General features: G+C 44.1%; 50 protein-coding genes (2 of these 50 cut by a window edge). 14 read left to right on the plus strand and 36 right to left on the minus strand.

The features are described from left to right. On the minus strand, positions 1–176 hold the 5' end (the start) of the coding sequence (locus FEM55_RS20910) for a 1-acyl-sn-glycerol-3-phosphate acyltransferase (RefSeq protein ID WP_138283337.1). Its footprint begins 808 nt before the window's first position; only the first 176 of its 984 coding nucleotides appear in the window; its start codon is at positions 174–176; its stop codon lies off the left edge, out of view. A gap of 197 nt (positions 177–373) precedes the next feature. On the opposite strand from FEM55_RS20910, the gene FEM55_RS20915 reads away from it, so the two are divergent. Next, a complete protein-coding gene (locus tag FEM55_RS20915; RefSeq protein WP_138283338.1) occupies positions 374–1,414 on the plus strand; it encodes an aminoglycoside phosphotransferase/kinase family protein in 1,041 nt (346 codons plus the stop codon). Between the two features lie 45 nt (positions 1,415–1,459). Further along, entirely contained in the window at positions 1,460–2,308 is an 849-nt protein-coding gene (locus tag FEM55_RS20920; protein WP_138283339.1) for a TIGR01459 family HAD-type hydrolase, read from the plus strand. A 1-nt stretch (position 2,309) separates the two neighbouring features. Here the strand turns inward: FEM55_RS20920 and FEM55_RS20925 are convergent, their stop codons facing one another. Next, positions 2,310–3,320, minus strand: coding sequence for an N-acetylmuramoyl-L-alanine amidase family protein (locus FEM55_RS20925; RefSeq protein ID WP_138283340.1), 1,011 nt, complete (start codon positions 3,318–3,320; stop codon positions 2,310–2,312). 154 nt (positions 3,321–3,474) lie between these two features. On the opposite strand from FEM55_RS20925, the gene FEM55_RS20930 reads away from it, so the two are divergent. After that, a complete protein-coding gene (locus FEM55_RS20930; RefSeq protein WP_138283439.1) occupies positions 3,475–5,016 on the plus strand; it encodes a YifB family Mg chelatase-like AAA ATPase in 1,542 nt (513 codons plus the stop codon). Between the two features lie 33 nt (positions 5,017–5,049). Here FEM55_RS20930 and FEM55_RS20935 read toward each other — a convergent pair whose 3' ends face one another. The 4 genes from FEM55_RS20935 to FEM55_RS20950 form a co-directional block, all read right to left on the minus strand. Next, positions 5,050–5,913 carry a DUF4349 domain-containing protein gene (locus tag FEM55_RS20935; RefSeq protein ID WP_138283341.1) on the minus strand — a complete coding sequence of 288 codons (864 nt, stop codon included), beginning with the start codon at positions 5,911–5,913 and terminating at the stop codon, positions 5,050–5,052. A gap of 45 nt (positions 5,914–5,958) precedes the next feature. Next, complete coding sequence (locus tag FEM55_RS20940; protein WP_138283342.1) at positions 5,959–6,768, minus strand: hypothetical protein; 810 nt, start codon at positions 6,766–6,768, stop codon at positions 5,959–5,961. Between the two features lie 141 nt (positions 6,769–6,909). Continuing rightward, complete coding sequence (locus tag FEM55_RS20945) at positions 6,910–7,734, minus strand: enoyl-ACP reductase FabI (protein ID WP_138283343.1); 825 nt, start codon at positions 7,732–7,734, stop codon at positions 6,910–6,912. Between the two features lie 108 nt (positions 7,735–7,842). Continuing rightward, positions 7,843–8,862, minus strand: a complete 1,020-nt coding sequence (locus FEM55_RS20950; protein ID WP_138283344.1) for an alpha/beta hydrolase — start codon at positions 8,860–8,862, stop codon at positions 7,843–7,845. Positions 8,863–8,975: 113 nt separating this feature from the next. On the opposite strand from FEM55_RS20950, the gene FEM55_RS20955 reads away from it, so the two are divergent. The 3 genes from FEM55_RS20955 to FEM55_RS20965 all read left to right on the plus strand — a co-directional run bounded on the left by FEM55_RS20955 (position 8,976) and on the right by FEM55_RS20965 (position 13,003). Continuing rightward, on the plus strand, positions 8,976–9,662 hold the full coding sequence (locus tag FEM55_RS20955) for a response regulator transcription factor (RefSeq protein ID WP_138283345.1): 687 nt from the start codon (positions 8,976–8,978) through the stop codon (positions 9,660–9,662). Between the two features lie 173 nt (positions 9,663–9,835). Next, positions 9,836–10,819 (plus strand): porphobilinogen synthase, encoded by a 984-nt coding sequence (gene hemB / locus FEM55_RS20960; protein WP_171036619.1) that lies wholly within the window; start codon positions 9,836–9,838, stop codon positions 10,817–10,819. A 651-nt stretch (positions 10,820–11,470) separates the two neighbouring features. Continuing rightward, positions 11,471–13,003, plus strand: coding sequence for a M20/M25/M40 family metallo-hydrolase (locus FEM55_RS20965; RefSeq protein WP_229209362.1), 1,533 nt, complete (start codon positions 11,471–11,473; stop codon positions 13,001–13,003). Between the two features lie 82 nt (positions 13,004–13,085). Here the strand turns inward: FEM55_RS20965 and FEM55_RS20970 are convergent, their stop codons facing one another. Then, positions 13,086–15,269, minus strand: coding sequence for a S9 family peptidase (locus FEM55_RS20970; protein WP_138283346.1), 2,184 nt, complete (start codon positions 15,267–15,269; stop codon positions 13,086–13,088). 365 nt (positions 15,270–15,634) lie between these two features. On the opposite strand from FEM55_RS20970, the gene FEM55_RS20975 reads away from it, so the two are divergent. Continuing rightward, complete coding sequence (locus FEM55_RS20975; RefSeq protein WP_138283347.1) at positions 15,635–16,393, plus strand: hypothetical protein; 759 nt, start codon at positions 15,635–15,637, stop codon at positions 16,391–16,393. Positions 16,394–16,535: 142 nt separating this feature from the next. Here the strand turns inward: FEM55_RS20975 and FEM55_RS20980 are convergent, their stop codons facing one another. The 4 genes from FEM55_RS20980 to FEM55_RS20995 all read right to left on the minus strand — a co-directional run bounded on the left by FEM55_RS20980 (position 16,536) and on the right by FEM55_RS20995 (position 20,814). Continuing rightward, positions 16,536–17,114: a hypothetical protein gene (locus FEM55_RS20980; RefSeq protein WP_138283348.1), complete on the minus strand. Its 579-nt coding sequence runs from the start codon at positions 17,112–17,114 to the stop codon at positions 16,536–16,538. Further along, positions 17,111–18,382: an LVIVD repeat-containing protein gene (locus tag FEM55_RS20985; protein ID WP_308420234.1), complete on the minus strand. Its 1,272-nt coding sequence runs from the start codon at positions 18,380–18,382 to the stop codon at positions 17,111–17,113. The genes FEM55_RS20980 and FEM55_RS20985 overlap by 4 nt, the downstream gene beginning before the upstream one ends. A 415-nt stretch (positions 18,383–18,797) precedes the next feature. Further along, on the minus strand, positions 18,798–20,276 hold the full coding sequence (locus FEM55_RS20990; protein WP_229209363.1) for an outer membrane beta-barrel protein: 1,479 nt from the start codon (positions 20,274–20,276) through the stop codon (positions 18,798–18,800). After that, on the minus strand, positions 20,245–20,814 hold the full coding sequence (locus FEM55_RS20995; protein WP_138283350.1) for an RNA polymerase sigma factor: 570 nt from the start codon (positions 20,812–20,814) through the stop codon (positions 20,245–20,247). The genes FEM55_RS20990 and FEM55_RS20995 overlap by 32 nt, the downstream gene beginning before the upstream one ends. A gap of 288 nt (positions 20,815–21,102) precedes the next feature. Between FEM55_RS20995 and FEM55_RS21000 the strand changes: the two genes are divergently transcribed. Then, on the plus strand, positions 21,103–21,399 hold the full coding sequence (locus tag FEM55_RS21000) for a muconolactone Delta-isomerase family protein (protein ID WP_138283351.1): 297 nt from the start codon (positions 21,103–21,105) through the stop codon (positions 21,397–21,399). A gap of 70 nt (positions 21,400–21,469) precedes the next feature. On the opposite strand, the gene msrC is transcribed toward FEM55_RS21000, so the two are convergent. The 15 genes from msrC to ilvD all read right to left on the minus strand — a co-directional run bounded on the left by msrC (position 21,470) and on the right by ilvD (position 38,115). Further along, positions 21,470–21,955 (minus strand): free L-methionine (R)-S-oxide reductase MsrC, encoded by a 486-nt coding sequence (gene msrC / locus FEM55_RS21005; RefSeq protein WP_138283352.1) that lies wholly within the window; start codon positions 21,953–21,955, stop codon positions 21,470–21,472. A gap of 232 nt (positions 21,956–22,187) precedes the next feature. After that, positions 22,188–23,345 (minus strand): 2-isopropylmalate synthase, encoded by a 1,158-nt coding sequence (locus FEM55_RS21010; protein WP_138283353.1) that lies wholly within the window; start codon positions 23,343–23,345, stop codon positions 22,188–22,190. 261 nt (positions 23,346–23,606) lie between these two features. Continuing rightward, on the minus strand, positions 23,607–24,677 hold the full coding sequence (gene leuB, locus FEM55_RS21015) for a 3-isopropylmalate dehydrogenase (RefSeq protein ID WP_138283354.1): 1,071 nt from the start codon (positions 24,675–24,677) through the stop codon (positions 23,607–23,609). A 61-nt stretch (positions 24,678–24,738) separates the two neighbouring features. Continuing rightward, positions 24,739–26,310: a hydroxymethylglutaryl-CoA lyase-like TIM-barrel protein gene (locus tag FEM55_RS21020; RefSeq protein ID WP_138283355.1), complete on the minus strand. Its 1,572-nt coding sequence runs from the start codon at positions 26,308–26,310 to the stop codon at positions 24,739–24,741. Between the two features lie 83 nt (positions 26,311–26,393). Then, a complete protein-coding gene (leuD, locus tag FEM55_RS21025) occupies positions 26,394–26,990 on the minus strand; it encodes a 3-isopropylmalate dehydratase small subunit (RefSeq protein WP_138283356.1) in 597 nt (198 codons plus the stop codon). 86 nt (positions 26,991–27,076) lie between these two features. Next, positions 27,077–28,480: a 3-isopropylmalate dehydratase large subunit gene (gene leuC, locus FEM55_RS21030; protein WP_138283357.1), complete on the minus strand. Its 1,404-nt coding sequence runs from the start codon at positions 28,478–28,480 to the stop codon at positions 27,077–27,079. Between the two features lie 182 nt (positions 28,481–28,662). Beyond that, complete coding sequence (locus tag FEM55_RS21035; protein WP_138283358.1) at positions 28,663–29,523, minus strand: AraC family transcriptional regulator; 861 nt, start codon at positions 29,521–29,523, stop codon at positions 28,663–28,665. A 30-nt stretch (positions 29,524–29,553) separates the two neighbouring features. Beyond that, positions 29,554–30,711: a hypothetical protein gene (locus FEM55_RS21040; protein WP_138283359.1), complete on the minus strand. Its 1,158-nt coding sequence runs from the start codon at positions 30,709–30,711 to the stop codon at positions 29,554–29,556. A 161-nt stretch (positions 30,712–30,872) separates the two neighbouring features. Continuing rightward, positions 30,873–31,019, minus strand: coding sequence for a HepT-like ribonuclease domain-containing protein (locus FEM55_RS25420; protein ID WP_374756487.1), 147 nt, complete (start codon positions 31,017–31,019; stop codon positions 30,873–30,875). Between the two features lie 179 nt (positions 31,020–31,198). Beyond that, on the minus strand, positions 31,199–31,507 hold the full coding sequence (locus tag FEM55_RS21050; RefSeq protein WP_138283360.1) for a nucleotidyltransferase family protein: 309 nt from the start codon (positions 31,505–31,507) through the stop codon (positions 31,199–31,201). A gap of 111 nt (positions 31,508–31,618) precedes the next feature. Further along, on the minus strand, positions 31,619–32,875 hold the full coding sequence (ilvA, locus tag FEM55_RS21055) for a threonine ammonia-lyase (protein WP_138283361.1): 1,257 nt from the start codon (positions 32,873–32,875) through the stop codon (positions 31,619–31,621). Between the two features lie 70 nt (positions 32,876–32,945). Beyond that, on the minus strand, positions 32,946–33,992 hold the full coding sequence (ilvC, locus tag FEM55_RS21060) for a ketol-acid reductoisomerase (protein ID WP_138283362.1): 1,047 nt from the start codon (positions 33,990–33,992) through the stop codon (positions 32,946–32,948). 68 nt (positions 33,993–34,060) lie between these two features. Continuing rightward, complete coding sequence (ilvN, locus tag FEM55_RS21065) at positions 34,061–34,594, minus strand: acetolactate synthase small subunit (protein WP_138283363.1); 534 nt, start codon at positions 34,592–34,594, stop codon at positions 34,061–34,063. Positions 34,595–34,611: 17 nt separating this feature from the next. Next, positions 34,612–36,372, minus strand: coding sequence for a biosynthetic-type acetolactate synthase large subunit (ilvB, locus tag FEM55_RS21070; RefSeq protein ID WP_138283364.1), 1,761 nt, complete (start codon positions 36,370–36,372; stop codon positions 34,612–34,614). A 57-nt stretch (positions 36,373–36,429) separates the two neighbouring features. After that, the gene (gene ilvD, locus FEM55_RS21075) at positions 36,430–38,115 is read right to left on the minus strand and encodes a dihydroxy-acid dehydratase (protein WP_138283365.1); all 1,686 of its coding nucleotides are present in this window, start codon (positions 38,113–38,115) and stop codon (positions 36,430–36,432) included. Positions 38,116–38,459: 344 nt separating this feature from the next. Here ilvD and murQ point away from each other — a divergent pair, with 344 nt between their 5' ends. After that, positions 38,460–39,269 (plus strand): N-acetylmuramic acid 6-phosphate etherase, encoded by an 810-nt coding sequence (gene murQ / locus FEM55_RS21080; RefSeq protein ID WP_308420233.1) that lies wholly within the window; start codon positions 38,460–38,462, stop codon positions 39,267–39,269. 90 nt (positions 39,270–39,359) lie between these two features. Here murQ and FEM55_RS21085 read toward each other — a convergent pair whose 3' ends face one another. Continuing rightward, positions 39,360–40,148, minus strand: coding sequence for an NIPSNAP family protein (locus tag FEM55_RS21085; protein ID WP_138283366.1), 789 nt, complete (start codon positions 40,146–40,148; stop codon positions 39,360–39,362). Between the two features lie 108 nt (positions 40,149–40,256). Continuing rightward, positions 40,257–41,288 (minus strand): PorP/SprF family type IX secretion system membrane protein, encoded by a 1,032-nt coding sequence (locus tag FEM55_RS21090; protein ID WP_138283367.1) that lies wholly within the window; start codon positions 41,286–41,288, stop codon positions 40,257–40,259. A 281-nt stretch (positions 41,289–41,569) separates the two neighbouring features. Here FEM55_RS21090 and FEM55_RS21095 point away from each other — a divergent pair, with 281 nt between their 5' ends. The 3 genes from FEM55_RS21095 (at position 41,570) to FEM55_RS21105 (ending at position 46,028) form a co-directional block, all read left to right on the plus strand. Then, positions 41,570–44,389, plus strand: coding sequence for a PKD domain-containing protein (locus FEM55_RS21095; protein ID WP_229209364.1), 2,820 nt, complete (start codon positions 41,570–41,572; stop codon positions 44,387–44,389). A gap of 99 nt (positions 44,390–44,488) precedes the next feature. Then, positions 44,489–45,514 (plus strand): Holliday junction branch migration DNA helicase RuvB, encoded by a 1,026-nt coding sequence (gene ruvB / locus FEM55_RS21100; RefSeq protein ID WP_138283369.1) that lies wholly within the window; start codon positions 44,489–44,491, stop codon positions 45,512–45,514. Between the two features lie 88 nt (positions 45,515–45,602). Next, the gene (locus FEM55_RS21105; RefSeq protein WP_138283370.1) at positions 45,603–46,028 is read left to right on the plus strand and encodes a (deoxy)nucleoside triphosphate pyrophosphohydrolase; all 426 of its coding nucleotides are present in this window, start codon (positions 45,603–45,605) and stop codon (positions 46,026–46,028) included. Here FEM55_RS21105 and FEM55_RS21110 read toward each other — a convergent pair. After that, positions 46,011–47,372, minus strand: coding sequence for a dihydroorotase (locus tag FEM55_RS21110; RefSeq protein WP_138283371.1), 1,362 nt, complete (start codon positions 47,370–47,372; stop codon positions 46,011–46,013). The two genes, FEM55_RS21105 and FEM55_RS21110, sit on opposite strands and share 18 nt — an antisense overlap. Positions 47,373–47,596: 224 nt before the next feature. On the opposite strand from FEM55_RS21110, the gene FEM55_RS21115 reads away from it, so the two are divergent. Next, on the plus strand, positions 47,597–48,130 hold the full coding sequence (locus tag FEM55_RS21115; RefSeq protein WP_229209365.1) for a ComF family protein: 534 nt from the start codon (positions 47,597–47,599) through the stop codon (positions 48,128–48,130). A gap of 54 nt (positions 48,131–48,184) precedes the next feature. Here the strand turns inward: FEM55_RS21115 and FEM55_RS21120 are convergent, their stop codons facing one another. Next, positions 48,185–49,450 carry an SUMF1/EgtB/PvdO family nonheme iron enzyme gene (locus FEM55_RS21120; RefSeq protein WP_138283373.1) on the minus strand — a complete coding sequence of 422 codons (1,266 nt, stop codon included), beginning with the start codon at positions 49,448–49,450 and terminating at the stop codon, positions 48,185–48,187. A 96-nt stretch (positions 49,451–49,546) separates the two neighbouring features. Then, positions 49,547–52,897, minus strand: a complete 3,351-nt coding sequence (mfd, locus tag FEM55_RS21125) for a transcription-repair coupling factor (RefSeq protein WP_138283374.1) — start codon at positions 52,895–52,897, stop codon at positions 49,547–49,549. Positions 52,898–53,380: 483 nt separating this feature from the next. Between mfd and pnuC the strand changes: the two genes are divergently transcribed. Beyond that, entirely contained in the window at positions 53,381–54,001 is a 621-nt protein-coding gene (pnuC, locus tag FEM55_RS21130) for a nicotinamide riboside transporter PnuC (protein ID WP_138283375.1), read from the plus strand. Here the strand turns inward: pnuC and FEM55_RS21135 are convergent. The 5 genes from FEM55_RS21135 to FEM55_RS21155 form a co-directional block, all read right to left on the minus strand. Beyond that, entirely contained in the window at positions 53,994–54,440 is a 447-nt protein-coding gene (locus FEM55_RS21135) for a barstar family protein (protein WP_138283376.1), read from the minus strand. The two genes, pnuC and FEM55_RS21135, sit on opposite strands and share 8 nt — an antisense overlap. 72 nt (positions 54,441–54,512) lie before the next feature. Next, positions 54,513–55,418 carry a sugar phosphate isomerase/epimerase family protein gene (locus FEM55_RS21140; protein WP_229209366.1) on the minus strand — a complete coding sequence of 302 codons (906 nt, stop codon included), beginning with the start codon at positions 55,416–55,418 and terminating at the stop codon, positions 54,513–54,515. 63 nt (positions 55,419–55,481) lie between these two features. Further along, positions 55,482–56,978: a c-type cytochrome domain-containing protein gene (locus FEM55_RS21145; RefSeq protein WP_138283378.1), complete on the minus strand. Its 1,497-nt coding sequence runs from the start codon at positions 56,976–56,978 to the stop codon at positions 55,482–55,484. 51 nt (positions 56,979–57,029) lie between these two features. After that, entirely contained in the window at positions 57,030–57,350 is a 321-nt protein-coding gene (rhaM, locus tag FEM55_RS21150) for an L-rhamnose mutarotase (protein ID WP_138283379.1), read from the minus strand. 82 nt (positions 57,351–57,432) lie between these two features. After that, positions 57,433–57,671: the 3' end of a DUF1501 domain-containing protein gene (locus tag FEM55_RS21155; RefSeq protein WP_138283380.1), read on the minus strand. It continues 1,234 nt past the right edge of the window; the window shows 239 of its 1,473 coding nt (coding positions 1,235–1,473); its start codon lies off the right edge, out of view; the stop codon is at positions 57,433–57,435.

Consider the following 57,671-nt stretch of genomic DNA (forward strand, 5'->3'; position numbering starts at 1 on the left):
ATGGGCTTGTCCAGAACCGATCCGATAACCACCGCATCAAAAAAGGAATCGGGATGATTGGATGCCAGAAGCATCGGGGTTCTTTTTGGCAGTTTATCAAAATTGACTACGCAAAGCTTTTTAAGATAAACGGGAAGTGCCAGACGGACCAGAAAACGGGAGAAGTAGTAAAACAAGGTATGTAAAGTATTTTTTTGGTTTGTAAAATTATTCAAAGTTTTGAAATAAGCCTTGCCTGTAAAAGCTCCCGAATATTCATTTTCCAATATAAATATTACTAATATGCCGAAAATCGTCTTTGCGCTCCTTTGAAGTTGCTACCTTTGAAATATTTTAAGTTGCGACAAGCACTAAGGCTTAATGAAAAATAATAATGCGTTTAAAAGATTATCCTGAAATTATCCGAAAAGCCTGGGCAGGATTTGATAATTCGATTGGAGTAAAATTTGTGGAAGATATAAGTGCCAAAGTATCAACGAATCACGTTTTCAGAGTTACTTTGGACAATGATGACAAGGTCATTGCAAAACTTTCGTATTTCGGGAAGTACGAGCATTTCAAGGAAGATCACCGGATTATTCAGGCGCTTTCCAATAATCTGCTGTATCCGTTTGAAAATGTTCTGGCAAAGTCACTTGTAAAAAATAATCAGGTTTATACCTACCGCTATCAGGAAGATTTTATCGATACCTGGGTTGTTTTTTACAATCCGATCCGGGCTATGAACCGGCTTCCGAGAAGGCTGGATGAAACGCATATCCGGAAACTCGGGACTGAAACGGCAAAATTCCATCTGGCCTGTTTCCGGGCCAGCAAGTCGATTCCCAAATCGTCCAAAAACCTGCGTACAGACATTCAGCACCTGCGGGATATCTTGGAAACGGATACCGGACAATATGAGCACAGAGGCTACATTCACACGCTGAACAGACAATGCGATATTTTTATGAAGAACATTCAGAGGCTGAATGTCGCTTCTTTTGACAAAATGCCTGTGTTTGTAGACTGGAATATCGGTAACTTTTCGGTAACCGAAGATCTGAAATTATATTCGCGCTGGGATTACGACTGGTTTCGCGTGTCGACCAGAATTATGGATTTTTATTTTTTCAGCAGAGTAGTTTCCAATGTTGGCGACAGAACCGTTTTCAGTTATCTGATGAGTACATTGAATGAAGACCGGTTTATGATCTTTCTTCAGGAATATCACAAAGTATATCCGCTGACAGAAAACGAAGTCCGGTTTATGAAAGAAGCTTACCGCTTTTTCATTCTGAACTATGTTGTCAAATATGGTAAATATTTCTTTCACAGATCGTATTGTACAAAATTGCAGAAGGAAGCATATGAACTTTATTTTCCATCCATTGACGGCTTCGACGAAGAAAAAATTCTGAGAGCCCTGAAAATATAGGCTGTTACGTTTCCGGTTTCACTCCTTACTTTAGACATCCCCTTTATGATTCTTGACAATTTCAAATCCGTTATATCTAAATACGAAGTCGTTTTCTTTGATGCCTTCGGCGTTTTAAAGACATATAACGGACTTATTCCCGGCATTGAAAATACTTTCAAATACCTGAAAGAGAACGGAAAGGATTTTTATGTTGTAACCAATGACGCTTCACGCAGCCCGGATCAGCTTGCGGAATCGTATGTAAGGCTCGGAATCAATGACATTACGCCGGACCGCATCATTTCTTCAGGAATGCTGGCAAGGGAATATCTTGAACTGAAAGTACGCAACGGCATTGTTGCTTACCTCGGCACGGACAACTCCGCGCATTACCTTGAAACGTCCAAGTTGAAAACGGTTTCAATCCGGAATCTTAACCTGGATTCGGTCGGTGATGTAAGCGCACTTGTTTTTCTGGACGACGAAGGTTTTGACTGGAACACCGATCTGACCAAAACGCTCAATTTGTTGCGCAAACGTAATATTCCGGTTATCGTAGCGAATACGGATAAAACGTATCCTGCATCCAAAAGCCGCTTGTCCATTGCCGTGGGTGCACTGGCCAAAATGATTGAAGATACGATTGGCAGACAGTTTATACGCTTCGGAAAACCCGATCCGCAGATGTTTATTTTTGCTTATCAGCATATCAAGAATTATCCGGATATCAGCAAAAGGGATATTTTAATGGTCGGCGATACGCTGCATACGGATATTCTGGGCGGCAATAAATTCGGTCTCGATACCGCACTGGTTTTAACCGGAAACACGCAGGCTGAAGACGCTGAAGTAAGAATCAGAAGTGCAGGCATTATCCCGACTTACATCTGTGTGTCTGCCGTTGTGGACTGATTTATTTCCGGCTTTCCGGATTTGAAAAATTTATATAATATTCCTTTGCCCTTTGTAGTTCCTGTGCCGATTCCTGCGGCTTGCCTGTCATTTTCAGGATTGCGGCCCGGCTTTTATGGCATTTGGCAGCTACATAAGAATCCGGAAAGGAACGCGCAGAACGGGTGAAAAGCTCATAAGCCTGACGCAGCGAAGCAGTGTCCTTTTTCGACATCAGTTTTTGGCCTTCCAGAAAATCCTGATGCCAGCGCTTGGCAACGGGCGTCATGCGTTCCGCTTCCTGAAAAACTTTAAAAGCCGGAATAACGGGCAAAATGGAATTTTTTGGAGCTACTTTCTGAACGGGTTTTGAAAAAAATACTTCGAGCGCGTCGGTAAAAGCAAGTGCTTCTTTTCTGTTGTGTTCTTCCTGTCTGAGTTTCTGTTCTTCTTCTGCATTGGTAAAAAAAGAGGCTTCGGCCAGAACAGCGGGAATGCCGTACGTATTTCTTAAAACCGAAGCGCCGGATTCTGCAAAAATGGTAAAGTCCGAAACAAGCGAAACCGGCGTTTCGGGCTTATGCAAATGTTTCAGCAAACTGGATGCAAGTGCTTTGCCAAAGTCAACACTCGCTGTATTTTCAGACGCATTGCCGTGAAAGTAAATGATCGGGAAATTGACCGATGAATCCGCAGTGGCATTGTGATGAATGGAAACAAACAAGTCGGCTTTGTTGTCCACGGCAAGTTTGGCACGGTCCGGAAGCGGAATGAATTTGTCTTCTGTTCTTGTCATAATGACGGTTGCTCCTTTTTCTTCCAGCATTTTTCGCAACAAGATTCCTACGCGCAGATTGACCCATTCTTCCCGTTCTCCGGCCGGTCCTACGCGGTAGCTGTCCGTCAATGCGGTACCGCCGTGCCCGGGATCCACACAAATGATTTTTCCTTTTAATGTGCTTTCAACGTTTTGGGAAAAAGCAGGGTTTTGGAAAACCGTTAACAGAAACAGCAATGCAAGAAACTTAATCATTGGAAAGACCAGGAAATTTTTGAATAAAATAGACAGGTTTTGACTGATCAGCAAGCAATATCCCAATTATGCTATGTTTTTAGTAATTCCTGCTATTTTTGCCAAAGATCCTGAAAAGAATTCAGGACAAATTATCACAGAACAATACACACACATGCTAGCAAAAACTTTCGGAAGTGCCGTTTTCGGCGTGGACGCCACCCTGATTACCATAGAAGTAACCGTAGCGCAGGGACTGGGCTTTTACATGGTCGGGCTTGCAGACAGCGCGGTAAAGGAAAGTCAGCAACGGGTTGAAGCTTCATTAAAATACTTCGATTATAAAATGCCGAGGCAAAAGCTGGTTGTAAATCTGGCACCTGCCGATATCCGCAAAGAAGGTTCCGCGTACGATCTGCCCATTGCACTTTGTATTCTGAACGCATCCGAACAGCTTGCTTGCGAACGTAGTCTTGAAGATTACATCATCATGGGCGAACTGTCACTTGACGGAACGCTGAGGCCGATCAAAGGCGTGCTTCCCATAGCCATCGAAGCCCGCAAACAAGGTTTTAAAGGATTTATCCTGCCAGCAGAAAATGCGCATGAAGCCGCTATTGTCAATAACATTGACGTTATTCCTGTAGAAACGCTGAGCGATGCGATTGTCTTTATTGAAGGGAAAAAAGATATTCAGCCGCTGCTTGTCGACACACGTGATCTGTTTTTCACTTCCCAGAATGAATACGATGCCGATTTTGAACACGTTCAGGGTCAGGAAAATATCAAACGTGCATTGGAAATAACCGCTGCCGGCGGACACAATGCCATTATGATCGGGCCGCCAGGCGCAGGAAAAACGATGCTGGCAAAGCGCATTCCGGGCATACTTCCTCCGTTGAGCCTGCCGGAAGCATTGGAAACAACAAAAATCCATTCCGTAGCCGGCAAACTCGGGAAAAGGGCAACACTTGTTTCCCGCAGGCCGTTTCGTGCGCCGCATCATTCCATCAGCGATGCTGCGCTTGTGGGCGGAGGAAGTTTTCCGCAGCCCGGTGAAATTTCACTCGCGCATAACGGCGTACTGTTTCTGGACGAACTTCCCGAATTCAAGAGAACGGTGCTGGAAGTCATGCGCCAGCCGCTGGAAGAACGAAAAGTAAGTATTTCAAGAGCCAGAATGACTGTGGAATTTCCGGCAAACTTTATGCTTATTGCCAGCATGAATCCATGTCCGTGCGGCTATTACAATCATCCGGAAAAAGAATGCGTTTGCGGCCCCGGCGTTGTACAGAAATATCTGAACAAAATCAGCGGTCCGCTTTTGGACCGGATTGATTTACATGTGGAAGTAACGCCGGTCTCATTTGACCAGATTGCCTCGACACGCAAGTCGGAAAGCAGCGAACAAATCCGTTCAAGGGTTATTAAAGCCAGAGAAAGACAATCCGAGCGATTTAAAAGTAAAAGGGAAATTTACTCCAATGCCATGATGACGCCTGAAATGGTGAAAGAAATTTGCGTGATCGGAGAAGCGGGCAAGGCACTTTTGAAGAAGGCAATGGAAAGGCTCGGACTCTCTGCAAGAGCTTACGACCGCATTCTGAAAGTTTCACGCACGATCGCCGACCTTGCGGACAGCGATGAAATCCGAGTCGAACATCTGGCCGAAGCCATTCAATACCGCAGTCTGGACCGTGAAAACTGGGCCGGTTGAAAAGGAACTGTAACTGATTTTTTAGCTACCGATTTACAAACTGCCAATTGCATCAGCCAGGCGTTTCCTTTTTCTACGCCTGCTAAAAGCAATATACAATGCTATTGTAATCAGGAGAAAAGGCCAGATGTTTATTACTGCAAGCAAGGCAGAAAGCAAATTTTCCCAGCCAGTGACTATGGAGGATTTTACCTGATATGAAAAAACTGCTGGAGTTGAGCTGATTTTGTAAAACTTGATATTGAGTGTAGAATATTGAACCTCATCTGTCAGAAGTTTCAATTGTCCTTCGGTAGATTCTATTTCAGTGCGAATGGTACCGAGTTCTTTTTCGATACTGAGAATATCCTTGATATTGGATGCTTTTTCCAGAAGCTGAAGGTAACGTGATTCTATTTGCTTCTTTGTTTTAAGCGTAATTTCCGTATCTACAAACTCAGCGGTCACATCCTTTACATCGATTACACGATTATCAAAATACGGTACTCCTTCAGTTGCAGAGTCAAGAAAAGTGTCGAATTGGACAGAAGGCACGCGTATGATCAGCATGAAACTAATTTTATCCGCCGACTTATCCTGCTTATCCAATGAGACATAAGCATGATGTTTGGAAACAGCGGCCATAATCTGACTTCGGGTTTTTTCAGCATCCGTTGTCTCAAACTCAATTGTTCCTTGCCGGATCAGTTTTTTCGAAGCAGCATGTTGCTGAACAACTTTGGGAACCGGTTTTCCCGAATTTGGTTCCGGCACTTGCATGAAATCTACTCGCGACATTAAGTCTTCCTGTTCATTCGGGTTTGAGCAGGATGTAATTAGTAAAAATGAGAAGAACAACAAGATTAAATGTTTCATAAGGAGGAAATAAGTGTGTGAAAATTTACAAAATATATGCAAGTAAATTATACATTTTGTATTAATTATTTTCCTTAACGAACCAACTTACATTTCCTCAATACTTACGCCTCCGAGTTCCTGAAAAAGCGTTTGCCAGTAATGCGTTACATGCGGGTTGTTTTCCTTTGTGGAAGCAGTCGGTTCGAACGGGGAAACAATCGTGACCTGCGGAGAACCAATTGCATATTGCTGCAATTGTTTGAAATCTTCCTTGGCTTCTTTTTCTGCCTGCGCATCGTTTGTTGGCGGCGCTTTGTGGAAATCGCGGCGGCCCTCGCCTTTTACGCTTTCCACCATATCGCTGAAATAATAAACTTTCACGTCCGAACCGGCTTCACCTGCTTTGGCAATGACGGGCATACTGGCCCAAATGTCTGTGGATTGATTGGAAAACCCTGTATTCTGCTGATTCAGTTTGGTTAGAAGCTGTCTCAGATAAATGCTTTTTTCCCGTTGCAATGCAAGCTGAAAGGCTGTTTCAATTCCTTCGCGGTCCGTTGCATTGACACCTTCCGTGTTATCTTTTTCACTGCGGACAGTCAGCGACAAGGCCCGTGCCTTGGAAGTATTTTCATGAATGAAATAAACTTCCAGCTTGTCACCTTTATTTTTCATGTTACTTTCAACAATATCAGTCAGTGCCTGGCGGTATTTTTCATTGACGTAGCTTTTGTTCACATTGACGCTCTGTGTTTTATCCAGAAACACAAGTGTATGCATCGGCGTATCCGATTTCGTCTGCGTAGTTTCTTTCTCACTGCTGCAAGCTGCAAGGACAATAATAATTCCCGAAAGAAATGCCAGTTTTTGACTTAAAATTTTTCTGAAAAGAGCGCGGTTTGGCTGAGGATCCATATTGATAATTATTTAGCGAAACTAACTGGTTCACAAATATCATACAACGCGGAACGGACGAGCGGCTGAATTATTTTAACAAAAAAGCAAAAACCCTTCAAAACAGATGCTTTGAAGGGTTTTACATTAAATATTCTGAAGTTATTGCTGGCTTTGCTTCTGGATCATTTCAACCAGTTCCTCGGAAATACCCGTTGAGGAATATCCGCCGTCGTGGTAAAGATTCTGCATGGTTACGAAGCGTGTAAGGTCAGAGAACAGCGTAATGGCGTAATTTGCGCAATCGTCGGCTGTTGCGTTTCCGAGCGGGCTCATTTTTTCAGCAAAGTCGTAGAATGCATCAAAGCCATCGATTCCCGATCCTGCTTTTGTTTTGGTCGGTGACTGTGAAATGGTATTGACACGTACATTTTTTGCTTTTCCATAGCGGTAACCGTAGCTTCTTGCAATACTTTCCAGCATGGCTTTTGCCTCGGCCATATCGCTGTAAAAAGAATACGTACGCTGCGCGGCAATGTAAGACAGAGCAACAACGGAACCCCAGTCATTGATCGCGTCCTGTTTTTCAGCGACCTGCAGAAACTTGTGCAGCGAAAGGGCCGATATATCCAGGCCTTTCTGCATCCATTCATAATTAAGATCGCCATAGGACTTTCCTTTACGGACATTCACCGACATACCGATGGAATGCAGCACGAAATCGATTTTACCGCCCAGAATTTCAACGGACTTTGAGAACAGGTTTTCTATATCTTCAACGGAAGTAGCATCCGCAGGAATGATTTCGGCATCGCATTGCTTTGCCAGATCATTTATGGCGCCCATCCGCATTGCAATCGGCGCGTTTGTAAGTGTGAAAATGGCACCTTCTTCCTTTGCTTTCAATGCTACTTTCCACGCAATTGAATTTTCATCAAGTGCACCCGAGATAATTCCTCTTTTTCCTTTTAACAAACCGTAAGCCATACTTTCCTTTTATTATTTAGGATAATGTCATTTTTGATGCGGCAAAATAAAGCATTTTGCCGGGTTTAACCATACATTTTGCATTGCATGCATTTGCGCCGCATAAGTTCAAGGTAAAACCGGCGTGTTTTCTACTTGCTTAAGATGCAGCTTTTCCCGGAAAAATTCATCTGTAGCTTCATAGACTCCCTTTATATCTTTGGAACGAAGCCGCGATGCTATCACATGATCTCCGGCTTCAGGAAACGCTTTTTCAACTTTCAAATCCGCCGGCGTTCCCAGTTCTGCAAACATTTCCTTTATTGCTTTTACTGAAACCACCGGATCCTGTTCTTTTTCATTTTTATAATAATAGCCTACAAAAACAGGCATTTTTATTTTTTCATAAACTTCCTTCCGGGCAATCGCATCGATCATTTGCTGCAAGGTCACCAGCCCGTTCGTATTGTAACCCTGAAGCCAGTATTTTGCCTGCTCGGGATCTTTATCGGTCGGCAAGCGGTGACCGCCCATTACGACATGCAATATTTGTTTTCCCCACGGCCCGGTCATCAGTTTGAGCGCAGGATTGGCAACGGCCATGCAGGGTGAATAAAGTACAATTCCTTTTATTTCAGGATTATTGGCCGCAAGATAAACCGAAAGCAAACCGCCGGCCGAAGTTCCGATAACGATCACGCTGTCACCGAGCACCTTGCCGATTGCCAGCGCCCGCTTTGCCCCGTTCAGGAAATTTTCAGGCGTAAGATCGTCAAATGCATTCGGATCACTGATGCCGGCATCGTGCAGACGGGCCATATACAGATTGGCTCCATATCTTTTGGCAAGATCCCGGTGAACCGGATCGCCTTCCGCCCAGCTGGCTCCAAAGCCGTGAATGTAAACAATGCTGTACGGTGTTTTTTGTTTTTTTGAACTGTCTGCCCATACAATCCGCGCTTCATTGTCCGGCTTCAGCAGCCTGGTTTCCTTTTCTGTATGGTTAATTTCCTGTTCCAGTCCGACCAGATCGGCAGTGACAGTCGGAAGCTTAGGATTCAGTTGTGCATCGGGTACGTCAGGACCGACGAGAAAAACGATCAGGATGACTGCAAGGATACCAATAATCCAAAACACGGCTTTTAACATTTTTTATAAATTAAGAAGTTTTACGCACCCGAAAGATCACTAGTTTTGGGCATTTATTTATATGCCGCCGTTGCGGTTTTACTATCTTGCAAACATATTATTAATCTTTAAATATGCCCAATCTTTTACTTGTCGAAGATGACAGCAATCTGGGGTCTTTACTTCAGGAATATCTGATTGATAAAGGTTATCCTACGGACCTGGCTACTGACGGCCAGAGAGGCTGGCAATGTTTTGTAGATAACAAATATGATCTTTGTATTTTTGATGTGATGATGCCGAAAAAAGACGGTTTTTCACTGGCAAAAGAAGTAAGAATGAGCGGACGCGATGTTCCGATCATCTTTCTGACGGCAAAATCTATGAAAGAAGATACCATGCAGGGTTTTCGGGCAGGCGCGGATGACTATGTGACCAAACCATTTGACAGAGAGGAATTGCTGCTCCGCATTGAAGCCATTCTGAGAAGATATAAAAAGCAGCCGGATGCGCAGGATGAAACAAATGTTTTCCAGGTAGGACAATTTACATTTGATTACAGCCATCAGCAACTCAAAGCCGGTGACAAATCCACAAGGCTTACAAGCAAGGAATCGGAGCTGCTCCGGCTTTTCTGCCAGAACCTTAATCAGCCGATCAGCAGAAGTTTTGCGCTTAAAACCATTTGGGGCAACGATTCTTATTTTAATGCCAGAAGCATGGATGTATATATTACCAAGCTGAGGAAATATCTTAAGGAAGATCAGTCCATTCAGATTATGAACCTGCACGGCGAAGGATTCAAGCTGATGGTCGGCTGAACCCGAAGCTGGATCAATCTGCAAAAAGCAGAAAACAAGCCTGACCGTTTTGAGCAAAGAACCCGTTTGCGTTTGAAACTCTTGTTTTCCCGAGTTGGTTATTTGTAAAGTACATATAATAATCAGCCTTTATAAAAAGCCGACAGCTTACAACTGCTCGCATACAGCCCATCATGATCAATATATCCCGCCGCCCGCGGCGCAATAGAAAATCGTCTGCAATCAGAGATCTGGTGCAGGAAACTACGCTGCAGGTTTCCGATTTTATTTTTCCCATGTTCGTTCAGGAAGGTACAAACCAGAAAGTGGAGGTTAAATCCATGCCGGGCATTTACCGGTTTTCTCTGGAGAATCTGCTTGAAGAGCTTAAAGAAGTTACAGATCTGGGAATTCGGGCCATTGATCTTTTTCCCAATTATGCGGAAAGTAAAAAAGACCGTTTCGCTTCTGAAAGCTATAAGGAAGACACCTTTTACCTGAAAGCCATTACAGCCATCAAGGAGAAGTTTCCTGACCTCGCCATTATGACGGATGCGGCCATGGACCCGTACAGCTCCGACGGACATGACGGTTTGGTAGAAAATGAAAAAATCCTGAATGATGCCACGCTGGAGATCCTTGCTAAAATGACGCTTGCCCAGGCAAAAGCGGGAGCAGATATAATCGGACCCAGTGATATGATGGACGGACGTATCGGATACATTCGCAGCAACCTGGATCTGAACGGGTTTACGGATGTCAGCATTATGTCGTATTCAGCAAAATACGCCAGCGCATTTTATGGCCCGTTCCGCGATGCACTCGAATCTGCACCAAAATTCGGTGATAAAAAAACGTATCAGATGAATCCGGCCAATAAAAGAGAAGCGTTGCTTGAAGCTCAGCTGGATTTTCAGGAAGGTGCGGATATGCTGATGGTAAAACCTGCGTTGTCTTATCTTGACATTATCCGTTTGCTGCACGAGAATTTTGATATTCCAATCGCTGCGTACAACGTTTCGGGTGAATACGCTATGGTGAAAGCCGCTGCCCAAAATGGCTGGCTTGACGGCGAACGCGCTATGATGGAAGTATTGATGAGTATTCGTCGTGCCGGTGCCAAATGTATTCTTACCTATTTTGCTAAAGAAGCCGCAGTAATATTAAACGGAAGGTAATTTAATGGCTCCTGCGGAGCCGCCTGTTTCTGGAAAAAACAACATCAAATAATTCGGGCGGCTCCGCAGGAGCCTCTTTGCAAGGTAAATTGTTCCTATTCACATTGCTACAAACAGGGTGCCGCTCCGCGGCCAAACGCATGCTGCTACGGAGTAGCACCCTGTTTGTAGAAAGTTACGAAAATGCACAATGCAAGCTACAAACAGGGTGCCGCTCCGCGGCAAAGGGCATGCTGCTACGGAGTAGCATTCTGTTGGTAGAAATGTTACGAAGATGCACAATGCAAGGCTCCTGCGGAGCCGCCTGTTTCTGGAAAAAACGACATCAATAATGTTTGGGGTTCCTGTGAACCCTCCTTCTTACGAGGTAAATTGTTCCTATTCACATTGCTATAAACAGGATGCCGCTCCGCGGCCAAACGTATGCTGCTACGGAGTAGCACCCTGTTTGTAGAAAGTTACGAAGATGCACAATGCAGGGCTCCTGCGGAGCCGCCTGTTTTTGGAAAAAACAACATCTAATTGCTACAAACAGGGTGCCGCTCCGCGGCCAAACGAATGCTGCTATACAACAACATCCTGTTTATAAAAATTTAACCTGAAAATGGTTATTTTGTAGATTATCTCTTTTACCAACAATTCTTTTTACCAATGAATGCAAAATTCACAATGCTGGCTTTTATATGCCTGATACAAATCAACCCGTTTGCTTCTGCTCAGAAGAAAGGCAACGAACTACCTGAATCTCAGATCAGGAAATCCGAAACGGAAGCACATTTGCGCTTTTTGGCATCGGACGAACTGCTGGGCCGTCGTACGGGTGAACAGGGCAATTTTGTAGCAGCCAGGTATATAGCAGAGCAGTTTCGCAAATTGGGCTTAAAACCGGTTGCTTCCGATTCCGGAACAAATGTCTCTTCTTATTATCAAAATGTTCCTTTTCAGAAAACAGGCGCCAATGGAACGGGCCAAATTGTTGCGGACGCTGAAATCATGAAAAGCGGCGATGACTGGATTCTGATGAACGGAGAAGCATCCGACCTGAAAGCTCCAATCGTTTATGCAGGCTACGGACTGGAAAATGCATCAAAAAAATGGGACGATTACAAAGGTCTGGACGTGAAAGGGAAAATTGTGTTGATACAAAGCGGAACGCCTGACGTGCAAACTCCTTCCGAAATCATTGCTTCTTCTATTGAAAAAAGAAAACTTGCCGTTGAAAAAGGAGCCTTAGGCATTATTGAGTTGTTTAATGCTCCTATTCCCTGGAACGTTGTCAACAAATATTTTGCAGGCGAACAGATTTCTCTGGCACAAGGCGACGATGCAGCCTTGAAGTCCATTCCGCATGCATGGGTTAATGGCAAAGAAGCCCGTTTTTCTCGCGCGCTACGCGGCGTTAAGGAAGTAGAATTTAAAACAAGCGGCAGAAAAAGTACTTTAATCAATAGCTATAACGTGGCCGGATTCATTCCGGGAACTGATCCGGAACTGAAAAAAGAATACGTTTTACTGACCGCACATTACGATCATGTCGGCGTTGGCAAACAAGGCGGACAACCTTTTACGCCGCAGGATAGCATCTTTAATGGTGCACGTGACAATGCATTTGGTACCGTCGCATTGCTTACTGCAGCAGAAGCTTTGTCAAAAAAACCTGCAAAACGCTCTGTTCTGGTGATTGCGCTTACGGGTGAAGAAGTCGGATTGCTTGGCAGCAAATATTATGCAAGTCATCCTTTGATGCCGCTGAACAAATGTATTTTAAATCTTAACTCCGACGGTGCCGGTTACAACGACACAACCATTGTTGCTGTAATGGGACTGGAAAGAACGGGTGTAAAAGCAGAAATTGAAACAGCAAGCAAGTTTTTCGGATTAGGTGTGTTTGCCGATCCTTCGCCGGAGCAAGGTTTGTTCGACCGGTCCGATAATGTCAGTTTTGCAAAGGAAGGAATTCCGGCACCGACATTTACGCCGGGTTTCAGGGAATTCAATGGCGATATCATGAAAAATTATCATCAGGTTTCAGACAATCCCGAAACGGTTGATTTTAATTATCTACTAAAATTCTGTCAGGCTTATGCTTACACGACGCGGCTGATTGCTGATCGTAAAACTGCCCCGCAATGGATAGCCGGTGACAAATACGAAGCAGCTGCCAAGAAGTTGTACGGGAAATAATGTTTCTTATATCTTATCAATCAAATAAAAAGCCGGACAAGCCGGCTTTTTATTTGATTGACACTTCTGGAATTTACTGCTGTTACCTTGCTCCCGGAGGACAATTTTTCTTCAGATAATCCGTAAACAAAGTCCTTAAATGCAGGGAAGTGCCTTCGCCTTCGTAAATACCGTGTGAACGGTTTGGATAAGGCATGAACTGAAATACTTTATTATTCTTTATCAGTTCATTAACAAGCATTTCGGCATTCTGGTAATGTACGTTGTCATCGCCGGTTCCATGTATGTAAAGCAGATTTCCTATCAGGTTCTTTGCATGCGTAATGGGCGAGCCTTTTACAAAATCTTCCCGGTTTTCCTGTGGAATTCCCATGTAACGTTCCTGATAAATATTGTCGTACGTCAGCTGGTTTCCTACTGCTGCCACTGCAATTCCCGTTTTAAAATGCTGCGGATACTGAAAAAGTAAATTCAGCGTGGAAGAACCGCCGCCGCTCCATCCGTGAACGGCTACGCGGCTTGTATCAATGAATGGATATTTTTTAAACATGGCCGTTGCAGCGCCATCCATATCTTTAATATTGACGATTCCGATGTTCCTGTAAATTGCTTTCCGCCATGCGCGGCCTTTTGGCGAAGGCGTTCCCCGGTTGTCCATGGAAGCATATATGTAGCCATCTTCTGCCATGCTTCCGGCATATAAACGGTTGCGGCCAGTTCCGTAAACATCTTTTACAGTGCTTCCTGCCGGTTCTCCGTACACGGTGAAAACGATCGGATATTTTTTTGCCGGATCAAAGTTGGAAGGTTTTACCATCCATGCATCCACTTCGACACCCTCTTCTGTTTTTATTTTAAAAAACTCAATATCCAGAGCTGCCGGTCGGATCCGCATCATAGTCTGACTAATGGAATTGGCCGGGTCAATGGATTTGTGATCAGGAAGTGAAATCCATTCGGTCATTGGGGTAAGACGGGCATTGGAAAAACTATGTCTCCCAAATTTACCCAAAGGCGAGATTTCATAATTATGCGATCCGGCCTGATCTGCCGGAGAAAGACGAACGGTTTTTCCTTTTCCGTCGAGCGAAGTTTTATACAAATAACTTTGCGTTGCATTGTCCGGCGAAGCAATGAAATAATATGCATTGTTCTTTTCATCAATACGCACCGGATGGATCATATCATAGTTTCCGACCGTGATCAAGGTTTCTTTTTTACCGTCCCGGCTAACCCGGTAAGTATGCCGCCAGCCATCTTTTTCACTCACCCACAAAAATTCTTTCCCATTGTTGATCCAGTCCCAGCCAACGGGATCATCTTCCCAGCGGCTTTTAATATCAATAAAAGCTTCATCTTTCTCAGAATAAAATGGTCTGGAACTGCCGTCTGCAGTATTGATGTATAAAAGCGTGCTCTCGTTTTGCTTGCGGTTCAACTGCTGAATCACCAGTTCATTCGGCTGTCCGGACCATTCCATTCGGGGCACGTACGTATTTTGCGGATCGCCGGGAATATTCATCCATTTGGTTTGTGCAGTGGCAATGTCAACAACGCCGATTTTGTAAGGCGAAGGCGTTTCGCCTACTTTCGGATATTCAACCGGCACATTGAAGGAATAAATCGAATCCGTTGTATTGATCATCAGAAAATTGCGGATTTTACGCGCATCAAGCTGCCAGTATGCAACGGCTTTGCTGTCGTCACTCCAACGGAAACCGTCGCGGCAGTCAAATTCTTCTTCATAAGCCCAGTCGAACGTGCCATTGATAATGCGGTCGGTTCCGTCCGTTGTAAGCTGCTTAATCTGACCGCTTTGAAGATCCTCCGCATATACATTGTGATTGCTTACATAAGCCGCCTTTTTACCGTCGGGTGAAAACTTTGCAAACATCAGCGAAGAAGCGGGAAGACCTTTTCCAAGCTGTTTGAGCGACTTGGAAGCCATATCAAAAAGCCAGTAATCGCCACGCGTATCGTAGCGCCACACTCTCTTTGTATTGGTATAAATCAGCACTTTGTCACCGGCCTTGCTCATTGTATAACTTCTTATGGAAAGCGCCGTATTGGTTCCTGCCAGCGTAAGCTGCGCTTTTGTAACAATGGTTTTTGGCTGATTGGAAGGCAACGCTACTTCTATGATTTCATCTTCAGCCACATCCCGGTACCCGCTTCCATCCGGAAGCCATTGAAAAGTATCAGGAATCTGGGCAGAAAGCTGAAAAGTAAGAAACGTTAAAATGAATGTCTTTAAAATATGCTTCATCGGAGCTTTGAAATAGATAGTATAACAACTAAGATAATGCAATTTTAATACATTGATTTTCAAAAACACCATTATTGCCGCACGGAATGTAATAAGCCGCTCATATTGACTGCATTCGCACATTGCTAGAAGTATTGAAAATCTTTGTATTAAAAATGAAAAGTCAATTTCCTGTTTTTACTGATCGAAATTCTATAATAAATGCATATAAAAGGATCATGTACGGGATTAAATGCTTGGAAAATATCGTTTGCACAGCCATTCCTGCCTGTTGGTAATAATATATCTAAAATCAATACAGGTTATAAGTTCTTTGAGGCTGATAAAACGTATTGTTTCATTCTAACATTTTTTCCAATTTCATTATGAATCTAAGTAAAGGATTTCCGCTTACAATCAGTGCAGCATGTTTCTCTGCATTACTCATGATGAGCAGCTGCTCAAAAGATGATTTACAGACTCCTCAGCCGAATAGGCATAACAACAATTCCAATTTGCGCGAAACAGCTCCCGGTTACGAGAGTGGTACACTGACGCCAATTCAAGTTGATTATTTCTATCCAACCAATATTGGGAAGACAGGAGAAAATGTATTCCCAGATGGATGGCAGATGCAGCAAGGTTTTGGCATATCAACTTACTATTCATTGGGCGCAGCTACTGGATACAATTCGACAACTATTGACTGGTTGAAGGGTTATTACCATACAAATATTCCCAAGCCAGTTCCAAATGTTGATCATTTTCTAACGCTCAAGACAAGCACAGGCCTTGCAAAATGGGCTCATGCGACCACTCAATTAAAGAACCTTATACCTGGCAAAAAATATGAAGTGACTTATTATGTTTCAACATACATGCCTTCCGCTTTACCTTCCTCAATAGACCCATATTATGCAAAGGGTCGTGTTTATACTCAAACAGCATTTGGCAGTATAGACAGTCAAACTTTTGAAGACAACTTAATAGGTAAGGAAGAGCAATGGGTTAAAAGAACCATTCAATTTACAGCTCAAAAATCGACTGCAAGTTTTAAAATTAGTGCTCTTCATCCTACAAATGCGAATGAGCATACCTGGTCTTTTTTGAATGTTCATCTTGATTCTGTAAAGCGATTGTTCTAATCAGTATGTATTAAAGGCATAGTAAAAGTTGTGCAGTAAATTTCAGGTTAATGCAAAGAAAATCCCTGAGCAGCAGTTGCTCAGGGTTTAAATGAATCAAATATTCTATTATTTATCACTGGAAAAAAGCATTCTCATCAATTTAAAGATACATTCCCAATCTTAAAGCAAGACGATTATAAATGCGTTCTTCAAAGCGGACTTGCTGATCATACCAGAGAGGTTTGTCAACATGGAGTTCCTGTCTTTTATAACTGAAGACAATCGTGAATGCATTGCCGCCCGGCTTACCGTATTTTACACCAATTCCCGGATTCAGCATCCAGCCTCCTTTTGTATTATATCCGTCCGTATCCTGATGAAACCAAGTAAATCCATAACCTGCATCCAGCGTCCCGAACAACCGGGCGGATCTGCCCTCAAACAAATCATAGCGTATTCCGGCAGCAAACGGGTTAACCAAAGCAGTTTTATACCAATCCATTCCGGCTGTTACTCCGGCGGACATCCTTCTGTTTAGCTGCAAACCATTGTAAATCTGGGCAGTAATACTTGCCTTGCTTTCAACCGCGTTTTGCTGGTAGCCATAAGAAGATTTGACACGGCCAAACAAACCGCCGAATTCGGTATGATTGACATACTTTCGTTTAAACGTATTTTCCTGCGCAAGCAAAGAACCTGAAAGCAGAAAACAGATCAGTAGATATGAAAGTGATTTCATTTGGAAACAGGGATTTTGCTGAGCAAACGAAGATTTTTAACATCACTGGCATCATACTGATAAAACCCGTCCTTGCCAATTACAAGGACCGTTTTACCCAATGAAATTACATCGTATGCATCCATGTCTTTGAAGTGCGCAAGCAACTTGCTTTCAATATCCATTTTATCCTCCGCATTAAAAATTTTCAATCCGAATTCGCCTTCGCACAAGTACAAGGTAGGAAAATCAATGCTGAGACCATGCGGGTTTTGCATTTGGTAACTTCTGATCAGCTGCGGCGATGACGCGTCACTTACATCCACAAGGTCCATCTGATTTTGGGTTCCCGCGCATGCCGTTCCGGTGCGGAGCGTAACGTATGCAATGTCGTCATGCACAACAACCGGATCGCATGCATTGCCGTGCTGAAATACCGATAATTGCTGCGGAGCCGAAGGATTGCTGTTGTCGTAAATGAACATTCCTGTGGACGAACCGATGAAAAGCCTGTTTTTGTATGGGAAAATAGTCTCAATATTCCAGCCCAGATTGATCGTCGAGAAATTAGAAGGCGTGCTGGGCTTGCTGATATTGAACAAATGAAGGCTGGATTGACTTACGGTATATAAAAAATTATCATGCAGTGCAAAACGGGCCATTGATCCGGCTTTGCCGCTTGTACCGCCGCTGTTGGAACTGGAAGAAGCAGATTTGCCCCCGAAAGAAGCCATATCGGAAAATGACATAGCTGTGGCGCTATTAAAAATAGGATACATGATATTTTCCTCACAATTTGTTGAAATCGTTTCAGTAACGTACTCTACTTTATAATCAGTAATCGCATTGTCCTGAATGCCGGCATTCGGTGCAGTCATCGTCCACCAAACGCCGTCAAACTGTCCTGTCTGGAAAACGTTATTTACTCTTCCTACTTCTTTGGGTGCATTTACATCGCTTATGTCCAAGGCTATAAGATCAGAAAAACTGTCGGCATACAGAATATTGCCTTTAACAGCTATATCGCCGTTTCCCGGTATATTAATGAACGATATGAAATTCGGGGCCGCGGGATTGCTGTTATCTATAATGTGAATGCCTTCTTTGATTTCATTGATGAAAAGATAATTGCCTTTGACATACATCTTTCCAGGCTTTTTAAGAGAATGAGCAGCTTCTGCTCTTACTGAACTTCGGATTTCAGCGAGTGGCCTGGAAATGGGTGTGAGGCGGCGTGATATTCTCGTTTCTGTACACTGATCGTTGCATGACCAAGAAACAAATGCCACAATTAGAAGAAGCAAATGTAAAAATCCGGCTTTCATAACTTTCGAGTTTAAAAGATTTGTAAAATATGGTTCAGGTAAGTTTTTATTGGACACCACGGATTGCTAAATGGTTGGAAACCAAAACAAAATCGTCCGAAAGCAATGCCTTCGGACGATAACGCACCCCGAAAATGCCAGGACTACCGGCATTTTTATTTTAGATAACTTTAATTTCCCGTTGTTGTTTAAACAAGATAATTATGAGTAATGCAGGCAAGTGTATTTTTACAACTTTTACCCTTTGTTCAAGATATTTTATTCATGGCTAACAGATTTCAGAAGACGATTAAATGCGACGGACAAAGCCTGCTGTTCTGAAGGTCTGTAAATGCTAGATTCAAAAGAATCGTGAATGGTTGGAATGTTCTTTAAATTTTTAAAAAGAATAACGAACTCCCCACGACACACCATACAGAACCGGATGTAAATCCAGATTTTGATTAGAACGGAATCCGGAAGAAACTGCTTTTTGATAAGAACCTGTAAGATTGGCTTTCCATTTTGATGATAGCCGGTAATTAAACCGCAGGCCTGTTGTTGCAGACCAGTTTACATGGCGGTAAATGTCATCGCTGGCCGTTGTCGTGATGATTTCACCGGATGCAGATTCCAGATCGTTGCTCAGGAAAAAATTAGCCATCATACCGCCCAGGACAGAGTAACTGAGCTTTTTATCCGGGTTAATTGTAAATCCGGCCTGAACAGGCAGCTGCAGATACTGATAATTGTTGCTGACCGTTTTGGATACATCGATATAAGTTGATCCGCCGTTTAAAAAATCATAACTGTTGTTGGGCGTATTCGGATTGGATGAAAGATCGGCAAAGGCATTTTCAAGAACATTGGCACTTCTGTAATTTTTAGCACTGAGCACATAACCTCCGCCTTCATAGCTGGAGTTACCCTGCAGATAACTGACGCCAAGCTCCACAGACCAGTGTTTTGAAAGCCGCATTCCGCCCTGCGTCTGGATGGCGTAAGAAGCACCGGGCTGACTGGAACCTGAAACCGATTTTCTGTTTGAAACGGAATTACTTGTAAATGCAAGCGGCGCTTCCTTGATTTTCAGATCCGGGTTAAAGGAAGCCGGCATCAAACCAAGTCCTGCCCAGTATTCCTTGTTTTTAACCGGTTTGACAGCTTCTTCGGTATTTGACTCAGGACGGAAGAAAACATAACGTTTCTGAAAATGAACCTCCAGATCGCTGTAAGGCAATGCAGCAAGCGCTTGTGAGGACACAAGCGTTTGCTGGCCTGTGATTTCCGAAATAGAATCATTGACATCTGTTGTTGCCAACAATGATCTTTCGGAATCAGAGATAGAAGAAGGGTTTATAATTTTTTGGGATTCATCAGCAGCAGCTGTGGATTTTTTATTCCGGGACGTGCTTTTTGCAAGGAAATGCTGTGAGGAATTCCTGAAAGCTGCGCGTTCGGTATTGGTATTTGTTTTGCTGTCCGGCTTGACCAAGGAATCAGTCTTTTTGTTTGGACCTACTGCCAGCGCATTGTCCTGAACTTCAGACTTTCCGGTTTGATCAGGCAAATTTTTAGAGGAGTCACCATTGGATTCCGGTACTCGGTCAGCAGCAATTTCTACATTTGCTTTATTGTGAATTTCTCCGGATTTCAAAAACCAGATTCCCGCTCCTACCAGCAGGATAGCAGCAATGGATGCAGCAGCATACCACAATTTTGGAGACTGCCACCAAAGCGGAACAATGGTGTTTTTATCATCCTTATCAAGATGCGCTTCTATTCCCTCCCAAACGGATTGAGGAGGTGTTTCAGAGGCTTCCTGAAAAGCCTTTCGCCACTGATCTTCAAAGTTGTTTATTTCGGACGGATCCATCATCAAATCTTTTTTCTTTGTTCAATTTTTGCTGCAGCAGGCTTCTTGCGCGTGCATACTGCGATTTTGAGGTTCCTTCGGATATCCCCAGTTTTTGTGCAATTTCATTATGCTGATAACCTTCAATGGCATACAGGTTGAAAATCGTCTGACAACCCGTAGGCAATTCCCGGATCAGTTCCAGTAACTGCTGCATCTGAAAATTGCCGAGAGTAATTTCCCTGTCGGCAATGCCATTGTGATGCATGTCAATATCATCCAGATCTTTCAGGTACTTTTGTTGCCTTAAGTGGTTCAGAGCCGTATTGACGACAACGGACCGGAGCCAGTATTCAAGCGGACTGTCGTTCCTGAAAGAATCAATATTTTCATAAATTTTAATAAACGCATCCTGCAGAACATCTTCTGCGTCAGCGCGGTTTTTGGTATAACGCAGGCAAATAGCAAACAACTTGCCACCAAAAACATCATAAAGTTGTTTTTGGGCGGCTCGGTTTCGCTGTTTACAGCCATTTACCAAATCCTTTTCGTTAAAATTCATCCGAAGTTTGGGGGTGCTTCGTTCGGTTTTAAATTATATCAGCACCGCTATCCAAAGATAGTTGAATACTGCATCTTTGTTATCCGGCTGAACATTTTTGGTTCTCAAACCGTACTAGGAGTGACACTCAAAAGATTAAAAGAGTTGGAAGCCTGTAAAAATTTCTTTGATGAAGAATCGTTTGTTCTTTAGTACATTACCCGCAGGAACTAATCATAACTTCTTATCCTTTTAATATAAGCTGAGATAAAATTCCAGGTATTTACATACACCTAACTTCTATCGCCCATGAGCCACTATATGGTTGAAATTCAGCTTCCCGCAGTGATGTCGGAAGATTTTACAGCGAAAATACCTGCTCAGAGAAAAAAGATCAATGAATTGATGGAGCAAGGCAGATTGATGTCGTATGCCCTTTCAGATGATTATTCAAGACTTTGGTGCGTGGTAAAAGCAGAGAGTGAGTTTGAAGTGATGTCGCTTGTTTCGGAGTTTCCACTGATTGATTACATGGACCCAAAAATTTCCAAACTTATGTTTAACAATGTTGTTGCATTAAGACTTCCCATGTTTTCGCTGAATTAAAAGTATAATTTGCATAAAAAACCCTCATTGCCTTCCGGTAATGAGGGTTTTTTATGCTCTTTTAGAAATATTAAAGCTTTCTCTCAATCAGTTTTATAATCTGCTCCAATCCTTCGGAATCGGCTGCTGAAAAGTCATCAAGTTCGTCACTATCCACGTCCAGCACCATGGCTACGGTTCCGTTCCGGTGAAAAACCGGAAGTACAATTTCTGATTTTGAAGCAGAACTGCAGGCAATATGGCCGGGAAACGCTTCTACATCCGGAACAACAATCGTTTCCTTGCGCGTGTAACTTGCTCCGCAAACTCCTTTATGGAATGGAATGCGCGTACAGGCAATCGGGCCCTGAAACGGTCCGAGCACAAGCTGGCCTTCTTTAACCAGATAAAATCCGACCCAGAAAAAACCGAACGCTTCTTTTAGCGCAGCGGTAATGTTGGACAAATTCGCTATCAGATCACTTTCATCTGCTATTAAAGCTTTAATCTGAGGAAACAGCGCATTGTAAACGGCTTTGCGATCCGCATTTACGGGAATCAATAATTCTTCTGCCATTTCTGAAAAATTGTAATGAAATTCATTTTGATCATGAACACCCGAAACCGCCCGGCGCGTTCATCAAAGCAGTAAAAAACCTTGGGTAAGGCACAAGAAAAAAGCCCTTAGTCAGAATCACCGAGGGCTTTTTGCAATCTGATGGATGTTATTGAATGTGTAATGTTACAAATAAATCTTCAAAACATCAAATTCAGATTCAATGGGTTATGTAATTTTAAGGATATTCTAATTATTCCACAGGAATGGCTGTACGTGCAAGATCAACAAGATCCGCATCGTTCACTTCCTTTTTCAGATCGGCAACTTCCAGGAACCGGGTGTAAAGTTCATCCAGCGCTGGCTTGTCAAAATTAAACCCAAGCAGTTCCAGACGGTGTTTCAAAGCATGGCGGCCGCTTCTTGCCGTCAGCACAATATCGGATTTGTCCACACCAACATCCTGCGGATTCATGATCTCGTAATTCAAAGTATGCTTAAGGAAACCGTCCTGATGAATACCCGAAGAATGCGCGAATGCATTACGCCCGACAATCGCTTTGTTGGCTTGTACCGGCATGCGCATCATTTTGGAAACCAGCTGGCTTGTAGGATAAATAAACTGCGAGTTCACTCCCGTTTCCAAACCAAGTTCCTTATGAACGTTCAAAGCCATCACTACTTCTTCCAGAGAAGTATTTCCGGCGCGTTCACCGATTCCGTTAATGGTAACTTCCACTTGCCGTGCTCCCTGCATAATTCCTGCAATGGAATTGGCAGTTGCAAGTCCGAGGTCATTATGGCAATGAATGGAAATAACTGCTTTATGAATATTGGAAACATTTTCAAATATGTACCGGATTTTTGCACCGTATTCATCCGGCAGGCAGTAGCCGGTGGTATCCGGGATATTTACGACCGTCGCACCGGCTCCGATTACTGCTTCTACAAGCTGTGCCAGAAAAACCAGATCCGCACGTCCTGCATCTTCACAGTAAAATTCAATGTCTTCTACTTTGCTCTTGGCGTATTTGGTAGCAGAAATTGCTCTTTCAATAATTTTTTCGCGCGTTGTGTTGAACTTATGCTGGATGTGAATATCGGATGAACCGATTCCGGTATGAATTCTTCCTCTGCGGGCATATTGCAACGCTTCTGCCGCAGCATCAATATCACCTTGTACAGCCCGGGACAATGCACAGATAACGGGTTCACGCACTGCTTTGGAAATCTCGACAACAGAACGAAAGTCACCCGGACTTGATACCGGAAAGCCTGCTTCAATAATATCTACACCGAGTTTTTCGAGTTGCCTGGCTACAACAATCTTTTCTTCTGTTGTTAATTGGCTGCCTGGAACCTGCTCGCCGTCTCGCAAAGTTGTGTCGAAGATCTGAACTCGATTACTCATTGGTGGGTAATAATTTTAATGGATACGAATTTAATAAATTTCAAACAATATAAAACCCTTTCCTGATGAGAGAAAGGGTTTTAAAACGAGTCAAAACTTAACCTTTCCCGCTATCACGGAAATATAAGAATAGTAAGATCAAGATTTGTATCGCGTGCGTTCATTGGAAAGTTGCGAAATTTCGCTAACTGTATGTTTGTTCTGCAAAGAAAACATAAGTTTTGCTTCTTGCAAATATAATTTGGCAAAACTTGTCGTTAATCAGATTCTTTTTAAAAGCTCAGTTCCGGCCGCCTGCGTATTCAGGATCATTTCGGGTGCTGTCGTCGCATCTGCAATATCCCGGGTTCTGAAACCGTCTTTCAGCAACTTGTCAACGGCTGCAATTATCGTTTCCGATTCTTCTTTCAGACCAAATGAAATATCCAGAAGCAATGCCGCAGACAAAACCGAAGCCAGTGGATTGGCAATGCCTTTTCCGGTAATATCATGCGCAGAACCGTGAATAGGCTCATAAACACCGGTACTGTCACCAACCGAAGCCGACGCAAGCATACCCATGGAACCCGCAATCTGGCTGGCTTCGTCCGTCAGAATGTCTCCGAACAAATTAGCTGTAACCACCACGTCAAAACGACGCGGATCTTTGATCAGCATCATGGCAGCAGAATCCACAAACTGGTGCTCTACTTCAATATCCGGGTATTCAGGAGCAAGCGCCTGAATTACTTCACGCCACAAACGACTCGTTTCCAAAACATTGGCTTTATCAACCGAACACAGTTTTTTACCACGCGTGCGTGCCGCCTCAAATGCCTTGCGCCCGATGCGTTCAACTTCGTAACGGCTGTATTCTGCAAGATCAAAAGCAGTATTGTTATCGTTTTTACGCCCTTTTTCACCAAAATAAATATCGCCGGTCAATTCTCTAAAGAAAAGAATATCGGAACCTTTCAGGATTTCAGGTTTGATGGAAGAAGCACCAAGCAGTTCATCAAATAATTTGATCGGACGCAAATTGGCATACAGCCCAAGTTCCTTGCGCATTTTCAGCAAACCTTGTTCAGGACGTACTTTTGCAGTTGGATCGTTGTCGTATTTGGGATGTCCGACAGCCCCGAAAAGAATGGCATCCGACGCACGCATTTTGGAAAGCGTTTCATCCGGAAGCGGGTTGCCTGTTGCTTCAATGGCAACATGGCCCATCAATGCTTCATCATAAACAAATTCATGACCGAATTTTTCGGCAATTTTTACCAGTACATTCTTTCCTACTTCGGTAACTTCCTGTCCGATTCCGTCGCCCGGAACGATTAATATATTCTTCTTCATTAAAGTGTTAAATTGATAATCAGATTTATTTGTATGCAGCCTTAAAAAGTTGTGGTTTTAGCTATAAAGCATTGATCAGCGGAATCTCGGAAACCAGCTGCGGAGCATTCGGAATACCGATCAGGTTCAGCATTTTCTGGGTAGCCATAATCGCAGAAACCGTCTGGTCCGAATCCAAACCCCGTGTTTTTACATCTTTTCCGTTAATTTCCCAGGTAATAATCGTTTCGCAGAGTGCATCCGTTTTTCCACCCGGCGGAATCCTTACCGCATAGTCGGTCAGCATCGGAAGGCTGATTCCTTTTTTACAGTATATTTTTTTAAGTGCGTTCATAAATGCGTCATACTGGCCGTCGCCCTGTGCATTTTCCTCGTAAACCTCATCGCCGAATTTTATCTGCAAAGTAGCAGACGGTTTCAGGTTTTTGGAATGCGTAAGGACATAATTTACAATAACTACTTTTTCCTCAATGGCATTGCTCGCAAGAATATCCGAAATAATGTACGGAAGATCTTCCGGCGTTACGGCTTCCTTTCTGTCTCCAAGCTCGATAATCCGCTGTGTAACTTTCCGAAGATCCGAATCGGAAAGCGTTATGCCAAGATCTCTGAGATTATTTTCAATATTGGCTTTACCCGAAGTTTTGCCCAGCGCATACAAACGCTGACGCCCAAAGCGTTCAGGCATCAACTTACTGAAATAGAGATTGTTCTTTTTATCGCCATCCGCGTGAATGCCGGCGGTTTGTGTAAAAACACTTTCTCCTACAATCGGCTTGTTGGAAGGAATGCGTATGCCTGAAAATGTCTCAATCAACTTGCTGATCGAATAAAGCGAGCGCTCGTTAACCGAAGTTTTGTACTCCGGCATCAGGTCATTCATAACGGCAATTGTACTCGCAAGCGGCGCATTTCCGGTTCTTTCACCCATTCCGTTTACGGTAAGATGCAGCCCGTGCGCGCCTGCTTTCAAAGCTTCCATGACATTGGCAACACTCAGATCGTAATCGTTATGCGCATGAAATTCAAAATGATGATTCGGGTAGCGGTCCACAATGGCCTTAACAAAGGCATAGGATTCTGAAGGCGTAAGAATGCCCAGCGTATCCGGAAGCAGAATTCTTTTAACCGGCTGCGTTGTCAGAAAGTCCAGCGAAGCAAAAACATACTCCGGCGAATTCCGCATGCCGTTGCTCCAGTCTTCCAGATATACATTGCATGCAATTCCGTTGGCTTCGGCCAGTTCAATGACATTGCGGATGTCTTCAAAATGCTGCTGCGGTGTTTTCTTTAACTGATACTTCAGATGATTCAGTGAACCTTTGGTTAAAAGATTCATTACTTTGGCACCTGCCTGCAGCATCCAGTTAATAGAAGCATCACCGTCCACAAATGTCAGAACTTCAATTTTATCCAGAAAACCGTTGCTCTTTGCCCAATCCGTAATTTTCTTCACCGCCTGAAATTCTCCTTCCGAAACACGGGCAGAAGCAATTTCAATACGGTCCACTTTTACTTCCTGAAGCAGGATTTGTGCAATGGTCAGTTTTTCTGAAGCAGAAAAAGACACTCCGCTGGTTTGTTCACCATCGCGGAGCGTCGTATCCATTATTTCAATATAGCGGCTGTTCATAGGAGCTTTCGGCTGAGCGGCCGTTCGCTTCCGGCACTAACGGTAAAGACGCCGATTGCCCGCAGCCAACTGCCGATGCCGTTTTAGTAAATTCTTTCGGTTTCAAACTCCCTTATTTCATTTTTCATTGCCTGAAGATAATCAATATCATCAAAGCCATTCATCAGATTGTGCTTTTTGTAGCCATTGATGTCAAATGATTCGCTTTCTCCTGTAGAAAGAATTATGATTTTCTGGTCAGGAAGGTTTACTTCCAGTTCTGCATTGGGATCAGCTTCAATGGCAAGAAATATTTTGTCCAGAAAAGCAGCACTGACCTGTACCGGCAAAATACCGATATTAAGTGAGTTACCTTTAAAAATATCAGCAAAAAAGCTGGAAACAACGCAACGGAAACCGTAATCATAGATAGCCCAGGCAGCATGTTCCCGGCTTGATCCGCTTCCGAAATTGTGACCGCCCACAAGGATTTTCCCGGAATAAATCGGATTGTTCAGAACAAAATCCTGCTTGGGCGTATCGTCTCCATTGTAGCGCCAGTCCCTGAAAAGGTTATCGCCAAAACCTTCGCGCTTTGTAGCTTTCAGAAAACGGGCCGGTATAATCTGGTCCGTATCAACGTTTTCTATAGGCAACGGAACTGCGGTACTTTTTAATATTGTGAATTTATCGTAAGCCATGGTTATGAGCTGTCAGCTATTGGCAAATAGCTTTATGTCCAGCGTTTATATTTTTAACTAAGTTTCAAAAGAACCGGAAATCCAAACTAAAGAAGCTCGCGGGGATCTGTAACTACTCCTGTCACGGCTGCGGCAGCGGCAACGAGCGGACTTGCCAGCAACGTACGGGCACCCGGCCCCTGACGTCCTTCAAAATTGCGGTTCGACGTGCTTACCGCATATTTTCCGGCCGGAATTTTATCATCATTCATGGCAAGACAAGCGGAACATCCCGGTTGGCGCAGTTCAAATCCTGCATCGGTAAGTATGTCCAGAATCCCTTCTTCCTTGATTTGTGCTTCTACAATATGCGAGCCCGGAACAACCCATGCCGTTACATTGTCCGCTTTTTTGCGGCCTTTTACAATGGATGCAAATGCACGGAAATCTTCGATACGGCCGTTTGTACAGCTGCCAATGAAAACGTAATCGATTTTCTTGCCCAGCATGGATTCATTTTCGTGAAAGCCCATGTAGTTCAGCGACTTGTCATACGTAGCCTTTCCGCCTTCCACCTGATCCGAAGTAGGAATCGCTCTGGATATACCCTGGCCCATTCCCGGATTGGTTCCGTACGTGATCATCGGCTCTATGTCCGCAGCGTCAAAAGTATATTCCTTGTCAAAAACAGCATCTTCGTCGGTTTTCAGTGTTTTCCAGTAAGCAAGCGCTTTGTCCCACTTCTCGCCTTTCGGAGCCTGCTCACGGCCATTGATATAGGCAAATGTCGTTTCGTCCGGAGCGATCATACCGCCGCGTGCGCCCATTTCAATACTCATGTTGCAAACGGTCATACGGCCTTCCATGCTCATGTTACGGAATACGTCGCCGGCATATTCTACGAAATAACCCGTTGCGCCCGCAGTAGTCAGTTTGGAAATAATGTATAAAGTAACGTCTTTCGGCGTAACGCCTTTGCCTAACGTACCGTTTACGTTCACACGCATTTTCTTTGGCTTTGGCTGCATGATGCATTGCGATGAAAGCACCATTTCAACTTCCGAGGTTCCAATTCCGAATGCAATGGCACCGAATGCACCGTGCGTGGAAGTATGCGAATCACCGCAGACGATCGTCATTCCCGGTAATGTAATTCCGTTTTCCGGACCTACAACGTGTACAATCCCGTTTCTTGCATGGCCAAGGCCCCAGTGTGAAATGCCGTATTTGGCCGAGTTTGTTTCCAGTGCTTTCAGCTGATTGGCAGAAAGCGGGTCCTGAACAGGAAGATGCTGGTTAAGTGTCGGTGTATTATGATCGGCAGTGGCAAATGTACGTTCCGGGTACATGACACCGATATTCCTGCTTTCGAGTCCGAGGAAAGCCACCGGACTTGTTACTTCATGGATAAAATGACGGTCTATAAAAAACACATCCGGACCGTCTGCAATTTTACGGACAACGTGTGCATCCCACACTTTGTCAAAAAGGGTACTCGCTTGATTACTCATTTTTTATAAATTAAAAATTTCGCCTCTGCAATACTGGCTTCAAAGAAATGACTGTGTAAAATGCAATTTCCTTCAAGAAGAAATGACAATACAAAGTAGAGAAAATTAAAAGGAACAAGGATAACGTTAAAGGCTCAAAAAATAGCGATTCTGGTTTGGGCGTATACTTTGAACGGAAATCTTTATTGTTTCAGTTCGGTATGTTTTTTGGGCGTAATCCCGAATTTGTCTTTGTAGGTTTTAATAAAATGCGAAACACTTTCATAACCGATTTCCGTACTGATCTCCGAAACGTTTCTGGTACTGTTCCGCAGTAAAAAATCGGCATAATCAAGGCGTTTGTTTTTAAGCCATAAAGCCGGAGAAGTATTGAATTCATCCTGAAAATCCCTTTTAAAAGCGGACAGACTTCGCCCGGAAAGCCTTGCCAGTTCATTCAATGTAAGCGGCTTAAGGTAATAACTGTTCATCAGAAACGACAAGTCCACTTTTTCGCCTTTATACAGACTATACAGAATGGCACGCAGTTGTTTGGACTTGTCGAGTTCCAGCAAATGCAGAAGCAGTTCCTGAAATTTCAGCCGCAGAAAATGGTTTTTCAGCTCCGTTCTGGACCGAAAATACGGAAATACGGATTGGATGAATTTTTCAAAATTATCGTCTGATTTAAGCAGCAGAATCGGATTTTCAAAGATTGTAACCGCTTCATCCGGATTAAAAAGCTCGGGATGCAGGCTGACGAATTCTTTCAGCAGTTTCTCATCAAAGAAAAATACAAGACTTTTATAAGATTCATTGATGGATTCCGACATCAGGTAAAAACCCCTTTGGATAAACAGAATATCGCCTTTTTCCACATGAACTTCCTGCGTCGGGCTTGTAAAGCGCTTTTCCCCTTCCAGCACCACAATGACTGCATGTTCTTCAAAAAAAACGTCATACTTGGAAGGATATACTTCATTGCGGTATGCAACAAAAGTCATATCCTGAATTTTCAAGGATTCAAATTCCTGTGAGCTGATATCGGAAGGGACGCGAAGCAAGGCGATGAATTGAAATAATGGAGCTAATCGTTATTTTTTGAACAGATCGTCTATACTTAGCAAATAATGGAGCGTAATCCTTGGCTTGTTAAAAAATTCAGTTTCTCCGAAAACCGAATAAAAATTTGCCAAATGGCCAACTTCCAGATTTAAGCGGCGTTTGTAACTGATTCCTCCATGTACGCCCAGAAACATTGGCCGATAATTTCTAAATACACCGCTATAATTGAATCCAAGATAAGGCCTTATTATTCCCGAACCAATATAACTGCCAAGGCCGGCCTCAAACGTGTTTAATGTAAACTTTTCAGCATGTGTATTATCGTATCGAATGACAAGTCCCGGCGTCATAAAATAATTCAGTCGGAAATACCGGTTTTGAAACCTTCTCGGCAACGTTATTCTCAGGCCAAATCCATACGTAAACTTATTCTTCATATTCAGAAGAGACGAATTCCAGTTTTCGCTTCCCAAATTTATATCCAGATCGTATACAACTTTATCGTCCGCTGAAACATTGACTTTTATTTCACCTGTCAATGACTGATTATACTGTTCAATATACTTTTTTATACTCTTTTTCTGGTAATCAGGAACGGGTACTTTAAAAGTTTCTGAATCGTAAGTGATACTTTGCAGCTGCCTTTTATAATCATCATATACCAGCAAATATTTCTTGTTATTTACTTCCTTATAAAACGGATAATTGTAAAGTTCAGTTAGCTGATTATCTTTCTCAACAAAAAAGCGGGACTCTTCTGTAAGATCGACATATTCATATAAAGATGCTTTTTCTCCGGCTACAATTTTCTGCAAAAAGATATGAACAGAATCTTTGGCAACCATGGACGGAGCCGTCTTATAAATTTGCGCCAGCGTAATATCACGGATTCCGATTTTCTTGCTCCTGTAATTTGCCTTATTAAGAGGAATACAAAATGCAGCTATTTGCTTGGCCGAATATGGCTCTTCGATGGAATCATCTTTCTTTTTAAACAAAATTTTGGTCGGACTTGAAGTCCAGCCTTCATCTCTGACTGATCCGAAAATCGTATCATTTTGAGTGGTTACTATATAACCTTCCAGTAATTTTCCCTGCCCATTTGCATTGGATATGGTAAAAGCAAAGAAAACAGATGAAAAAATTGCAGTTAGTAAAAACGTAACGCGAGTAAAATTAAATAGCATAATGAAAGTGTATGATGAATAATAAAACTTGAATTTGGCAGATTGTAAATCTTTTCATTTTATAGTTACGGCATGCTCTTTGAAAACATGTCATATTCTGAATTTAAGAGATTCAAATTCCTGTGAACTGATATCGGACGGAATGCGAAGCAAGGTAATTGTTAGGACTGTTTTTCTTTTTCAATAATGTAATCAATCCATTCTTTGGCAAGAGGAATATTGTTTTGAATAACATCCCAAACAATGGCATAATCGACCTGAAAATACTGATGAATCAAAACATCTCTGAGTCCGGTCAGCCGCGCCAGTCAACTTCATTATACTTATAACGTATTTCGTCCGGAAATTTTTAGCTGCTTCGCCAATGATTTCGATGCTTCTTAAATATGCTCGGCTGATTAAATCATCATCCATAAACTTTTCGAAAGAAACATTGGATGAATGTATTACAAGAAAATTCAGTTTTTTCTGAATATGTTCCAGAAATTCAATCGTTGAAGGAGACATATTCTATATCTTTTTTCGCTTCGCGCTGTACAAACGAAGCCATTCCTTCCCAGGTTAGTAAATCAACTTTCTTATGCAGTATTTCTTCTAACAAATCCGCTAAACTCAGTAAGTTCCGATACGTTTTCATTCCAGCTTTAAATTCTACAACCAAGTCAATATCACTGGTTTCCTTTTGTTCTCCACGTGCAAATGATCCGAACAAACCTAATCGCTCCGCACCCAGACTCTGAATTGCTGACTGTTGATTTTTTATTAGCTGGAAAATTTCTTGCTTGTTCTGAATCATAAACTGGAATATGAATACAAATCAAAGGAATTATAAATATAACTGGTTTGGTTTCTATAAAGAATGAACCCGCATTTATACAACTATATTATAACACATATCAACTGTTTTTTACACCATAAACTGAAACAAATCCGGCTGATCGTTCAGGTATTCGTAAACAATGCGGTTTTCATCCATTCTTTCAATTAATGGAGCAAAATCTTCGCGGTTTTTCAGTTCAATGCCAACTAACGCAGGGCCTTGTTCCCGGTTTGTTTTCTTCACATATTCAAAACGGGCAATGTCGTCATTTGGGCCCAATACGTTCAGAAATTCACGAAATGCACCCGAACGCTGCGGAAATCGGATGATGAAATAATGTTTCAGTCCTTCGTAAAGCAGTGAACGTTCCTTGATTTCTTCCGTACGCGTAATGTCATTGTTGCCTCCGCTGATCAATGCAACCACATTTTTTTCTTTGATTTCTTCTTTGATAAAATCAAGCGCTGCAACGGTCAGTGCGCCGGCCGGCTCCGCCACAATGGCTTCCTCGTTATAAAGCTGTAAAATAGAGGAACATACCTTGCCTTCCGGTACAAGCAGGATTTTATTCAGACTTTCGCGACACACTTCAAAGGTTATTTCTCCTACCCTTCCGACTGCGGCACCGTCCACAAATTTGTCGATCTGTTTCAATGTAACCACCTGTCCTTCACCAATGGAATTATACATCGTCGGCGAACCTTCGGGCTCTACTCCGATCAATTTTGTTTTGGGAGAAAGTTGCTTGAAAACGGTGGAAATCCCGGAAGCAAGTCCGCCGCCGCCAATGGCCATGAGCAGATAATCAATCTTGAAATCAGCATCCTTGAATATTTCCAGCCCAACGGTTCCTTGTCCTTCAATGACCTGCAGATCGTCAAAAGGATGAACAAAAATGGCGTTTGTAAGTGTCTGATACTCTTTTGAAGCATAATACGCATCGTCGTACGTATCACCGACCAGATGAATTTCAATCCATTCCTTTCCAAATAACCTTACTTGCTTTACTTTCTGCGCCGGCGTGGTCGTCGGCATGAAAATAGCGCCTTTTACTTCCATTTTCCGGCATGCATAAGCAACGCCCTGCGCATGGTTTCCTGCACTCGCACACACGACCCCGGCTTTTAGTTCTTCCGCAGACATGCTCGCCATTTTGTTATATGCCCCTCTGATTTTATAGGAACGAACCGTCTGAAGATCTTCTCTTTTCAGGTAAATATTGGCCTGATACTGTTCCGACAAATGGGCGTTGTAAAATATGGGCGTATGATTGATAACTCCGCGGAGCCTTTCGGCTGCAAGGAATATATTGTCTAAAGTCGGCGTCTGAAGTGAAGTATTCATGAGTAGGAAAGAAAAGAGCTTTACGAAATTCGTAAAGCCCGGTATTTTCTGATATATGCAAATGTAACGATTAGCTGCGTTCCGGACGTAAACCGCGCACGGTTGAGCCAGCCTGCCACATTTCCGATTCACGCAGTTCAGCCAGTTCTTCTTCCAGCTTCACGCGGTAGTCCGGTTGCGAATTACGTGTAATGGAGATTTTAGCCTGCTCGCCGCTTTTTACAGAGTTGTAAAGTTGTTCGAAAACAGGTTTTGTAGCATCACGGAAAGGTTTCCACCAGTCCAGTGCTCCGCGTTGTGCTGTTGTTGAACAGTTGGCGTACATCCAGTCCATTCCGTTTTCAGCAACAAGCGGCATCAAAGACTGCGTAAGCTCTTCCACTGTTTCGTTGAATGCCTCGGATGGAGAGTGTCCGTTGGAGCGAAGTACTTCATACTGTGCAGCGAAAATTCCCTGAATGGCACCCATAAGCGTTCCGCGCTCGCCGGTAAGGTCAGACGTTACTTCACGGTAGAAATCCGTTTCGAACAAATATCCTGAACCGACACCGATACCCATTGCAATGCATTTTTCACGCGCTTTTCCGGTTGCATCCTGGAAAACAGCAAAGGAAGAGTTCAATCCTTTTCCTTCTACAAACAGGCGGCGTAGTGAAGTTCCCGATCCTTTTGGTGCTACAAGATATACGTCTACGTCAGCAGGAGGAACAATTCCGGTCTGATCTTTATACGTTACACCAAAGCCGTGTGAGAAATACAATGATTTTCCGGCAGTTAAATTTGCTTTAACGGTTGGCCATAATTCAATCTGGGCGGCGTCCGAAAGCAGGTAGCAAATGATTGTTCCTTTTGCCAGTGCTTCTTCCAGTTCAAAAAGCGTTTCGCCAGGAACCCATCCGTCTGCAACGGCTTTGTCCCATGATTTGCCGCCTTTGCGTTGTCCAACGATCACGTTGAATCCGTTGTCACGCATGTTCAGGCTCTGGCCCGGACCTTGTACGCCGTAACCGATTACAGCTATGGTTTCATTAGAAAGTACTTCGCGTGCTTTTTCAAGAGGAAATTCTTCACGGGTTACTACTTCTTCTTCGACCCCGCCGAAATTTAATTTTGCCATTGATTATTGGATTGGATTAATTTGATTTACTACGAATTAAAAAACAATACTACTAAATAATTACAGGATTACTGATAATACTCCCACTCCGCCTCCGGAAGATAATCCACAAGCGTTTGCGGCGACTTGCTCACCGCAACCCTTCCCGATCTTACAAATTCCAGGATTTCATGCGGTTTGATATAATCAAAAAATTCAAAGATTTCTTCTTCTGTTCCCGTCTTCTGGATAATGACGTAAGTAAGGTGCCAGTACACAACCCATGCTTTATAAACCTTGTTGATGGTTTCAATGTCCAGCGGTTTTGCACCGATCGGCGTAGAAATCTTGAACAATGCGATTTCGTTGTAAACAATATCGTTGTTGAGATAACCGAACACGGCAAGCACTTCTATTACTTTCCGGATCTGGCGCACCAGCTTTTCGACTGCATCGCGGGATTCGTGACGGATCACAATCGTAAAGCGTGAAATTCCCTTTCGTTCGGTTTCGGAAACGGTAAGGCTTTCAATGTTAATGCGGCGGCGTGTCAGGATTGTTGTAATCTTATTCAGAATACCAATCGTGTTTTCAGTAAAGACACAAATCGTGTAAGTTGTCATGACTACTTCTATTTAAATCATTCTAATCTGATATCGGCCACGCAAGCTCCTGTCGGAACCATCGGGAACACATTTTCTTCTTTCTCAACAAGTACTTCCAGCAAGTAAGGCTTGTCGGAAGCAAGCATTTTGTCCAAAGAATCATTCAGGTTTTCTCTGGCACCGCACGTATGTCCGTCGATTCCGAAACCCTTTGCAATCGTTATGAAATCAGGATTCTGAAGTTCCACAAACGAATAGCGTTTCTGATGGAAAAGCTGCTGCCATTGTCTCACCATTCCCAAAAAGTTATTGTTCAGAATGATGATTTTAACCGGCAATCCGCTTTGCGCAATGGTTCCGAGCTCCTGAATGGTCATCTGGAAACAGCCGTCACCGATCATCGCCACCACTTCCCGGTCCGGCGCGCCTACTTTGGCACCAAATGCAGCCGGCAACGCATAGCCCATTGTTCCCAGACCGCCCGAAGTAATAAATGAATTCGGTTTTTTAAACTCATAATAACGTGCGGTCATCATCTGATGCTGGCCAACGTCCGCAACGATCACCGCTTCGCCTTTTGTCTTATTGGAAAGCATACGGATTACTTCAGCCATTTTTATCTTCTCCGTTGTAGGAGCAAGTTCCGGCTGCGTAATCTTTTCATTTTCTATGGCATCAAATTTCTTGAATTCGGCACGCCATGCTTCATGCCTGTTCTCGTTCAGAAGCGGCAGCAGCATTTCAAGTGCTTTTTTCGCATCGCCTACAACCGGTGCATCGGCCTTTACAATCTTGTCAATTTCAGCAGGATCAATTTCGATGTGAACGACTTTCGCCTGCTTTGCATAACGGCTCAGATCCCCGGTTACACGGTCGTCAAAGCGCATTCCAATGGCAATAATGACGTCGCATTGATTGGTAAGCACATTGGTTCCGTAGTTTCCGTGCATACCCAGCCAGCCTACATAGTTCGGATGATCAACAGAAACAGAAGATAAACCCAGTAATGTAGACGCTGCCGGAACATCCGTCTTTTCGATAAACGCCAGCAGTTCCTGTTCTGCATTGGCAATTTGTACGCCATGGCCGACAAACAGAAACGGACGTTTTGCGGCATTGATCAGTTTTGCGGCAGCTTCCACCTGATGCTGCTTCGGAGCAAGGCGCGGGCGATAGCTGATCAGGCTTTCGCATTTTTTGTAGGAATATGATTTCGACATCAGCTCCTGCTGCGCATTTTTGGTTATATCAATTAAAACAGGTCCCGGACGGCCGGATTTCGCGATATAAAATGCCTTGGCCATGATCTCGGGGATTTCATCAGCCCTTGTAATCTGGTAGTTCCATTTTGTGATCGGGATGGTTATACCAATTACATCCGTTTCCTGAAACGCATCGGTTCCCAGCAAATGCGCCGCAACCTGTCCGATCACGCATACCATAGGCGTGGAGTCGATGATGGCATCTGCAATTCCCGTTACCATATTGGTAGCGCCCGGTCCGGAAGTAACAAGACAAACACCTACTTTACCGGTCATTCTGGCAAAGCCTTCCGCCGCATGTGCAGCGCCCTGTTCGTGACGGACCAGAATATGATTGATTTGATCCTGATAATCATAAATGGCGTCGTAAACCGGCATAATGGCTCCTCCGGGATAGCCGAAGATCGTTTCCACATCTTCCTCAATCAACGACCGGATCAGCGCATGCGAACCGTTGATAAGTTCAGGTTTGTCAATCGAAACCTTGGGCTCAGCGACCAGTACTGTTTGTGTTTGATTTTCATTGAATTCCATGACCTGTCTATTTATTTAGTCCGATGAATTTTCTGGATTTTGTATTGTCAGCTGCTGCTATGCCTCGTCTGTAACGCAGCCTTCACTCGCCGACTTTACGGTTCTGATATATCTTCCCAGCATTCCTTTTGTAAACCGTGGTGCAGGCTGCACCCATGCTGCTTTGCGTGAAGCCATTTCTTCGTCCGTGATATGCAAGGTAAGCTGGCGGGTATTTGCATCAATGCTGATTCTGTCGCCGTCTTTTACCAAAGCAATCGGGCCGCCGTCAAAAGCTTCCGGTGTAATATGTCCTACAACAAAACCGTGCGTTCCGCCTGAAAAACGGCCGTCTGTGATCAATGCGATTTTGTCTCCCAAACCTGCACCGATCACGGCAGAAGTCGGTTTCAGCATTTCCGACATGCCCGGGCCACCTTTTGGGCCCGAATTGCGGATTACAACAACGTGTCCGGGCTTGATTTCGCCATTTGCCAAAGCAGAAATAATTTCCGATTCGTGCTCGCATATTTTGGCTTCGCCGCTGAACGTCATGCCTTCTTTGCCGGTTATCTTGGCAACTGCACCCGTAGGCGCCAGGTTTCCGTACATAACCTGTATATGTCCGCTTGATTTCATTGGCTCTTCAAGTGGAAATACAATCTTCTGTGTTTCGAAATTCAGATCAGGTGCTTCCGCAAGGTCTTCAGCCAGTGTTCTGCCTGTTACCGTTACACAGTCTCCGTGAATCAGACCTTTGGAATACAGGTATTTCATCACAGCCGGAACGCCGCCGATTCCAAGCAGATCTTCCATATAGTATTTTCCGCTCGGCTTCAGATCCGCAATAAACGGAGTGCGGTCGGAAATTTCCTGAATGTCATCCAATGTCAGCGAAAGACCTGCCGAACGTGCAATTGCAAGGAAATGCAGTGCCGCATTCGTAGAACCGCCCAATGCCATAACCAAGGTCAAAGCGTTTTCAAGCGACTTTTTGGTGATGATATCCTTTGGCGTTATGTTCAGTTCCAGCAATTTTTTCATTGCGGTTCCTATTTTCTTGCATTCTTCCTGCTTGCCTTCATGCGTGGCCGGATAAGAGCTGCTGAAAGGCAAACTCAATCCCATCGCTTCTATGGATGCAGCCATTGTATTGGCCGTATACATGCCGCCGCAGGCACCTTGACCCGGAATCGAGTTCTGGATTACGCCTTTAAAATCTTCGTCTGAAATGTTGTTCGCAAACTTTTTACCCAATGCTTCAAATGCGGAAACAATATCCAGTTTCTGACCTTTGTAATGCCCTGAACGGATGGTTCCGCCATACACCATAATAGCAGGTCTGTCGAGCCTGGCCATGGCCATAACGGCTCCGGGCATGTTTTTATCACAACCTACAACGGCAATCACACCGTCATACCATTGGGCAGAAACTACAGTTTCAATTGAATCGGCAATAATATCGCGGCTTGGCAATGAGTAACGCATCCCGTCGTTGCCGTTTGTCATTCCGTCCGAAACACCGATTGTGTTGAAGATCAGACCGACCATGTCATTGGCCGTTACACCTTGCTTTACATAAACAGAAAGTCCGTTCAGGTGCATGTTGCAAGGATTTCCTTCGTAGCCCGTGCTGGCAATTCCGATTTGCGGCTTGGCAAGATCTTCTTCTTTCAGTCCGATGCCGTAAAGCATTGCCTGTGCGGCAGGATTTGTAACTTCCTGAGTAAGGGTTTTTGAAAATTTGTTCAGTTCAGTCGCCATTGGTGAATTTTTGTTATAAATAAAAACACCTCACTCTGTGCTGTGAGTGAGGTGTCAGATATATGCTGTCGTCTCACTCACGCCTTGGGCGTGACCAAAATGGATAAGAGCGTAATTGCAAACAGTTTCATAAGAATTATACTAGCAGTTAATAGCGGAATACTAAATTGCAGCGAAATTTCGCTAACTGTTAGTATTTGATACAAATTAGAAGGGTATCTTTTTATTTTCCAAACATTGACATGATTATTTGCTAATATTCTATGATAAATACCAAACTTATCTTTGGTAAAGAATAGTAATAGGAAAACATTTAATTTTGATTTATTAAAATCGCCATTCAAATGATGACAACAGAATCGCCTTCCAGTTATAATGATCTGGAAAAAATGAATATCAATGCTATTTTGACTTCTATCAATAAAGAAGACCAGACAGTACCGGATGCTGTTCAGAAAGCCATTCCGCAGATCGAAGCACTGGTTTCGCAGATTGTTCCGCGTATGCAGAAAGGCGGCCGGCTGTTTTATATCGGCGCAGGAACCAGCGGAAGGCTCGGCGTCGTGGATGCTTCCGAATGCCCGCCTACTTTTGGTGTTCCTTTTGATCTGGTTGTTGGAATTATAGCAGGCGGCGATACGGCCATTCGAAAAGCGGTAGAAAATGCAGAGGATGACTGGAATCAGGCGTGGATTGATCTTGCCAGTTATCAGCCTGATGAAAATGATACATTGATCGGTATAGCAGCCTCAGGAAGAACGCCCTATGTAATCGGCGGATTGAATGAAGCCCGCAAAGCAGGCCTGCTCACCGGGTGCGTTGTATGCAATGACGGTTCAGCAGTGGCAAAAGCATCGGAATTTCCGGTGGAAGTCGTTGTGGGCCCGGAATTTCTGACTGGGAGTACGCGGATGAAAGCCGGAACAGCCCAGAAACTGGTACTGAATATGATTTCAACAGCAGTGATGATCCGCCTTGGGAAGGTAAAAGGCAATAAAATGGTCGATATGCAGCTGACAAACGAAAAACTTGTAAACCGGGCCTTGAAAATGATTATCGATGAAATAAACGTGTCACCGGAAAAAGCGCAAGCACTCTTGAACGAACACGGAAGCGTACGGGCGTCCATTGAAGCATACGAAAAACAGATTTAAATGCTTAATGTAAATAATGAAAAGTAAAAAGGGATGAAATCAGAACATTGCTGCTGATCTTCATCCCTTTTTATTTAACAACTGGACTGACTAGATATCGGAATATTCAGCCGGATGTAAAAAAAGCGTTACATTTTTTGAAACATTGTTTTGGTATTCAGGCATGGACTTTACTTTCCCCCATTGCGCATCGTCACCAAATGATTTCCAGTGTGCATCGCGGGAAGCCTTGTCCGAAAATGTGGTCATGTACATCAGGTTCGGCATGGTTGCGCCGGCAATAACTTCTGCATAAAACACGGCATTGAAACCCAGACGGTCAAAGATACCCACTTCATCGCCATCATTGAACATTTTCACTTTATTGCGGTAAATCTTTTCCGTATGGCCTTCATAACTTCTCAGCTCGTAAATACGCTCGCTTTTCGGTGATGTCAGGTTCGGTTTTTTCATCATGGGCGCTTTTTCAAAAGCCTGCAGAATCGTTGATTTAATGCGTACGTAAGGCGGATTTTTGTACTCGGCATCAATGTAATCCTTTCCGGCTGAAAGGTAAGCCGCATCTTTTTCCAATGTTTTCGGAAGTGACACAAGCTGATCAAGTGATTTCAAAGGCGTAAAAACGTAAATCAGTTTTCCTGCGGATGTATCCGATTCAACGGGCATAAAAACACCGATATTTTTGATACCTACACGGTGCATGGCAGGAATGTAGGCATCTTTTAAATAGCTTTCTACACGTGCAAGTTGTTCCGGCCCTTTCAGCTGGTACATTTTTATTTCATAATACTCTCTTTTTGGCTTCGCTGCAACGGCATTTAAGGTGACCGCTAAAAAGAAAAGTGTAACGATAAGGTTTAGTTTGGGAAACTTAATCATGGAAATCAACAAATTATACATTATGGATAGTTTTTGAAATAAACAAAGACATTTGAACGGCTCGTTTACCCAAAAAAATCATACCTAAATTCATTGAACTGATTAAGCTCAGAACTTCGGACAGGAAAGCTGTCTCTTGCTGCTCTTGTGGCGTTTGGGTTTGGGATCAAGCGGAGCAAACACGTACGACAAGGAAATTTCATGCGCGCCGCCGCTGCTTGCGCCCAAAGTTGAAATCGTCAGGTCATAACTGTAACCGATTGAAAACTTATCCTGTCGGAAACCGGCAAGAAAGACCAGCGATTCGTGATTGTTTATGTTTTGCTCATATTTTTTAAAAGGAATACCGCGATACCATGCGCCTAGAACCAGCGGTTCAATGGTTACGTACATGCCGGCATCAAACTGATCGTATTTGCCCTGCTTTTTGTACATGATTGCAGGTGAAATCGTTTTTTCCTTGTCAATTTCATCACCCAGAAAAGTATAACCGGCAAATGGAATCCTCAAACCGGCCTGCAGACTGGCTTTTACCGGCAAACGCGCTTCGGACAAAGATGAAAAAGCCTGATTTGGCCGGTTTAAATGATGTGCTGAAACCCCGGCCCAGTACCAATCCGAATACAGCATTGCACCTGTTCCGAAGTCTGCATAAAAAACATTGGGGCCTCCTTGCGCAAACGGATCTTCGGAAGGATTTCCGGTAAGTCCGCCGTTGTCATACTGATCGCCGAACGTCAGCCCGAAATAATCGAGTGTGCGGGAAGCAAACCCACCCTGAATGCCGAGCCGCAAAGATGTCAGTTCGTTCAGCTGAATCTGATAGGAATATTGCAAGGCCAAGTCCGTTGATTTCAGGTTTCCCAAACCTTGGCTGTCCATGGTTACAAGCACGCCGAGCCCGCTGTTGTAATTGGGAAGAAATACATCTGCGCCAAACGTCGTTGTTACAAAATTCGCTGAAAGTGACGGCCACTGGTTCCGGTAATTGATCGTAGCTCGCGGTGCCAATGCACCGCCCGCCAATGCAGGATTAAGGTAAAGCGGATTGGCGTAAAATTGGGAAAACTGCGGGTCCTGACTCCAACCTTTCAGGCCGGACAGTGTCAGTATAAACAGGAAAAGTAAACGCTTGGTCATAAATTTTTATGGAATACCGCACTTCAAAAGCGGTTAGATAACAGGCAAAAAACAATTACAAAATTAAATTCACAAAATATCATCAAATTGCGTATCGATATTCAAATTAGAGTGCTTTTAACGACATTACCGCACAAAATTTTAATATTTTATTTTCGTTAGTAATGTCGGGTAAGCTGAATATCAAATGTGGTGGACAGGGGTGTTTGAACAAGTAACGAAACATGGGGCGATTTTATAATAAGTACAAACAAATATTTTATTCCGCTTTCTTTCTTTTATTGCTTTCAGCAGTATCAGTAAAAGCACAGGTTCCGTTTCTTGTAGAAGGTCAGTGCATGCAGAATCCGGATTGCCAGGCCGACTCGACTTCTTTCAGGGATACGCTGAGTACAGCCGTTGCGTGGCAATGGAGTTTCGGAGAAGGCGGCGCTACGGATACACGCCGCAATGCGCAGCATTCCTATCTTGCACCGGGATCATTTACAATAACACTTACGCGTACACTAGCTGGCGGAGGTACAGAAATAGTTTCAAAAGTTGTACAAATCGGTGAACTGCCGCCTTCATTTCAGGAATGGAAAACGGATACGACGATTTGCCCCGGCGATACGCTTATTCTGGACCCTTACCCGAACGGAGCACCTCCGGGCGCAAAATTTGTCTGGTACCCAAAAGGCGACACGACACAAACGCTGAATGTGGACAGTTCGGGCTGTTATTCCGTAGAAGTGATTTTACCAAATGGCTGTAAAATACAGGATCGTGTGAATGTCAAAATCTGTATGGAACCGGCCAATCAGGAAGGTGCCAAATGGTTTTTCGGCGGAAATGCAGGTCTTGATTTTTCGAACAGCCCGCCAACGCCGATAACAGACGGAAAGCTGAACACACCTGAAGGAACGTCGGCCATTGCCAACTCCAAAGGTCAGCTGCTGTTTTACTCTGACGGGATTACAGTTTGGAACAAGAACGGGGATGTCATGCCGTGCTTTTCACCGGGGAATTGCGCGCCGTTGAAAGGAAGCCCGAATTCCACGCAATCCGTTCTCATTGTGCCGCAACCGACCTGTAAAGGCTGCGAGTATTTATTCAATGTTTTTACAACTTCAGATATCAACGGCGAAAAGCTTCTGACGGTAAGTGTTGTCGATATGCGAAGAAACAATGGCCTCGGCGCTATTATTGAACAAAATACAACCTTGCAGCAGCCTACAACCGAACGGATCGTTTCAGCCCGTAACGATCGCGACAGTACTTACTGGGTTATTTCTCATGATTACGGGACCAATAAATTCCGGATTTTTCATGCAACAACAGGCGGACTAGTGGAAACAAGCGCACCGGAACTGGGTATGCCGCACGATACGCCGACCGAAGCCGAAGGCTACATGAAATTTTCCTCTCCGGACAGTACGACCGGCCAGCGCAGACTGGCTGTGATTGTGCCCGGACCGCCTCAGAATTATGTAGAGCTTTTTAGTTTCAACGATTCGACGGGCGTTCTCACTTATGACAAAACCATTGATCTCGGGCCTGCGCCACCTACGGCATACGGTATTGAATTTTCACCAAGCGGTGAAAAAATGTATATTTCTTTTAAAGGCGGAAACGGAGCAAGTTCTTATTTAAAGCAATTTGACCTTACTCTGCCCGACAGCCTTCTGGAAGAAACGGCCATCACCATTGACAGTTCGGCCACCCGTAATTTCGGTGCGCTGCAGTTTGCTCCCGACGGTAAAATTTACATGGCCATTGAAGGAAGCGAGTATCTGGCCGTTATTGGCGAGCCGGAAGGAAATTCACTGACCGGCGTGGATTACGAAAGAGACGGCGTTAATCTGGGCGGGAAAGTCAGTAAGCTGGGTTTGCCGAATATGGTTCAGGATTTTACGCAGGAATCGTCCGGACCCGGTTTTGAAGCGGATGGATTTTGTACCAATGAACCGACGACATTCCAGGCCAGCCCCATTTGTGACCCGATAGAAGATTCGTATCAATGGGATTTTCTTGGAAACGGCAATTTTACCGCTCCTTCCAAAGAGCAAAAGGCTACTTATACTTATTCTGAACCGGGAACGTACATGGTTGCGCTGCGGGCAAGCAACAAGTGCAAGGATACGACGATTGTTCAGGAAGTAACCATTTATGAAACGCCGCCGCAGATTAATCTGGGCGCGGATAAAGATACCTGCGGCAATTTTGTTCCGCTGGACATGAATGTGCAGGCCGAGGTTTATGCCTGGATCCATCGCGGAAGGGTTGTAGGAAGGCAGAAGACCTACAATGCAGTAGCAACAGGAAGATACATTGCAGTGGCGTTCAATGGTCCGGAAGGCGAATGTTTTTCAGCCGATACCATTGAAATAACACTCCGCAAGCCACCTGCATTTTCAATTGGGCCGGATACAACCTTGTGCCGCGACAGCTCCATACTCTTGTCCGTACAAAGTGAAAGATGGATTGAGTTCAACTGGAGTACTGGCGAACAGACCAGAGGTATCACAGTTGGCCAGCCCGGCTCCTACTTTGTCATTGTCAAAGACAGAAATGATTGCTTCAATTCCGACACGATTCAGGTTGGTGAACTGCCTTCGCCGATCATTAACCTTGCGCCCGAATATGCCATCTGTATTCCGGACGGACAATCCGTTGTGCTGGACGCCAATGGTCAGGGGCCATTATCCTATAACTGGCCGCATTCCGGAGACACAACGCGAACGGTCCTTGTAAATCAGGAAGGTACTTATACCGTAGAGGCAACTAATAAAGAAGGCTGCGTTGCCCAACAGACAACCAATGTCATTGACAGATGTGAACCGCGGTTTTTTATTCCGGATGCATTTACGCCGGACGGAGAAGGCCATAACGAAATTCTGGAAATTTTCGGAGCTTATTATACCAATTTCTCGATCCGGATTTATAACCGCTGGGGAGAAGTCATTTATGCTACAAACAACATTGAAGACCGCTGGGACGGGACTTACAAAGGTGTGAAAGTACAGCCGGGAAGTTACCCGTATGTGCTTTCATATGAAAGCCAGTACTACCCGGAACGCGCTCCTTATGTAAAGCGCGGCTCTGTAATGATCATTCGCTGATCCTTCTTTTTACGGATAAAATTCGTTATTTTTGATTAAAATCATTTCGGTATTTGCAGCTTGAAAGCTGCAAATACCTGTTAATTTTTACAAACTATTATGCGCCAGGATTATCTGTCCGGAGATAAAGAACAGCTTTCCAACACGGAAAAGGAAATCGAACGTGCATTGCGTCCGCTGACCTTTGATGATTTTACAGGACAGGACAAAATTCTTGAAAACCTGAAAATATTCGTTCAGGCTGCACGCCAGCGCGGTGATGCGCTGGATCATGTTTTGCTGCACGGCCCTCCAGGGCTGGGAAAAACAACTTTATCCAACATCGTAGCCAATGAACTCGGTGCAGGAATAAAAATTACTTCCGGCCCGGTTCTGGATAAACCAAGCGATCTTGCGGGTCTGCTGACCAATTTGCAGGAGCACGACGTCCTTTTTATAGATGAAATCCACCGCCTGAATCCCATTGTGGAGGAATATCTCTATTCAGCCATGGAGGATTATAAAATTGATATCATGCTCGACAGCGGGCCCAATGCGCGCAGCATTCAGATCGGTCTGAACCCGTTTACGCTTATAGGCGCTACTACGCGTGCAGGTATGCTGACTTCGCCATTGCGTGCCAGATTCGGCATTAATGCCCGTCTTGAATATTATGATGCTGAGCTTCTGGCAACTATTCTAAGACGTTCGGCGGCTATTCTGGGAACGCCGCTGGACGAAGATGCAGCTTATGAAATCGCTCGCCGAAGCCGTGGTACGCCGAGGATTGCCAATAACTTGCTTCGCCGCACACGTGATTTTGCACAGGTGAAAGGAAATGGAAAAATCACCGTTGCGATTGCTGAAATGGCTTTGCAGGCACTGGACGTTGACCAGAATGGTCTGGATGAAATGGATAACCGGATTTTAAGCACAATCATAGAAAAGTTCAAAGGCGGCCCTGTCGGAATTTCCACCATTGCGACGGCTTGCGGAGAAGAAGCAGAAACCATTGAAGAAGTATATGAGCCGTTTCTGATCAAGGAAGGCTATATGAAACGAACTTCGCGCGGCCGGGAAGTTACCGAGAAGGCTTTCAAGCACTTAGGAATACTTCCGCGCCATCGTTCCGGAGAATTGTTTTAGCAAAAAAATACAATCTTGTTTTAAGAATTAAATGTATATTAACAATTGATGTAGTACTTTTGCGGTAAAATTTACTGTAACTGCCTCTATGATTGAAGTATTTGTTTCTGAAAAGTTAGTAGTGAGAGTGCCTTGTGCTGTGATTGAACATGAAGGAAAAATACTGGCAGGTCAGCGTAGCGCAGCATTATCGTTCCCGCTCCAATGGGAATTTCCAGGCGGCAAGCTGGAAAAAGGAGAAACTGACGAAGAAGGTCTTATCCGTGAAATCAGGGAAGAACTGGATGTAGAAATCGAAATCATTCACAAGCTCCCGGTTACGGTGAAGGATCAGGGCTGGCGTGAAATCGTTCTTGTCCCATTCGTATGCAGGCTCCGCTCTCATGTAATTACGTTAACCGAACACGAGCAGGTTCTCTGGCTAAATCCCGAAGAACTGCCTTCCATTGACTGGACAGAAGGAGATCTGAATATCATTCAGAATTATTACGATTACTTATCGATCAAATTGTAATCTTTTTCCTTTTCCTGCTTCATCAAACATGCCGTTTTCAAATACGAGATTACCTGAAACGAAAGTATGCGTAACGGCAGACTGGAAGTTGGTTCCTTCAAACGGAGACCAGCCGCATTTGGAATAAATGTTGGACGTTTCCACTTTTGTCGCTGCATTGGTATCCACCAGAATCAGATCGGCCCAGTATCCTTCTCTCAAATAACCCCGGTCTTTGATCTGAAAACAGTCTGCAACGGCGTGGCTCATTTTTTCTACAACCCTTTCTAAAGAAATTTTTCCTGTTTTACTTAATTCCAGCATCACATTCAATGTATGCTGCACAAGCGGCAGTCCGGAAGGTGCCTGCCAGTAAGGCTGTGCTTTTTCCGCAATCGTATGCGGTGCATGATCCGTAGCAATTACATCAATGCGATTGTCCAGAACAGCCTGCAGAATAGCTTCTTTGTGATGCGGTGCCTTGATTGCCGGATTGCATTTTATTTTATTGCCCAAACTGTGATAATCCTCTGCATCGAACCATAAATGGTGCACGCAGGCTTCGGCCGTTACCAATTTCGGATTCCCGTCGGACAAAAGAATTTTGCCGTCTTTTCTAATTCCCGGCTCAAACAGGAATACTTCGTCACCTGTTGAAATATGCAGGATATGCAGTCTTGTATTATGCTTGTGCGCCAGTGAGGTTGCAAAGGAAGATGATTTAAGACAGGCTTCCTCATTCCGGATCAGTGCATGAATGTTGTAAGGAACATTCTCGCCGTATTTGCCTTTAAAAAATTCCATACGCTGCCGTACAGTCGGCTCGTCTTCACAATGCGTTGCAATGATGCATGGCGCATTTGCAAATAACTTTTCCAGAACCTGCGGCGCATCCACGAGCATATTTCCCGTTGAAGACCCCATGAAGATCTTGATGCCGCAGACTTCCGCCGGATTCGTACGCATTACTTCGTCGTAATTGTCATTGGAAGCACCCATAAAAAAGGAGTAATTGGCGAACGACGTTTCAGAAGCAATCTGGTACTTATCTTCCAGCAGTTGCTGTGTCAGCGTGTTCGGAACGGTATTCGGCATTTCCATGAAAGAAGTTACACCGCCTGCAACTGCCGCTTTCGATTCCGTATGAATATCGGCTTTATACGTTAATCCGGGTTCCCTGAAATGCACCTGATCGTCAATAATGCCGGGCATCAGGTATTTGCCGCCAGCATCAATGACGCGGTCAGCCTCTGAATGCTGCAGATCTTTTCCGATCCTTTCGATGTGACCATTCCGGATTAATACGTCAGATTCCTGAATAGTGTTTTCATTTACTACAAGTGCATTAACGATCAGCGTTGTCATTCCCGATTATTTTTTCTGTAAAGGTATTGAGTCGCCTCGAAATTCATTCATAGATATTACTAAATATGCGCATTAAGGACATTTTGCACGATTTTGTTGATTTGATATTTCCGAAAAACTGCGAAGCCTGTCACAACGGACTCATTGGAAATGAAGAAACTAAATGTACTTCCTGCCGGATTTTACTTCCCAGAATTGAAGCTGACGGACTAAACAGCGAAGCTATGAATTTCAAATTTGCAGGCACTCCGGAAATTGTTTCAACACATTCCTTTTTGTTATTTACCAAAAAAGGCAAAGTTCAGCAATTGCTTCATGCGCTGAAATACAAGGGCGTCAAGGAAGTTGGCTTGATGCTGGGATTTATGTTCGGGCAAGAAATGGCAGCTTCCGGCATACTTCCCCCGGCAGAACTGATTATCAGCGTGCCATTGCATGAAAAGAAGAAGAAAAGCAGAGGCTATAACCAAAGTGACTTGCTTGCAGAAGGATTTTCCAATGCAACCGGCATTCCATGGTCCGGAACAATACTGAGCCGCACAAGGCATACGGCCACTCAAACCGGAAAGTCAAAAACGGAAAGGCGTGAAAATGTGAAAGGTGTATTTTCAGTCAAAACAGAAATAACAGTCCAAAGCGTAATTATTATGGACGATGTTCTGACAACAGGCGCAACGCTGGAAGAATGCGTCCATGCATTGAAAACTGCCGGATGCATGGAATTCTATATTCTTACCATTGCACTGGCAAAACACTGAAATAAAAAAAGCCGCTGCCCGAACGGACAACGGCTTCAATAATAATATATGCTGTTATTCTTTGTGACTTCCGGTCGCGATCATGGCACAACGGAAACCAACCATAGCTGTTGCAGAATCCTGATCCATGTAACGACGTGTTCCGGGAGACAACCAGTAAGCAACATCCGCCCAGGAACCGCCTTTGTAAACTCTCAGGTTATCGGTTACAAGCGAATTGTTGTTTTTGGTATCATAACTTTTTGCTTCATCCTGATATCCGTCACGACGGAAAGAGTTCAGGTCATTTACGTCATTGTTTGAAAGCGGACGATAAACGTCATATACCCATTCGCTAACGTTTCCAGCCATGTCATAAAGACCATTGTCATTGGCCGGATATGAACGTATTTCCTGTGTAATAATAGCGCCGTCATTGGATTTTCCTGCAATACCCGCGTAATCACCAGGACCACGTTTGAAGTTGGCAAGCATGGTGCCCTGTTTACGGCCACGCGGCTGGCGCATGGTTGAGCCGTCCCAGGGATAAATTCTTGAGTTGGACTGATTTTCATCCGAATACTGCGTTCCGATCATCGCAATGGCAGCGTATTCAAATTCTGCTTCCGTCGGAAGGCGGTATGGAGGCATTACGTATCCGCTTTCAATTCTAAGCTGAGGAGCAGCTTGTGTAGTTGCAACCGCTTCTGCCTGAGCAGCTTCTTTTTTCTTTTTACCAAAAGACAATCCTCTTTTCTTTCCTCCGGCCGCTGCCGCCGCACCTGCTGTATTATTAGCCTGGCTTACTGCCGCAGTACGCCATTCGCAATAATCATTGGCCTGAACCCATGATACGCCCACAACCGGATACAAACGGAAACCGGGATGACGAAGGTACATGGTGACATAGGAATCGTTAAAAGACAATTCATTGAACCATACGTTGGTATCGGGAAGAGCCTTGTTGTAAAATTCTTCGGAAGAATCGCGCTGAACCGCATTCAGGTATTCCAGATAGTGAACGTTGGCTACTTCGGTCTGATCCATGTAAAAAGACTGAATACTTACCGTTCTTTTTGGATTATCCCTTCTGCTCATTACATCTTCTTCCAGAGAACCCATTGTAAACCGGCCTCCTTCAATATAAACAAGGTCAGGACCGGCAGGCAATGCTTTGTACTGTTTTACCTCAAAGCCGTCTTTACCATTGTAAGCCAATCCTGTTTTGGAACTGGTTTTACCTGGTTTAAGGCTCGTCGGTTTCTTGTTTTTACTACATGAAGTAGCCGCTAATAACACAATCAGAACCAACGCGATCGACCGGATACCCATCTTTTGCATGCAAATCATTGCTTTAAAGTAACTTAAGTGTTTTGGTATTTTAATAGTATGCGAATCCGCAAATGTATGAAATGAATCGAAATTATAATTTATAAATCAATTATTGATCATTTCCATCAAAATATTTCTGGCCTGATCAATGCTTTTTACTTCTTCACAAATCAACATCAATTTGCCTTTCTGATCTTTTAAAGCGATCTTTTTCGGATGTTTTTTAATGTAATCAATGACTTGTCCGAACTTAGGCGATTGAAAGAATGCATCGTTCTGCGAAGTAACGAAGTAGCCTTTCATCGTATTGTTTTTCAGCGTCAATTTTTCAAAATGCATACGTTCAGCTTCCCAGCGCAACCGCACCGTTCTGAGAAGATCTTCCACTTCATGCGGAACGGGACCAAAACGGTCCAGAATCTCCTGCTCGAATTTGCTCAGCTCTTCTTCATTTTCCACATTGTCAAGGCGGGTATATAACGACAGTCTTTCCGAAATATTTTTAACATAATCGTCCGGAATCAAAGTTGTAAAATCCGTTTCGATCTGACAATCCGGAACCAGTTTCTGAGGCAAGCCGAGTGCCGTTGAAAAGAGGTCTTTAAACTCGTTATTTTTTAATTCGCTAACGGCTTCGTCCAGCATTTTGTGATATAACTCGTAACCAAGATCGTTTACAAAACCGCTTTGCTCGGCTCCAAGCAGGTTTCCGGCACCGCGGATATCCAGATCCCGCATGGCTACTTTAAAGCCGTCGCCAAGTTCTGAAAATTCTTCCAGCGTCTGTAACCGCTTGCGCGAATCGCTTGCCAGCGTGGATACCGAAGGCGTCAACAAATAACAGAATGCTTTCCGGTTGGAACGGCCAACGCGGCCACGCATCTGATGCAGATCGGATAAACCGAACATATGCGCCGAATTAATGATGATCGTATTTGCATTAGCAATATCAATTCCGGACTCAATAATATTGGTCGAAACCAGCACATCGTATTCGCCTTCAATGAAATTGACCATGACTTTTTCCAGCTTGTCGCCGTCCATTTGCCCGTGTGCAACACCAATTCGTACATCGGGCACCAGGCGCAGGATGATATTGGCGATGGATTCAATGTCATTGACCCGGTTATGAACAAAAAATACCTGTCCGCCGCGCTGTACTTCAAAGCTGATCGCATCGCGGATGAATTCCTCGCTGAACGTATGCACTTCCGTTGTTACCGGCTGACGGTTAGGCGGAGGCGTAGCAATGACGGAAAGATCCCTTGCACCCATCAAAGAAAAATGCAGCGTTCTTGGAATCGGCGTAGCCGTCAGTGTGAGCACGTCCACGTTTACGCGCATTTCTTTCAGGCGGTCTTTGGCCTTCACACCGAATTTCTGTTCTTCATCGACAATCAAAAGCCCCAAATCCTTGAACTTGACGTCTTTGTTCAGAATCCGGTGCGTTCCGATCAGAATGTCGATTTTTCCTTCTTCGGCTTCTTTCAGAGTTTCCTTGATCTGCTTCGCAGATTTGAACCGGTTGATATAACCAACCTTTGCAGGAAAATCGCTCAGACGCTCGCTGAATGTTTTGAAATGCTGCATGGCCAGGATTGTCGTCGGCACGAGCACGGCAACCTGTTTGCTGTCACAAACCGCCTTGAATGCAGCGCGAATCGCTATTTCCGTTTTACCAAAACCGACATCGCCACAAACGAGCCGGTCCATTGGATGCGCTTTTTCCATATCTTCTTTCACATTGGAAGTTGCCGTGGCCTGGTCGGGCGTATCTTCATATAAAAAGGAGGATTCCAGTTCGGCCTGCATGTAATTGTCGGGAGAAAACGGGAAGCCAGGTGCCTGCCGGCGTTTGGCATACAAGGCAATCAGCTCGTGCGCAATGTCTTTGAGCTGCTTCTTTACCCTGGACTTTTTAGCTTCCCACTCGCCTGAACCGAGTTTGCTCATAGCAGGCGGTGTGCCTTCTTTTCCCGTATATTTGGCGATTTTATGCAGGTTATGCACACTTACATAAAGCAGGTCATTATCGCGGTAAATAAGCCGGATTGCTTCCTGTTCCCGGCCGTTCACATCTTTTCGCTCCATGCCGGCAAAGCGGCCAATGCCATAATCTACGTGCGTTACAAAATCGCCGGGCTGCAAAGATTTCAGTTCCTTTAATGTAATCGCCTTGGACTTGCTGAATTTTTCCTTTAACCGGTATTTGTGGAAACGGGCAAAAATCTGGTGATCCGTATAACAGGCTACTTTCATGTTGTCGTCCACAAATCCTTCCCGCAGGGAAATATGCATGGGCCTGAATTTCACAAACGGGTCCAGATCTTCAAAAATCCTTTCCAGGCGGTCGAGCTGCTTGGGCTGTTCCGCAACAATGATATTGATATATCCTTTGGACTGATTTTCTGACAGATCGTCCAGCAACCTTTTGAAATCCTTGTTGAAAGAAGGCTGCGGTTTGGAGGAATACGGCAGTTTGTTTTCGGTTTTAAAATAAGACCTTTTCCCAAACTCCACCGTTTTGAATTTCTTGACCTGATTCAGAAATCCTCTGCGCGTTTCGAAAAGATCCTGCGGATTGGAGACGATCTGAATACCGCCGCCTGTCACTTCTTCGAGTGCTTTTTCGGCTTTTTCAAAACATTTTTCAATTACTTCAAACGTAAGATCGGCATCCTTGAACCACAATACCGTTTCTGCAGGAAAGAAATTCAGAAACGATTCGCGGGATTCATGCGAGAGCTTTTGCTGAATGTCGGGGACAATGTTGATCTGTTTGGCGCTTTCAATCGAAAGCTGCGTATCCGGGTCAAACGAACGAATGCTTTCGACTTCGTCTCCAAACAACTCAATCCGGAACGGATGCTCACTCGCAAACGAAAAGACATCCAGAATTCCTCCGCGAACCGAAAATTGTCCTGCCTCAAAAACAAAATCGGTTATTTCAAATCCATAACTCGTCAGAAATTCGGTCAAAAACGAAGGATCCAGCTTTTCACCGACTTTTACGGAAAAAGTATTGGCTTTCAGCGACCGCTTGTTGATCACCTTTTCGAACAATGCTTCCGGATACGTCACGATCTGAATGGGTCCCGTTTTGGCAATGCTCAGTTTGTTCAGGATTTCTCCGCGCATCAGTACATTGGCATTATCCACTTCTTCGTAATGATACGGCCTTTTGTAGGATGTCGGATAAAATAATACCTCCGTTTTGCCAATCAGGTTCTGCAGATCGTTCTGAAAATAAGCAGCTTCTTCCCGATCGCTCAAAATATAAACGGCCGGCCCTTTCTTTTTTTGCTGAATGGAAGCAGCTATAACGGCATCCAGACTTCCAACGAGTCCTTTTATTTGCACATGAGCAGCGTCCTGACTATCGGATGTTATCTGCGAGATGAGGATATCGAGATAACTATCGCCGCCATACAGTTTTAATAAGTCTTTAACTTCCAAGCAATTTTCTATGATAAAGCGAACTTAGCCGCAGTGAATGTAAACGCAAAAAGCCGTTTCAGGATTTCCCCCGGACCGGCAAAAGAACAACAATGGTTTATTCAATTTTGTTTGTACCATTGCTATTTACTAACAAAAATAATCTGAAAAACATTTTCGTAAAAAGAGAGGATTTACAGAAGCAAATTTAATATGGATGTGCAGGGTTCGGCCACGGAGTGGCCCCCTGTTTATAGCCAGTGCATGTAAGTGTAATGGAAAAAGGAGGCTCCTGCGGAGCCGCCTAACATTCGCCACACGTTCTTTCTACAAACAGAGGGCTCCTCCGGAGCCTCCAAATCAAACGCCTCACATTTTTTCCTAGAAACAGGCGGCTCCGCAGGAGCCATATAACATTCGCCGCATTTTTTTCTACAAACAAACAGCTCTTCAGGAGCCTGCAAACTCTTAAACCTCTATTTTTACAATTTACATTCCCAATACATGACAGACTGGCTCAACCAAACCGTTTCTCTTGGCGGCATTGCAACTACTTATCTTGAAATTCTTGGATTTTTGACCGGAGCCGTTTGTGTTTATCTGAATACGCGCCAGAATGTGCTGGGCTGGTTTTTCGGCATCGTCAATGCGATATTATATGCAATTGTTTTCTGGCAGGTGCAGCTGTATGCCGATATGGGATTGCAGGGATATTACTTTCTGACAAGCATTTACGGCTGGTGGATATGGAAATTCGGAGGAAAAAGCCATGACGGTATTCGGGTAACCCGAACGCCGGCCCGGTTATATCTGATCTTCGGAGCTGTTTTTATAACTGCTACCCTGCTATGGGGCTATCTATTAGGCCGCTTTACCAATGCAAGTCTTACTTATGCCGATTCCGCGTTAACCGTTGCCAGTCTGATCGGGCAATGGATGATGGCGAGGAAGTATCTTGAAAACTGGATTTTGTGGATCATAGCGGATGCCTGCTATGTATTTATGTACTTTTACAAAAGCCTGCATCTCACCGCTATTTTGTACGCAGTGTTTCTTGCGCTTGCCGTTATCGGTTATGTTCAGTGGAAAAAAGATATTGGTCAAAAACCGGTTGCAGCTAGCTGAAAACGCCGAACGGAATTTCCTGTTCCTGAAGTAATGTTCGGATGCGCTGCGAATCCTGAAAAATGATGTTCAGTTCCTTTTTGGAAACGCCTTCCTCCTCTTCATCCAGCCATTTCCAGTCTTCTGCGGTTGCATCAAGCATGTCTATAACCGAAAGGATTTTTTCTTCCGACTTTTCTCTGGAAAGCCACTCAGCAGAATGGTCAATGTAAATAATCACTTTCTGTTCCTTGATCCATTCCAGATCATTAAGCATTTCATCCAGCTCATCCAGATTTTTGCCGGAATAATCCGGAAACTGCATGGCAGCGGCAATCTGCTCATGAAAATCCTTTATGGAAGCCGCTTTTTTGCCGTCAATATATGCGATGAAAGATCCGAGGAATGACTTCCGGATGTCGGTTTCGCTTTGTGCAATCAAAAAATGTGCATTTTTCATGAGTCAAGCCGGTTTTTAGCAAAGCTGCAAGTTATGGAAAATACCGTTTTAACAACAGACAATCCGCACCGCTTACCGGATATATCTTTTTCTGAACAAATGCATCATATGCACATTAATCGCCCATTGGTCTGCAAGCGGCTGATTGGTATAAGGAAGCGTCGGAAGGTAATTGGGCGGGCCAAATTCCGTTAAAACCGTAAGCGTTCCACCGCTTTTGACTTTCTGCTCCACAACCGCATCCCACCAGCCAAGATGCGCTTTCACAGCCGCTTCCCATTCCGGCGCACGCGGATCATTTACCTGCGGGCCTTCTTCATGGCCGATCCGGGAATGTATATGACCAACACGCGACAGCGCGAAGCGAACCGTTTCCTGCTGATCCTGAAGCAAACTTTCATGCACATTGCACCAGTGTGAAATATCCAGCGTCAGCTTCAGTTCAGGATTTTTCTCTATAAAATTCCGCGTAATATGCGCTGCAAAAAGCATACGTCCGCGATGCGTTTCATGGTAAATCGGAATCCCGCTTTTGGCAGAAGCTTCGGTCGTATGGTCAATAAAAGCTTTGTTCTGTTCGTAAGTAAAAAAATCTTTTCCGCTGTGACAGTTTATGTACAAAGGCTTTTTGTCAAATTGCGTCGTTGCTTCATTAATCGATTTTCTGAAAGCATTCAGATGAACCGCATAGTCTCTTTCTCCCGATCCGCACAGATACCCGACTTCCAGATCATATTTTTTCAATGCTGAAAACAGTTCGGTTTGCTTCTCCTTTGATGACGGCCACCACATTTCAATGCCGTCATAGCCTTCTTTTTTAACCGCGGCACAAAAGGAATCCGTTGTGCCTTCGTAGCCCCAGTTTGTGCCCAGTATTTTTAAAGACAGTTTATTTTCAAACCGGAACGGCGCCGCATGCGCATCGGCGATGGCTTCAAAGCCTGTTAAAACTCCTGCGGTTGCTAAGGCGGTGCTCATAAAATTGCGGCGGTTCATTTTTTAAAATAATAGATCTTGAATATCAATAAGTTATTAGATTAACTAAGGTGCTTTTGCCGTGGCTTTCAATGCTGTTGAATCTCCGGCTTTTAGAAATTTCGAGATTGCAGCTTCATTCATGCCATTCACGATCAGGATTTCCGGATGGCGTTTACTTACACGGCTTACTGCGCTGTCCGTCACTGCAGACTGCCATACATATACGGATCGCAGCCCCTTCTTGGAAGCAATATTTTCCAGACCGGCGTCGCTTATTTTTGTATCAACAAGATTGAGATATTCCAGCGACGGCAAATTTTTCAGCTCCTTCAAACCCGCGTCTGTTACCGCTGTATGCTCAAGATGTAATTTGCTGAGGTTTTTGAAACCCGAAATGGCTTTTAAACCTGCATCCGAAATTTTGGTTTTACCCAGTTTAAGCCAGGCAATCTGCTCCGAAACGTTCGACAGCAATGCAATTTGCTTATCGTCAAAGTTCGGTGCGTTTACCGCACTTACTTCCAGCAGGTTCAAGTCCTGAGATACTGCATTCACGATCAGGCCCGCTTTTCTCAGAGCTTCCATATCCGTTTCCCTGGCCGCAGGCACTTTCACGTTCAGGACCATTGATGTGGATGTCGCTTCGTTTCCCGAACTTTGTCCGCTGCCAAGTGACGTCAATGCTTTTTTTACTTCTTCCGTCGCTTTCAGCTCGGCTACTTTTTTATCTGCGGCAGCACCTTGATCAATCCACCAGGAAAGCAATGCAATCTGTTCATTCGTCAGCTGCGGCTTTCCTTTCGGAGGCATGTGATCGTCGTCACTTTCCGGAAGCAGGCAACGTTTGATCATGTCACTTTCGGCGCTTTTTCCGGCAATGAATGCCGGACCGCTTTCCCCGCCTTTCTGAAGCAGCGCAAGCTGATCCATTCTTAAGTCGCCTTTCTGTTTGCTGGCATTATGGCATTGTACGCAGCGCATTTCCAGGATCGGCTGAACAATATCCTTATAAACAACTGCCTCCTGAATATTTGCAATCGGCTTTATTTCAATAACCTGTTCTTGGGCAGGCGGTAAGCCGGCTATGTTCCGCAACGGCGCGGGCATGTACTGCGTGAGGTAATCCTCGCCGTGTGTAAGCGATCCGCCATCGTGCCCGGCGGTCATGGTAAGCAGAAGCGAAATGGCAAATGCAGGGATATAAATCTTTGTTAGCAATGGTACAAACCTTCTCAAAAGCTCCGATTTTACCAGCCATGCAATCCAGGCGAATGCAGCCACGCCTATTCCCTGCCATTTATGGTCATTGAGCAGCTCTTCATCATAACCTCCGCCCAGGGATAAAAGATAGCCTGCTATGCAAGCCAGCGTTGCACCGATCGCCGATAAAAACAGAATGAATGAAATAGCTGACTGACTTATGTTTACCTTACCCGTACGCCGCCCGATCTCGAGCAATGCAGCCAGGATTATAAATCCGATGGGTAAATGAACAAAAACCGGATGAAATCTTCCAATAAATATTGCCCAGCCGGAAGCTTGCAAAAAAGGATATGGCATGCTTAAGATTCAAAAGTTAGGGTTTAATAAAAAACATAAAAGTAGACTGTATTACAGGCGGAAAATTTCCGGGCAGGAAACGGTTTTAGGTGAATTGTCGTCATTTACTTCCATCAAGCCGGCCATGTAATCCCACCATTTTTTCATAATCGGCAAAGAGGCAAGGTCTGCGGTACTGTCATTTTCTCCGAGTTTCTGAAACGCAAAGAGCGCGAGTGTTTCTTCATCCAGAAAAATATAATATTCCCGTATGCCGGCATTTTTGAGCAGTTCAGCCAGTTCCGGCCAGATTTCATCATGCCTCTTTTTGTATTCTGCTTCATAACCCGGTTTCAACTGCATCCGGAATGCTTTTACATATTCGTTTCCCATTAACAAGCCGTTAGTTAAATCACTGTGATTTATATTTAAAACGTTTTTTTCAAGTTAGTTCTTTAAACACATCCTTTCAGATTCAGGCAATTACTTCTTTTACGACTTTTCCTGCGGTATCGGTAAGCCGGAAATTTCTTCCCTGGAAAGGATAAGTGAATTTTTCATGGTCAAAGCCCATCAAATGCAGGATTGTAGCCTGCAGATCGTGCACATGCACGCGGTCTTTTACGCCGTAATAACCCAGTTCATCCGTTTGTCCGTGCGAAAAGCCTTTTTTGACGCCGCCGCCGGCCATCCACATCGTAAATGCATCCAGAT

It is taken from the genome of Dyadobacter sediminis (assembly GCF_005860765.1).
Classification (GTDB): Bacteria; Bacteroidota; Bacteroidia; order Cytophagales; family Spirosomataceae; genus Dyadobacter; species Dyadobacter sediminis.

Coding starts and splice junctions, on each gene's coding strand:
- FEM55_RS20915 (WP_138283338.1), top strand. CDS start 374: ATGCGTTTAAAAGATTATCCTGAAATTATCCGAAAAGCCTGGGCAGGA.
- FEM55_RS20920 (WP_138283339.1), top strand. CDS start 1,460: ATGATTCTTGACAATTTCAAATCCGTTATATCTAAATACGAAGTCGTT.
- FEM55_RS20925 (WP_138283340.1), bottom strand. CDS start 3,320: ATGATTAAGTTTCTTGCATTGCTGTTTCTGTTAACGGTTTTCCAAAAC.
- FEM55_RS20930 (WP_138283439.1), top strand. CDS start 3,475: ATGCTAGCAAAAACTTTCGGAAGTGCCGTTTTCGGCGTGGACGCCACC.
- FEM55_RS20940 (WP_138283342.1), bottom strand. CDS start 6,768: ATGGATCCTCAGCCAAACCGCGCTCTTTTCAGAAAAATTTTAAGTCAA.
- FEM55_RS20945 (WP_138283343.1), bottom strand. CDS start 7,734: ATGGCTTACGGTTTGTTAAAAGGAAAAAGAGGAATTATCTCGGGTGCA.
- FEM55_RS20950 (WP_138283344.1), bottom strand. CDS start 8,862: ATGTTAAAAGCCGTGTTTTGGATTATTGGTATCCTTGCAGTCATCCTG.
- FEM55_RS20955 (WP_138283345.1), top strand. CDS start 8,976: ATGCCCAATCTTTTACTTGTCGAAGATGACAGCAATCTGGGGTCTTTA.
- hemB (WP_171036619.1), top strand. CDS start 9,836: ATGATCAATATATCCCGCCGCCCGCGGCGCAATAGAAAATCGTCTGCA.
- FEM55_RS20965 (WP_229209362.1), top strand. CDS start 11,471: ATGAATGCAAAATTCACAATGCTGGCTTTTATATGCCTGATACAAATC.
- FEM55_RS20970 (WP_138283346.1), bottom strand. CDS start 15,269: ATGAAGCATATTTTAAAGACATTCATTTTAACGTTTCTTACTTTTCAG.
- FEM55_RS20975 (WP_138283347.1), top strand. CDS start 15,635: ATGAATCTAAGTAAAGGATTTCCGCTTACAATCAGTGCAGCATGTTTC.
- FEM55_RS20980 (WP_138283348.1), bottom strand. CDS start 17,114: ATGAAATCACTTTCATATCTACTGATCTGTTTTCTGCTTTCAGGTTCT.
- FEM55_RS20990 (WP_229209363.1), bottom strand. CDS start 20,276: ATGATGGATCCGTCCGAAATAAACAACTTTGAAGATCAGTGGCGAAAG.
- FEM55_RS20995 (WP_138283350.1), bottom strand. CDS start 20,814: ATGAATTTTAACGAAAAGGATTTGGTAAATGGCTGTAAACAGCGAAAC.
- FEM55_RS21000 (WP_138283351.1), top strand. CDS start 21,103: ATGAGCCACTATATGGTTGAAATTCAGCTTCCCGCAGTGATGTCGGAA.
- msrC (WP_138283352.1), bottom strand. CDS start 21,955: ATGGCAGAAGAATTATTGATTCCCGTAAATGCGGATCGCAAAGCCGTT.
- FEM55_RS21010 (WP_138283353.1), bottom strand. CDS start 23,345: ATGAGTAATCGAGTTCAGATCTTCGACACAACTTTGCGAGACGGCGAG.
- leuB (WP_138283354.1), bottom strand. CDS start 24,677: ATGAAGAAGAATATATTAATCGTTCCGGGCGACGGAATCGGACAGGAA.
- FEM55_RS21020 (WP_138283355.1), bottom strand. CDS start 26,310: ATGAACAGCCGCTATATTGAAATAATGGATACGACGCTCCGCGATGGT.
- leuD (WP_138283356.1), bottom strand. CDS start 26,990: ATGGCTTACGATAAATTCACAATATTAAAAAGTACCGCAGTTCCGTTG.
- leuC (WP_138283357.1), bottom strand. CDS start 28,480: ATGAGTAATCAAGCGAGTACCCTTTTTGACAAAGTGTGGGATGCACAC.
- FEM55_RS21040 (WP_138283359.1), bottom strand. CDS start 30,711: ATGCTATTTAATTTTACTCGCGTTACGTTTTTACTAACTGCAATTTTT.
- FEM55_RS21050 (WP_138283360.1), bottom strand. CDS start 31,507: ATGATTCAGAACAAGCAAGAAATTTTCCAGCTAATAAAAAATCAACAG.
- ilvA (WP_138283361.1), bottom strand. CDS start 32,875: ATGAATACTTCACTTCAGACGCCGACTTTAGACAATATATTCCTTGCA.
- ilvC (WP_138283362.1), bottom strand. CDS start 33,992: ATGGCAAAATTAAATTTCGGCGGGGTCGAAGAAGAAGTAGTAACCCGT.
- ilvN (WP_138283363.1), bottom strand. CDS start 34,594: ATGACAACTTACACGATTTGTGTCTTTACTGAAAACACGATTGGTATT.
- ilvB (WP_138283364.1), bottom strand. CDS start 36,372: ATGGAATTCAATGAAAATCAAACACAAACAGTACTGGTCGCTGAGCCC.
- ilvD (WP_138283365.1), bottom strand. CDS start 38,115: ATGGCGACTGAACTGAACAAATTTTCAAAAACCCTTACTCAGGAAGTT.
- murQ (WP_308420233.1), top strand. CDS start 38,460: ATGATGACAACAGAATCGCCTTCCAGTTATAATGATCTGGAAAAAATG.
- FEM55_RS21085 (WP_138283366.1), bottom strand. CDS start 40,148: ATGATTAAGTTTCCCAAACTAAACCTTATCGTTACACTTTTCTTTTTA.
- FEM55_RS21090 (WP_138283367.1), bottom strand. CDS start 41,288: ATGACCAAGCGTTTACTTTTCCTGTTTATACTGACACTGTCCGGCCTG.
- ruvB (WP_138283369.1), top strand. CDS start 44,489: ATGCGCCAGGATTATCTGTCCGGAGATAAAGAACAGCTTTCCAACACG.
- FEM55_RS21105 (WP_138283370.1), top strand. CDS start 45,603: ATGATTGAAGTATTTGTTTCTGAAAAGTTAGTAGTGAGAGTGCCTTGT.
- FEM55_RS21110 (WP_138283371.1), bottom strand. CDS start 47,372: ATGACAACGCTGATCGTTAATGCACTTGTAGTAAATGAAAACACTATT.
- FEM55_RS21115 (WP_229209365.1), top strand. CDS start 47,597: ATGAATTTCAAATTTGCAGGCACTCCGGAAATTGTTTCAACACATTCC.
- FEM55_RS21120 (WP_138283373.1), bottom strand. CDS start 49,450: ATGCAAAAGATGGGTATCCGGTCGATCGCGTTGGTTCTGATTGTGTTA.
- pnuC (WP_138283375.1), top strand. CDS start 53,381: ATGACAGACTGGCTCAACCAAACCGTTTCTCTTGGCGGCATTGCAACT.
- FEM55_RS21135 (WP_138283376.1), bottom strand. CDS start 54,440: ATGAAAAATGCACATTTTTTGATTGCACAAAGCGAAACCGACATCCGG.
- FEM55_RS21140 (WP_229209366.1), bottom strand. CDS start 55,418: ATGAGCACCGCCTTAGCAACCGCAGGAGTTTTAACAGGCTTTGAAGCC.
- FEM55_RS21145 (WP_138283378.1), bottom strand. CDS start 56,978: ATGCCATATCCTTTTTTGCAAGCTTCCGGCTGGGCAATATTTATTGGA.
- rhaM (WP_138283379.1), bottom strand. CDS start 57,350: ATGGGAAACGAATATGTAAAAGCATTCCGGATGCAGTTGAAACCGGGT.